This is a genomic window from Blastococcus sp. SYSU DS0828 (genome assembly GCF_054050975.1).
This window is the reverse complement of record NZ_JBJHAK010000011.1, coordinates 1-57,671: the sequence shown is the minus strand read 5'-3', so window position 1 is coordinate 57,671 and position 57,671 is coordinate 1. Positions and strand designations below refer to the sequence as shown.

At 73.7% G+C, this 57,671-nt stretch carries 46 protein-coding genes (1 of these 46 running past the window's edge); 16 read left to right on the top strand and 30 right to left on the bottom strand.

All coding sequences use genetic code 11. The annotated features are described in order from the left end of the window. Window positions 1-419, bottom strand: partial view of a glycosyltransferase 87 family protein gene (locus tag ACI79Q_RS10945; RefSeq protein ID WP_456614679.1) — the 5' end (the start) only. 823 nt of this gene lie to the left of the window's left edge; only the first 419 of its 1,242 coding nucleotides appear in the window; its start codon is at window positions 417-419; its stop codon lies off the left edge, out of view. 420 nt (window positions 420-839) lie between these two features. Here ACI79Q_RS10945 and ACI79Q_RS10940 point away from each other — a divergent pair, with 420 nt between their 5' ends. Then, a complete protein-coding gene (locus tag ACI79Q_RS10940; protein WP_456590190.1) occupies window positions 840-2,558 on the top strand; it encodes a RecQ family ATP-dependent DNA helicase in 1,719 nt (572 codons plus the stop codon). On the opposite strand, the gene ACI79Q_RS10935 is transcribed toward ACI79Q_RS10940, so the two are convergent. Continuing rightward, the gene (locus ACI79Q_RS10935; RefSeq protein WP_456613410.1) at window positions 2,536-3,381 is read right to left on the bottom strand and encodes an alpha/beta fold hydrolase; all 846 of its coding nucleotides are present in this window, start codon (window positions 3,379-3,381) and stop codon (window positions 2,536-2,538) included. The genes ACI79Q_RS10940 and ACI79Q_RS10935 overlap by 23 nt on opposite strands. Before the next feature lie 139 nt (window positions 3,382-3,520). Here ACI79Q_RS10935 and ACI79Q_RS10930 point away from each other — a divergent pair, with 139 nt between their 5' ends. The 3 genes from ACI79Q_RS10930 to ACI79Q_RS10920 all read left to right on the top strand — a co-directional run bounded on the left by ACI79Q_RS10930 (window position 3,521) and on the right by ACI79Q_RS10920 (window position 7,171). Continuing rightward, the gene (locus tag ACI79Q_RS10930) at window positions 3,521-5,176 is read left to right on the top strand and encodes a carbamoyltransferase family protein (protein WP_456600037.1); all 1,656 of its coding nucleotides are present in this window, start codon (window positions 3,521-3,523) and stop codon (window positions 5,174-5,176) included. Between the two features lie 256 nt (window positions 5,177-5,432). Further along, entirely contained in the window at window positions 5,433-5,840 is a 408-nt protein-coding gene (locus tag ACI79Q_RS10925; protein ID WP_456613411.1) for a DUF4383 domain-containing protein, read from the top strand. Window positions 5,841-5,959: 119 nt separating this feature from the next. Beyond that, on the top strand, window positions 5,960-7,171 hold the full coding sequence (locus ACI79Q_RS10920; protein ID WP_456590186.1) for an acyl-CoA dehydrogenase family protein: 1,212 nt from the start codon (window positions 5,960-5,962) through the stop codon (window positions 7,169-7,171). Between the two features lie 63 nt (window positions 7,172-7,234). On the opposite strand, the gene ACI79Q_RS10915 is transcribed toward ACI79Q_RS10920, so the two are convergent. Further along, window positions 7,235-7,489, bottom strand: a complete 255-nt coding sequence (locus ACI79Q_RS10915; protein WP_456613412.1) for a hypothetical protein — start codon at window positions 7,487-7,489, stop codon at window positions 7,235-7,237. A gap of 112 nt (window positions 7,490-7,601) precedes the next feature. Between ACI79Q_RS10915 and ACI79Q_RS10910 the strand changes: the two genes are divergently transcribed. Next, complete coding sequence (locus tag ACI79Q_RS10910) at window positions 7,602-8,111, top strand: SigE family RNA polymerase sigma factor (protein ID WP_456590184.1); 510 nt, start codon at window positions 7,602-7,604, stop codon at window positions 8,109-8,111. 1 nt (window position 8,112) lies between these two features. After that, a complete protein-coding gene (locus ACI79Q_RS10905) occupies window positions 8,113-9,507 on the top strand; it encodes a hypothetical protein (protein WP_456614678.1) in 1,395 nt (464 codons plus the stop codon). 86 nt (window positions 9,508-9,593) lie between these two features. Here ACI79Q_RS10905 and ACI79Q_RS10900 read toward each other — a convergent pair whose 3' ends face one another. Beyond that, window positions 9,594-9,809 (bottom strand): hypothetical protein, encoded by a 216-nt coding sequence (locus ACI79Q_RS10900; RefSeq protein WP_456590182.1) that lies wholly within the window; start codon window positions 9,807-9,809, stop codon window positions 9,594-9,596. A gap of 206 nt (window positions 9,810-10,015) precedes the next feature. Between ACI79Q_RS10900 and ACI79Q_RS10895 the strand changes: the two genes are divergently transcribed. Continuing rightward, window positions 10,016-10,966 carry an acyl-ACP desaturase gene (locus ACI79Q_RS10895; RefSeq protein WP_456590181.1) on the top strand — a complete coding sequence of 317 codons (951 nt, stop codon included), beginning with the start codon at window positions 10,016-10,018 and terminating at the stop codon, window positions 10,964-10,966. Window positions 10,967-11,036: 70 nt separating this feature from the next. Here ACI79Q_RS10895 and ACI79Q_RS10890 read toward each other — a convergent pair whose 3' ends face one another. Further along, window positions 11,037-11,555 carry an N-acetyltransferase family protein gene (locus ACI79Q_RS10890; protein WP_456590180.1) on the bottom strand — a complete coding sequence of 173 codons (519 nt, stop codon included), beginning with the start codon at window positions 11,553-11,555 and terminating at the stop codon, window positions 11,037-11,039. Between the two features lie 77 nt (window positions 11,556-11,632). Beyond that, window positions 11,633-12,142, bottom strand: a complete 510-nt coding sequence (locus ACI79Q_RS10885) for a GbsR/MarR family transcriptional regulator (RefSeq protein WP_456590179.1) — start codon at window positions 12,140-12,142, stop codon at window positions 11,633-11,635. Between the two features lie 75 nt (window positions 12,143-12,217). Between ACI79Q_RS10885 and ACI79Q_RS10880 the strand changes: the two genes are divergently transcribed. Then, window positions 12,218-13,147 (top strand): ABC transporter ATP-binding protein, encoded by a 930-nt coding sequence (locus ACI79Q_RS10880; RefSeq protein WP_456590178.1) that lies wholly within the window; start codon window positions 12,218-12,220, stop codon window positions 13,145-13,147. Continuing rightward, window positions 13,144-14,748 (top strand): ABC transporter permease, encoded by a 1,605-nt coding sequence (locus ACI79Q_RS10875; protein WP_456600039.1) that lies wholly within the window; start codon window positions 13,144-13,146, stop codon window positions 14,746-14,748. The genes ACI79Q_RS10880 and ACI79Q_RS10875 overlap by 4 nt, the downstream gene beginning before the upstream one ends. A 39-nt stretch (window positions 14,749-14,787) precedes the next feature. Here ACI79Q_RS10875 and ACI79Q_RS10870 read toward each other — a convergent pair whose 3' ends face one another. Further along, window positions 14,788-16,332 (bottom strand): LCP family protein, encoded by a 1,545-nt coding sequence (locus tag ACI79Q_RS10870; protein ID WP_456590176.1) that lies wholly within the window; start codon window positions 16,330-16,332, stop codon window positions 14,788-14,790. A 164-nt stretch (window positions 16,333-16,496) separates the two neighbouring features. Here ACI79Q_RS10870 and ACI79Q_RS10865 point away from each other — a divergent pair, with 164 nt between their 5' ends. The 3 genes from ACI79Q_RS10865 to ACI79Q_RS10855 all read left to right on the top strand — a co-directional run bounded on the left by ACI79Q_RS10865 (window position 16,497) and on the right by ACI79Q_RS10855 (window position 20,795). Continuing rightward, complete coding sequence (locus tag ACI79Q_RS10865; protein ID WP_456614677.1) at window positions 16,497-17,285, top strand: exodeoxyribonuclease III; 789 nt, start codon at window positions 16,497-16,499, stop codon at window positions 17,283-17,285. 22 nt (window positions 17,286-17,307) lie between these two features. After that, entirely contained in the window at window positions 17,308-18,054 is a 747-nt protein-coding gene (gene yaaA, locus ACI79Q_RS10860) for a peroxide stress protein YaaA (protein ID WP_456590174.1), read from the top strand. A gap of 140 nt (window positions 18,055-18,194) precedes the next feature. Then, window positions 18,195-20,795 (top strand): SpoIIE family protein phosphatase, encoded by a 2,601-nt coding sequence (locus tag ACI79Q_RS10855; protein WP_456600040.1) that lies wholly within the window; start codon window positions 18,195-18,197, stop codon window positions 20,793-20,795. 12 nt (window positions 20,796-20,807) lie between these two features. On the opposite strand, the gene ACI79Q_RS10850 is transcribed toward ACI79Q_RS10855, so the two are convergent. After that, on the bottom strand, window positions 20,808-22,550 hold the full coding sequence (locus tag ACI79Q_RS10850; RefSeq protein ID WP_456590172.1) for a DEAD/DEAH box helicase: 1,743 nt from the start codon (window positions 22,548-22,550) through the stop codon (window positions 20,808-20,810). Between the two features lie 63 nt (window positions 22,551-22,613). On the opposite strand from ACI79Q_RS10850, the gene ACI79Q_RS10845 reads away from it, so the two are divergent. Then, window positions 22,614-24,032: an amidase gene (locus ACI79Q_RS10845; protein ID WP_456600042.1), complete on the top strand. Its 1,419-nt coding sequence runs from the start codon at window positions 22,614-22,616 to the stop codon at window positions 24,030-24,032. Window positions 24,033-24,142: 110 nt separating this feature from the next. On the opposite strand, the gene ACI79Q_RS10840 is transcribed toward ACI79Q_RS10845, so the two are convergent. From ACI79Q_RS10840 to ACI79Q_RS10825, 4 genes are all read right to left on the bottom strand, one after another. Beyond that, complete coding sequence (locus tag ACI79Q_RS10840) at window positions 24,143-25,501, bottom strand: glucose-6-phosphate dehydrogenase (RefSeq protein WP_456614676.1); 1,359 nt, start codon at window positions 25,499-25,501, stop codon at window positions 24,143-24,145. Next, window positions 25,498-27,357, bottom strand: a complete 1,860-nt coding sequence (locus ACI79Q_RS10835) for a glycoside hydrolase family 15 protein (RefSeq protein WP_456590169.1) — start codon at window positions 27,355-27,357, stop codon at window positions 25,498-25,500. Before ACI79Q_RS10835 ends, ACI79Q_RS10840 begins: the two co-directional genes overlap by 4 nt. A gap of 71 nt (window positions 27,358-27,428) precedes the next feature. Further along, window positions 27,429-32,444 (bottom strand): NAD-glutamate dehydrogenase, encoded by a 5,016-nt coding sequence (locus tag ACI79Q_RS10830; RefSeq protein WP_456590168.1) that lies wholly within the window; start codon window positions 32,442-32,444, stop codon window positions 27,429-27,431. A 70-nt stretch (window positions 32,445-32,514) separates the two neighbouring features. Continuing rightward, window positions 32,515-32,886: a phage holin family protein gene (locus ACI79Q_RS10825; protein WP_456590167.1), complete on the bottom strand. Its 372-nt coding sequence runs from the start codon at window positions 32,884-32,886 to the stop codon at window positions 32,515-32,517. A 291-nt stretch (window positions 32,887-33,177) separates the two neighbouring features. Between ACI79Q_RS10825 and ACI79Q_RS10820 the strand changes: the two genes are divergently transcribed. Next, a complete protein-coding gene (locus ACI79Q_RS10820; RefSeq protein ID WP_456590166.1) occupies window positions 33,178-34,371 on the top strand; it encodes an AAA family ATPase in 1,194 nt (397 codons plus the stop codon). Window positions 34,372-34,584: 213 nt separating this feature from the next. Then, window positions 34,585-35,040: an ATP-binding protein gene (locus ACI79Q_RS10815; RefSeq protein ID WP_456614675.1), complete on the top strand. Its 456-nt coding sequence runs from the start codon at window positions 34,585-34,587 to the stop codon at window positions 35,038-35,040. 199 nt (window positions 35,041-35,239) lie between these two features. Here ACI79Q_RS10815 and ACI79Q_RS10810 read toward each other — a convergent pair whose 3' ends face one another. The 18 genes from ACI79Q_RS10810 to crcB form a co-directional block, all read right to left on the bottom strand. Next, entirely contained in the window at window positions 35,240-35,734 is a 495-nt protein-coding gene (locus ACI79Q_RS10810) for a hypothetical protein (RefSeq protein WP_456590164.1), read from the bottom strand. Beyond that, window positions 35,731-36,093, bottom strand: coding sequence for a response regulator (locus ACI79Q_RS10805; RefSeq protein WP_456590163.1), 363 nt, complete (start codon window positions 36,091-36,093; stop codon window positions 35,731-35,733). Before ACI79Q_RS10805 ends, ACI79Q_RS10810 begins: the two co-directional genes overlap by 4 nt. Next, window positions 36,090-36,623, bottom strand: coding sequence for a chemotaxis protein CheX (locus ACI79Q_RS10800; RefSeq protein WP_456590220.1), 534 nt, complete (start codon window positions 36,621-36,623; stop codon window positions 36,090-36,092). Before ACI79Q_RS10800 ends, ACI79Q_RS10805 begins: the two co-directional genes overlap by 4 nt. Before the next feature lie 5 nt (window positions 36,624-36,628). Further along, on the bottom strand, window positions 36,629-37,012 hold the full coding sequence (locus ACI79Q_RS10795) for a response regulator (RefSeq protein WP_456590162.1): 384 nt from the start codon (window positions 37,010-37,012) through the stop codon (window positions 36,629-36,631). A 1-nt stretch (window position 37,013) separates the two neighbouring features. Further along, a complete protein-coding gene (locus ACI79Q_RS10790; protein WP_456590161.1) occupies window positions 37,014-37,838 on the bottom strand; it encodes a CheR family methyltransferase in 825 nt (274 codons plus the stop codon). After that, on the bottom strand, window positions 37,835-38,944 hold the full coding sequence (locus ACI79Q_RS10785) for a protein-glutamate methylesterase/protein-glutamine glutaminase (RefSeq protein ID WP_456597614.1): 1,110 nt from the start codon (window positions 38,942-38,944) through the stop codon (window positions 37,835-37,837). Before ACI79Q_RS10785 ends, ACI79Q_RS10790 begins: the two co-directional genes overlap by 4 nt. 490 nt (window positions 38,945-39,434) lie before the next feature. After that, the gene (locus tag ACI79Q_RS10780) at window positions 39,435-40,337 is read right to left on the bottom strand and encodes a hypothetical protein (RefSeq protein ID WP_456590159.1); all 903 of its coding nucleotides are present in this window, start codon (window positions 40,335-40,337) and stop codon (window positions 39,435-39,437) included. A gap of 306 nt (window positions 40,338-40,643) precedes the next feature. Beyond that, window positions 40,644-41,096 carry a chemotaxis protein CheW gene (locus ACI79Q_RS10775; RefSeq protein WP_456590158.1) on the bottom strand — a complete coding sequence of 151 codons (453 nt, stop codon included), beginning with the start codon at window positions 41,094-41,096 and terminating at the stop codon, window positions 40,644-40,646. A 1-nt stretch (window position 41,097) separates the two neighbouring features. Then, window positions 41,098-43,575 carry a chemotaxis protein CheW gene (locus ACI79Q_RS10770; protein ID WP_456613418.1) on the bottom strand — a complete coding sequence of 826 codons (2,478 nt, stop codon included), beginning with the start codon at window positions 43,573-43,575 and terminating at the stop codon, window positions 41,098-41,100. 237 nt (window positions 43,576-43,812) lie between these two features. After that, window positions 43,813-45,369 carry a methyl-accepting chemotaxis protein gene (locus ACI79Q_RS10765; protein ID WP_456590156.1) on the bottom strand — a complete coding sequence of 519 codons (1,557 nt, stop codon included), beginning with the start codon at window positions 45,367-45,369 and terminating at the stop codon, window positions 43,813-43,815. A 430-nt stretch (window positions 45,370-45,799) separates the two neighbouring features. After that, a complete protein-coding gene (locus ACI79Q_RS10760; RefSeq protein WP_456613420.1) occupies window positions 45,800-47,413 on the bottom strand; it encodes a methyl-accepting chemotaxis protein in 1,614 nt (537 codons plus the stop codon). 300 nt (window positions 47,414-47,713) lie between these two features. Then, on the bottom strand, window positions 47,714-49,315 hold the full coding sequence (locus ACI79Q_RS10755) for a methyl-accepting chemotaxis protein (RefSeq protein ID WP_456590154.1): 1,602 nt from the start codon (window positions 49,313-49,315) through the stop codon (window positions 47,714-47,716). Window positions 49,316-49,692: 377 nt separating this feature from the next. Next, on the bottom strand, window positions 49,693-51,324 hold the full coding sequence (locus ACI79Q_RS10750; RefSeq protein WP_456590153.1) for a methyl-accepting chemotaxis protein: 1,632 nt from the start codon (window positions 51,322-51,324) through the stop codon (window positions 49,693-49,695). Window positions 51,325-51,582: 258 nt separating this feature from the next. Then, a complete protein-coding gene (locus tag ACI79Q_RS10745) occupies window positions 51,583-53,190 on the bottom strand; it encodes a methyl-accepting chemotaxis protein (protein WP_456614674.1) in 1,608 nt (535 codons plus the stop codon). A 297-nt stretch (window positions 53,191-53,487) separates the two neighbouring features. After that, window positions 53,488-54,225 carry a trehalose-phosphatase gene (otsB, locus tag ACI79Q_RS10740; protein WP_456590151.1) on the bottom strand — a complete coding sequence of 246 codons (738 nt, stop codon included), beginning with the start codon at window positions 54,223-54,225 and terminating at the stop codon, window positions 53,488-53,490. Beyond that, complete coding sequence (locus tag ACI79Q_RS10735; RefSeq protein WP_456614673.1) at window positions 54,222-55,637, bottom strand: alpha,alpha-trehalose-phosphate synthase (UDP-forming); 1,416 nt, start codon at window positions 55,635-55,637, stop codon at window positions 54,222-54,224. Before ACI79Q_RS10735 ends, otsB begins: the two co-directional genes overlap by 4 nt. 49 nt (window positions 55,638-55,686) lie before the next feature. Next, window positions 55,687-56,046 carry a fluoride efflux transporter FluC gene (locus tag ACI79Q_RS10730; RefSeq protein ID WP_456590149.1) on the bottom strand — a complete coding sequence of 120 codons (360 nt, stop codon included), beginning with the start codon at window positions 56,044-56,046 and terminating at the stop codon, window positions 55,687-55,689. Continuing rightward, window positions 56,043-56,426 carry a fluoride efflux transporter CrcB gene (crcB, locus tag ACI79Q_RS10725; protein WP_456590148.1) on the bottom strand — a complete coding sequence of 128 codons (384 nt, stop codon included), beginning with the start codon at window positions 56,424-56,426 and terminating at the stop codon, window positions 56,043-56,045. The genes ACI79Q_RS10730 and crcB overlap by 4 nt, the downstream gene beginning before the upstream one ends. Before the next feature lie 88 nt (window positions 56,427-56,514). On the opposite strand from crcB, the gene ACI79Q_RS10720 reads away from it, so the two are divergent. Continuing rightward, window positions 56,515-57,612, top strand: coding sequence for a CaiB/BaiF CoA transferase family protein (locus ACI79Q_RS10720; protein ID WP_456590147.1), 1,098 nt, complete (start codon window positions 56,515-56,517; stop codon window positions 57,610-57,612). Window positions 57,613-57,671 lie beyond the last annotated feature (59 nt).

The window sequence follows — 57,671 nt, the reverse complement described above, 5'->3', positions numbered from 1 at the left end:
GCGGCCCACCAGAGCAACCTGCGCGGCGACAGGCCCAATCGCCGGAGCAGCACCAGGGAGACCAGCACCTCGACCACCACGAACAGGCCGTTGGTGGCGAAGAAGGTGCTGACCGTGGCATCACCCGGGAGGGCGTGGGCGAGGACGGCGGCAAGCCAGATGCGCACGGCGAGCACCGGGGGGTACTCCAGGGGGTCGGACCCGTAGGGGCCGGCCCCATCGGCCAGCCCCCGCACGTACCACAGCGGAGCGACGTCGGTGTAGCAGTAGCCGTAGTACTGCTCGCCGTCGACCCAGCCACCGCCCAGGCACCGCGCCCTCGCCCACCAGCCCCCGGCGAGCACGAGCAGCGCGACGGCGATCACCGCACCGTGACCGACCCGCCGGTCGCGGACACGCAGCCGTCCGCCGCCAGTCATCGAACCGTCCCCCCGGCTGCAGGTCCCCGCGTTCCCGGGCCACCGCCCCCACCAGAGCTGCGCGAGTGGGGGGAGGCAGCCGACCCGGCGGGGCAGCGGTGCGACGACGCGCTCACCCTCGATCGGCTGACCATCGACCGCCACGTCACACCGCTCGTGCTCCTCTCGTCGACGCCGCGCGGGCTCGCGCCGGGGCGGGTCGCGCCCATTGTGGGCCGCATGCCCCGCCGCTCGCCCCTCGCGGATGCCCGCCGACCCGCGAGAACGTCCGGCCGGCGCAGGCGAGCGGCTCTGCCGGCCCCCGGAAGACGGCGGGACGCTTGAGGCGATGGGCGGTCGCGAGGAGCGCGCGTTCCCGCGGGAACGCGGGGTGGGCCAGCGCACCGTTTGCCGCGCACCGGCAGCGGGGAGAGGCAGCCGGTGCCTCCCTCCCCCGAGCGCGACAACCCCGCCGGTGCCACCGCCTCCGTCCGCACCCGCCGCATCCGCGAGTTCGCCCGCGAGGTGCTCGGGTACGACGACTTCCGCCCGGGGCAGGAGGCGGCGATGCAGGCCGTCGTCGGCGGGCAGGACACCCTCGCCGTGCTGCCGTCGGGCGCCGGGAAGACCGCGATCTACCAGGTCGCCGGCCAGCTGCTCGACGGCCCGGTGCTCGTCGTCTCCCCGCTCATCGCCCTCCAGCGCGACCAGGTCGACCGGCTCACCGAGCTGGCGGAGCGCGCCGGGCGGGCCGCGCAGCTGAACTCCACGCTGTCGGCCGGCGACCAGCAGGAGGCGCTCGAAGGGCTGGCGGAGGGAACGGTCCGCTTCCTCTTCCTCGCCCCGGAGCAGCTGACCAAGCCCGAGGTCGTCGACGTGATCGCGAAGGCCCGGCCCGCGCTGTTCGTCGTCGACGAGGCGCACTGCGTCTCCGCCTGGGGCCACGACTTCCGCCCGGACTACCTGCGGCTGGGCGGGGTCATCGAGCAGCTGGACCACCCGACGGTGCTGGCGCTCACCGCCACCGCCGCGCCTCCGGTGCGCGCGGAGATCGTCGAGCAGCTCGGCATGCGCGAGCCCGAGGTCGTCGTCGCCGGCTTCGACCGCCCGGAGATCCGGCTGGAGGTCGACCACTACGCCGACGCCCACGCCAAGGAGCAGGGCGTGCTGGACCGGGTGGTCGCCGAGGTCGGCGAGGGGCGTGGCCCCGGCATCGTCTACAGCGCCACGCGGAAGGGCACCCAGGAGATCGCCGCCGAGCTGGCCGGGCGCGGGCTCCGCACGCTCGCCTACCACGCCGGGATGAAGAAGTCCGAGCGCGAGGAGGCGCAGCGGGCCTGGATGGACGACGAGCTGGACGTCGTCGTCGCCACCACCGCGTTCGGCATGGGCATCGACAAGCCCGGCACCCGCTTCGTGGTGCACGCCGAGCCCGCCGACTCCCTCGACAGCTACTACCAGGAGATCGGCCGGGCCGGTCGCGACGGCGAACCGGCGCTCGCCGTCCTGGTCTACCGGCAGGAGGACCTCGGGCTGCGCCGGTTCTTCGCCGCCGGCGCGCCGGCCGAGGAGGAGCTGCAGCAGGTCGCCGGGCTCGTCCAGGCCGCCGCCGCGGCGGGCATCGACGACGGCGTCGACGTCAAGGCGCTCCGCGAGGAGACCGGCCGGGCCGCGACCCCCCTGGTGCGCGACCTCAACCTGCTGGAGCAGGTGTCGGCCGTCGTCCTGGACGAGGACGGCGCCGCCCACCCCGCCGACGGCGCCCCGCCGCCAGGCGAGGCCGCCGAGCAGGCCCGAGAGCTCGCCGAGCACCACGAGAAGGTCGACCAGTCGCGCGTGGAGATGATGCGCGGGTACGCCGAGACCGCCGAGTGCCGCCGCCAGTTCCTGCTGGGCTACTTCGGCGAGCAGCTCGACGAGCCGTGCGGCAACTGCGACAACTGCTCGGCCGGCACCGCGCACGAGCACGTCGCCACCGAGCCCGAGGACACGCCCTTCCCGGTGGAGACGCCGGTCGAGCACAGCGAGTGGGGGAACGGCGTCGTGATGCGGGTCGAGGACGACCGGCTCACCGTGCTGTTCGACGAGGTGGGCTACAAGACCCTCGGGCTGGCCGCCGTCCTCGACAACGACCTGCTCACCGCTCGACCCCGGGACTGACGCCACGGGCGACCTGCCCCGCCAGCCACCGGTGCAGGGTCGTCGCGAGCCGCACCGGCTGGTCGAGCTGGACCAGGTGCCCGGCGCCCGGGAGGAGCTCCAGGCGGGCCCCGGGGATCAGTGCGGCGAGGCGGTGCGCCCGATCAGCGGGAATCCAGGTGTCCTCGCTGCCCCACACCACGAGCACCGGCAGATCCAGGTCCGGGTAACGAGGCTCCAGCACGTCGGTGTACGCCTCGTCGGCCTGGGCGATCTGCCGGTAGAAGGCAGCCTGCCCCTCGGGGCCGGTCCACGGCGCCACCAGCTCGTCGACCTGGCCGGCGGTCAGCCCGCGATGGCTGGCCCCGGCGATGTAGGCGCGCAGCGCCCCCTCGTGCACCGCCGGGGGCAGGGCCGCGAAGACGTCGGCGTGGGCGCGCACCAACCGGAAGAAGTCCGATCCCCACGGTGCCAGCGCCACGACGTCGACCAGGGCCAGGGAGGCGTAGGGCACCCCGTGCAGCAGGTGCGCCCGAAGGGCGACCGCGCCTCCGTAGTCGTGGGCGACGACGTGCGGGGAGCGCAGGCCCCACCGCTCCACCAGCTCCGCCAGCAGCTCGCCCTGCACGTCCAGGGAGACCGCGTGCCCGGCGTCCTTGGAGGAGGCGCCGTAGCCGGGCATGTCCCACAGGTGCACGGTGAAGTCGGCGGCGAGCGCTTCGGCGTAGGGCCGCCAGAGCTCCGCGGACCAGGGGGTGCCGTGGCACATCACCACGTCGGGGCCCGCGCCGACGTGCCAGTGCCGCACCCGCCGGCCGCGCCATTCCAGCGTCCCGGAATCCACACCGGCACCCTGCCAGACGGGCCCGCGGCCGCGCTGCCCATCCGAGGGACGTCGCCTGGCTCGCCGTGCGGGGTCGGCGGACCGGCGTGATCATGAGACCGGACCGGGAGGCGTCAGCCCGGCCAGGAGGAGACGCAGCGTGAAGGTCCTCGGCATCAACGCGATCTACCACGACCCCGCCGCGGCGCTGGTCGTCGACGGCCGGATCGTGGCCGCCGCCGAGGAGGAGCGGTTCAGCCGGCGCAAGCACGGCAAGCGCCCCCTGCCGTGGAGCGCGTGGGAACTGCCGGAGCTCTCGGCGGCCTGGTGCCTGAAGGAGGCGGGCATCCGGCCCGAGGAGCTCGACGCCGTCGCCTACTCCTTCGACCCGTCCCTCATGGGGACGCCGGAGGAGTCCGGGCTCTTCGACGACGGCGACACCATGCGCAAGAAGTACGCCGAGATGGCGCCGGACTTCCTGGCCCACGCCCTGCCCGGGCTGGACCCGGCGAAGGTCCGCTTCGTCAAGCACCACGTTGCCCACGCCGCCTCCGCGGGCAAGGCCGCGCCGCAGCGGGACAACGCCGTCCTCGTGCTCGACGGCCGCGGGGAGGCCCACAGCCACCTGGCCGGCCGCTACGTGGACGGCCACCTGGAGGTGCTCGCCGGCCAGGCGCTACCCCACTCCCTCGGGCTGATGTACGAGGAGCTCACCGACCACCTCGGCTTCCTGCGCAGCTCCGACGAGTTCAAGGTCATGGCGATGGCCTCCTACGGCAAGCCGCGCTTCCTCGGCGAGCTCTCCGAACTCATCCGCGCGACCGACGACGGCGGCTTCCGCACCGAGAAGATCGACTTCGCCGAGTTCGCGCCCCGCCTGGCCAAGGGCGAGGACTGGACCGAGGCCCACGCCGACCTCGCCGCCAGCGTGCAGACCCGCCTCGAGGAGGTGCTGGTCGACCTCGCCCGCTGGGTGCACGAGCAGACCGGCGAGAAGACCCTCACCATGGCCGGCGGCACCGCGCTCAACTGCGTGGCCAACACCCGTGTCCTCGCAGAGAGCCCGTTCGAGCAGGTCTGGGTGCAGCCGGCGGCCGGCGACGCCGGCACCGCGCTGGGTGCGGCCCTGCACGTCGCCGCGGAGCTCGGCGAGCGCACCGAGCCGATGGCAGGGGCGGCGCTCGGCCGCGGGTGGAGCGACGACGAGATCGAGCAGTTCCTGCAGACGGCGGCCATCGACTACGAGCGGCCCGACGACGTCGCCGAGGCCGTCGCCGAGGTGCTCGCCGACAACGGGATCGTCGCCTGGTTCCAGGGCCGCAGCGAGTACGGCCCGCGCGCGCTGGGGCACCGCTCGCTGCTCGCCCACCCCGGCTTCGAGGCCAACCTCGAGCGGATGAACGACGTCAAGGGCCGCGAGCAGTTCCGCCCGGTGGCACCGATGGTCCTGCTGGAGCGGGCGCCGGAGATCTTCAGCCGTGGCCCGATCCCCTCGCCGTACATGCTGTTCGTCCACGACGTCGCCGAGGAGTGGCGGGAGCGCATCCCCACGGTCACCCACGTGGACGGCACGGCGCGGATCCAGACCATCGACCCGGAGACCGAGCCGCTGGTGCACCGCATGATCTCGGCCTTCGAGCGGCGCACCGGCCTGCCCGTGGTCGTGAACACCAGCCTGAACACCGCCGGGCGCCCGATGGTCGACGACCCCCGGGACGCCCTGGAGTGCTTCGGCTCGGCACCGGTCGACCTGCTGGCCATCGGCCCGTTCGTCGTCCGCCGGGCGAGGGCCACGCCGCGCCCCGGGCGCGGCTGAACCCCGCGACGCCGCACGTTCCCGCCGGCGACGCGGCCCGCCGTCGTGACCGGCGCGGGTCACGCGCTCCACGGGCGGGCCGCCGCCAGGTGACGATCCGGCAACGGCCGTCCCCCGAACCGGTGGCCCTCGTTAGTCGTGCTCAGCCCCGGGTAACGGGCTGCTGGCAGCCACCTGTCAAGAACCTGGCAGGTCTCACGACCCATGGGAGGACACGATGTCTGCAACAGGCAACACCGGAGCGGACCGGCGGGGCATGACCTGGCCGCAGATGCTGGCACTGGCCATCGGTGCGATCTATCTGCTGGTCGGCATCATCGGCTTCTTCGTCACCGGCTTCGACGACTTCTTCGCCCACGACACGAACGAGACGATCCTGGGCTTCGAGGTCAACCCGTTCCACAACATCGTGCACATCGTCATCGGCGCGGCGGGCCTGGCCCTGTTCCGGACCCTGAGCGGGGCTCGCACGTACGGCTGGCTGCTCGCCATCGGCTACGGTGCGGCGTTCATCTACGGCCTCTTCGCCGTGAACGCCGAGTGGGACTTCCTGAGCCTGAACTGGGCGGACAACTGGCTGCACCTGGTCAGCGCCCTGGCCGGTCTGGCGATCGCGCTGGGCCCGGTGCGCGACGCCGTCGAGGGGCGCCGTACGCGCGCCTGAGAGGACCCGTCCGGGGAGCCGGGCCTGCCGCCATCCAGCGGTGGGCCCGGCTCTGCCGCGTCCGGGGCCGGCTCACCCCCGATGCGACGGCGATCACGTCCGGCGCTACGTTGCCGGGCATGGACTTCGCTCTCTCGCCCAAGGCCGAGGACGTCTGCGCCCGCGCGTGGGACTTCATGCGCGAGCACGTGTTCCCCGCCGAACCCGTCTACGACGCCTGGCGCGCCGAGCGCGGCCACGACAACCACGAGCACCCGCCGATCCTCGAGGAGCTCAAGGCCGAGGCGCGCAAGCGCGGCCTGTGGAACCTCTTCCACCACGAGCTGGGCGGCCTCTCCAACCTCGAGTACGCCTCGGTCGCCGAGATCACCGGCTGGTCGCCGGTCATCGCACCCGAGTCGATGAACGTCGGCGCGCCGGACACCGGCAACATGGAGACGCTCATGCTGTTCGGCACGCCCGAGCAGAAGGAGCGCTGGCTCAACCCGCTGCTGGAGGGGGAGATCCGCTCCGGCTTCGCGATGACCGAGCCCGACGTCGCCAGCTCCGACGCCCGCAACATCCAGACCTCGATCGTCCGCGACGGCGACGAGTACGTCATCAACGGGCGCAAGTGGTGGACCTCCGGCGCCGCGGACCCGCGCTGCCAGATCTTCATCGTCATGGGCAAGACCGACCCGGACGGGCCGCCGCACCGGCAGCAGTCGATGGTCCTCGTCCCCCGCGACACCCCGGGGCTGGAGATCATCCGCCACCTGCCGGTCTTCGGGTACCAGGACCAGCACGGCCACTCCGAGCTGCGGTTCACCGACGTCCGGGTCCCGGCCACGAACATCCTCGCCGGCGAGGGCGACGGCTTCATGATCGCCCAGGCGCGGCTGGGCCCCGGCCGCATCCACCACTGCATGCGCGCCATCGGCATGGCCGAGCGGGCGCTGGCGCTCATGGTGGAGCGGACCCAGAACCGGGTCGCGTTCGGCCGGCCGCTGTCCGAGCAGGGCACCGTGCGGGAGGCCATCGCGCTCTCGCGCATCGAGATCGACCAGGCCCGCCTGTACGTGCTGAAGACCGCCGACCTGATCGACAAGTACGGCGCGAAGGGCGCCCGGACCGAGATCTCCGCGATCAAGGTCGCCGCACCCAAGGTGGCCCTCGACGTCATCGACCGCGCGATCCAGGTGCACGGCGGCGCCGGCGTCAGCAACGACACCGTGCTCGCCCGCTTCTACGCCAGCGCGCGGACGCTGCGCATCGTCGACGGCCCGGACGCGGTGCACATCCGCGGCGTGGCCAAGGAGGAGCTGGCGCGGGAGCGCCCCTTCACCGGCTGAACGAGGCCCGCACGACCGGTGGCCCGGAACCGCTCGTGGTTCCGGGCCACCGCCGTCCCCGGCTCAGGGGGTGAGCGTCGTCCCGAAGCCCCCACCCGCGAGCTTGCTCATCAGCTGCGTCCGGTCCAGCCCCACCTCGGCCAGCGCGTCGCCGTCCCGGTCGGTGTCGATCTCGTCGGGGAGGCGCGCCTCGACCTGGTCGGCCGTGCCGTTGTCCCCCTCGGTGCGCAGCACGCGCACCAGCTCCTTCTTGTCCAGCTTCACCCGGTCCTCCGTCCGCCGCCCGTCGGGCGTCGTCGTGAGTGTGGTGCGGGTCACCACGGGTCGCAACGGCGCCCGAGCGGAACCGTTCAGGTCACGATCCGGTCACGGCGGCGTTCGTCCACCCACCCCTCGGCCGTCCTAGTCAGTGACGACGGAGGGGGGCCCGGTGGGACGAACGGACGACGACGCCTTCGAGGCGTTCGTCGCGGCACGGTCCGGTGAGCTGCTCCGGACCGCCGTGCTGCTGACGAGGGACCGCGGTCACGCCGAGGACCTGCTGCAGACGGCGCTGGTGAAGGCCTACCGCCGCTGGGGACGGATCTCCGGCGACCCCTTCCCGTACGTGCGCCGGGTGCTGGTCACCAGCGCCGCTAGCTGGTGGCGGTTGCGCAGCACCCAGGAGATCGTGTCGCTGCCCGCGCACGACCCCGCCACCCCCGACGCGACCGACGCCCTCGCCGAGCGGGAGCGGATGGCCCAGGCGCTCGGCACCCTCCCGCCGCGCATGCGGGCAGTGCTCGTCCTCCGCTACACGGAGGACCTCAGCGAGGCGGCCACCGCCGAGCTGCTCGGCTGCTCGGTGCACACCGTGCGGAGCCAGACCGTCCGAGGCCTCGCCCGCCTCCGCACCGCCCTCGCTGCCACCGTCCCCGCCAACGCCTTCGAGGAGTGCTGACGTGACGATCTCCGACGGCGATCTGGAAGCCGGCCTGCGAGACCTGCGCTACCGCGCCGACGTCACCGCGCCTCCCCCGGCCGACCTGGCCGAGCGCACCCGCGCGCGGTACCGCGCCCAGCGGCGGTCCCGGACGGCCATGGCCGTCGGCGGCCTGGTGGCCTTGGCGGTCGCCGTCGGGGTGCCGGTCACGACCTCCGGCCTGCTGAGCGGCGAGCGGGGCGGCGAGGTCGCGGTGCCGGGCAGCCCGACCCGGAACCCGGCGCCCTCCCTCTACGACCTGCCGACGCGCGGCTCGCTCGCCGGGGACGAGGAGTGGCTGGCCGGGGTCCGCGAGCTGGACTGGGTCCCTCCGGAGCTCGCCGCCCAGCTGCCGCCGGGCGTCGAGCTGCCCGATCCACCGGTCGAAACCCGCCGGGTCGCGTGGGCGGGTGAGGTGGCCGGCAGCCGGGTGACGCTCGTCCTCGGCCGGACCGAACAGGAGGGCGTGGTCCAGGCCTGGTTCACCGGTCCCCGCGACGCCGCACCGGACGAGATGGTCCCGGTCGGCCTTCTCGCGCCAGCCCCCGGCCTGGAGTCCGCGGAGCTGTTCGCCGCCCCGTACGGGGCGCCCGAGCAGCGCATGGTGGTGGTCGTCGGCGCGCCCGGGGACGAGGCCCGGGTGCTGACCGGCCGGACGGTGACCGCGTCGGCCAACGTCGTCGACCAGTGGGAACCGGTGCCGATGGAGGAGGGCGCCGGCGCGCTGGCGCTCGGCGGGTCCTCCGACTGGCCGACAGGCCTCTCCGTGGAGCTGTCCCGGCCCGGCCAGAGCCGGCCCCTCAACCGCGCCAACACCACCGAGGAGGACCTGACCAGGGCCTGGAACGAGCCGGTGGAGATCGCCGACCCCCGCGGGCTGCGCGGGCTCGCCCACGAGGAGGTGCTACAACAGGCCGCGATACAGCTCGCCGGGCGGTACGGGTTGCCGCTCCGCGACCTCCGCCCGACCCTGCTCGCCGCCGGCGCCGTGGACGGTGACCCGGGGACCCGGACCCTGCTCCTGGGCGTGACCTTCCCCTCGGGCGCGACGGGGGCCGCGTTCGTCGACTACTGGACGGACCAGTTCGACATGGCGCAGGAGGACTCGTTCCGCGTCGCGCTGGCCCCGGCCGGCACCCCGCTCCTGGAGCGGGTGTTCGCCGTGCCGACGTCGAACTCGGTCACGATCAGCGGGCCGGAGTCCGGCGCCCTGGCCGAGATCTATCTCGCCGACGGCAGGCTGCACGCCACGGTGCCGCTGGTGGACGGCGCCGGGGTGGGTCCGCTGGGGTCACCGACGCCCGACCGGGTGCGGATCCTGGACGCCAGGGGTGCGGTCGTCGCCGAGGCGCCGGTCTCGGAGCCCGACGGATGAGCGAGCCGGCGTCGGTGACCGCGATGCGGCAGCTGGCCGAGGAGGCCCGGCGGCGCGGAACGGCCGTCGCGCGACGGTTCGAGCACTCAGCCCCGGGTGGCGCGACGGACGAGGAGACCGCCGACGACCGCGAGCACCACCGCCACGGCCAGCTGGCCGATGCCCACGCCCGCCTGCTCGGCGGCGAACCAGGTCGGCGAGGACACCAGGAGCACGAAGGCGACCCCCAGGACGAGCAGTCCGATCAGGCGTTCGCGGCGGGCGTTGCGTGAGACGGGAGCGCCGGGGGACGGGTCGGTCATGCCCCCACCCTGCCAAACCGGCCCGCGCGCCGACCGGAGACGGCAGCCGGCCCGTTCGGGTCGGACGGCGGGGCCGGGCGGGCGCTTCCTCCCGGATGCCCGATCGAGGGGTAGCGACAGGCCGTCGGGGGAACCCGTACGAGCACGACCGGAGCCACGTCGGCGTAGGTTGCGACGACGCAGGTCGAGCCGACCCGGAGGTCCCCATGCCCCAGACATCCCCGCAGGCAGCCGTGCTCACCGAGCTCGAACCGGTGGTCGCGGAGAACCTCGACCGGCACATCAGGATGGCCAAGGAATGGCATCCGCACGACTACGTGCCCTGGGACGAGGGGCGCAACTTCGCCTTCCTCGGCGGCGAGGACTGGTCCCCCGAGCAGTCCCGGCTGGACGCGACTGCCAAGGCCGCGATGTTCGTGAACCTGCTGACCGAGGACAACCTGCCCAGCTACCACCGCGAGATCGCCACCCGCTTCGGCCGGGACGGCGCCTGGGGGCAGTGGGTGGGCCGCTGGACCGCGGAGGAGGGGCGGCACGGTGTCGCGCTGCGCGACTACCTGGTCGTCACCCGCGGCGTCGACCCGGTGGAGCTGGAGCGGGCCCGGATGGACTACATGACCACCGGCTACGACTCCGGAGACAAGACCCCGCTCGAGGCCGTCGCCTACGTCTCATTCCAGGAGCTCGCCACCCGGGTGTCGCACCGCAACACCGGCAAGGCCACCGGTGACCCGATCGCGGACAAGCTGCTGGCCCGCATCGCAACCGACGAGAACCTGCACATGATCTTCTACCGCAACCTGGTGACGGCGGCGTTCGACATCGACCCCGACGAGATGATGAAGGCCGTCGCCAAGGAGGTCATGACCTTTGAGATGCCCGGCGCGAACATGGCCAACTTCCGGAAGAACTCCACGATCATCGCCAAGGCCGGCATCTACGACCTGCGGCTGCACCACGACGAGGTGGTCAGCCCGATCCTGCGCACCTGGAAGGTCTTCGAGCGCAGCGACCTCGGCCCCGAGGGCGAGCAGGCCCGCGAGCAGCTGGCCGAGTTCCTCGCCGGCCTCGACGCCCAAGCGACGAAGTTCGTGGAGAGCCGCGAGCGGATGCGGGCCCGCATGGCGGCCAAGGGCGAGGTCCCGGTCCAGGTCTGACGCAAGAGGTCTGACGCGAGGGGTCTGACGCGAGGGCGACGGGCGGCGGCTCGAACCGTCCGCCCGGCGCTCAGAGCGGACAGGCCATGACGATCTCGTCGCGGTCGTCGCCCGGTGCGACCCGGATCGCGCCGGGCAGCCGCCCGACCTCCTGGTAGCCGAGCCCCCGGTAGAACCCGTCCACGCCGGTGCCCCCGCGAACGGTCAGGTGCAGGAATTCCCAGCCCCGGTCCCGGGCGATCCGGTGCACCCCGTCCATGAGCACCCGACCGAGACCCTGGCCCTGGCGCGAGGGGTGCACCTGCACCCGCAGCACCGTCCCCCAGTGGCGGCGCAGCGGGCTCAGCGACCCGACGACGCTGGCGAAGCCCGCCGTCTCGCCGTCCACCTCGAGCAGGGCGAGCACGTCCCGGCCGGAGTGGACGCCCTCCAGGAGCTTGTCGAGCAGCGGGACGACGTCGTCCTGCGTCACCGGCGGCACGAACCCGACGGCGCCGCCGGCGTTGGTGACGTCGGTCCAGCAGGCGAGCAGCTCGGCGCGCAGCGCCGCGTCGACGGTGGCAACGGGCCGGACGGAGGGAGCGGGCACCCGGCCATTCTCCGTGGCGGCGCTCGGCGGCCTGCGGCGCCCCTCGGCGCGCAGCGGGCGGGTGCCCGCGCCCCGGGTCAGCCGGAGCGGCCGGGTACGACGCGACGGACCCGCTCCGCGGGCCAGCGGGCGACCGCCTCGGCGAGCACCTCGTGCAGGAAGGCGAGGAACTCCCGGGTCTCGGCCAGCCGGCGCCCGCCCGGGCGGTCGACGCCGATCAGCTCGATGCCCCCCGCGACGACGTCCTCGAACCGCTGCAACGCCGCCAGCTCCGCCCCGGCGAACCGCGTCCACAGGTTTTCGTCGTCGAGGACGTAGAGGTCGCTGCGCGTCCCCGGCTCCCGTTCGCGGACGAGGAACCCGACCTGCACCAGCTGGCGGACCGCGCCACTGATCGCGGCCGGGCTGACCTGCAGCCCCTCGGCCAGCTCGGCGGCGGTGTAGCGGTCGGCGTCGTCGGCGAGGGCGTAGGCGAAGACCCGGGCCGGCATCGGCGGCATGCCCGACTCCCGCAGGACCAGGGCGAACCGCTCGACGAAGCGGAGCAGGGTGGCCCGCTCCTCGTCCGTCGCATCCACGCTGGTCACTCCCTCACGGTACCGGACCCGTCGGGCACGCAATGAACTTCACAACTTTGCGAAATGAGTGTAGGTTCTGCCGCCGTGACCACAGCCATCTCCGTCTCCGGCCTGGTGAAGACCTTCGGCGCCACCCGCGCCCTCGACGGCCTCGACCTCGAGGTCGCCTCCGGCGAGGTGCACGGCTTCCTCGGCCCGAACGGGTCCGGGAAGTCCACGACCATCCGCGTGCTGCTGGGCCTGCTCCGCCCCGACGCGGGCCGGACCGAGCTGCTGGGCGGTGATCCGTGGCGCGACGCCGTCGCGCTGCACCGCCGACTCGCCTACGTCCCGGGGGACGTGACGCTGTGGCCGACCATCAGCGGTGGCGAGGCGATCGACCTCATCGGCGCACTGCGCGGCGGCCTCGATCCGCGGCGCCGCACGGAGTTGCTGGAGCGCTTCGACCTCGACCCTCGGAAGAAGGCGCGCACCTACTCGAAGGGCAACCGGCAGAAGGTCGCCCTCGTCGCGGCGCTCGCCTCCGACGCGGAGCTGTTCATCCTGGACGAGCCGACCTCGGGCCTGGACCCGCTCATGGAGGCCGTGTTCCAGGAGTGCATCCGCGAACTGCGCGCCGAGGGCCGGACGGTGCTCCTGTCCAGCCACATCCTCGCCGAGGCCGAGGCCCTCTGCGACCGGGTGAGCATCATCCGGCTCGGCCGGACCGTGCAGAGCGGCACGCTGGCCGAGCTGCGCCACCTCACCCGGATGTCCATGGCGGTGGAGACCGAGCGTCCCGCCGACGGGCTGAGCTCCCTGCCCGGGGTGCACGACCTGCGGCACGAGGACGGCCGGGTGCACTTCGACGTCGACACCGACGCGCTCGACGGGGTGCTGCGCCACCTCGCCCCCCTGGGCGTGCGCGGCCTGACGAGCACCCCGCCCACCCTCGAGGAGCTGTTCCTCCGGCACTACGGCGACGAGCTCGCCGCCGACGGCGTGCCCGTTCCCCAGGAGGCGGGGCGGTCGTGAGCAACGCATCGAGCACGCTCGCCGGCACCGGCGCCCTGTTCCGCTTCGCCCTGCGCCGGGACCGGCTGCGGCTGCCGATCTGGATCGCCGCCGGCACCTTCATGGTGCTCACGCAGTCCGTCTCCAGCCAGGCCCTCTACGACACCCCCGCCGACCTGGCCGCGTACCAGGCCTCGGTCGGCAGCAACGCGGCGACCATCGCGCTGGCCGGCCCCCCGGTCGGGCTGGACACCGTCGCCGGCGCGGTCGCGTTCGAGATCTCCGCGACGCTGATGCTGATCGCCGCGCTGATGGCGATGTTCACCGTCACCCGGCACACCCGCGCCGACGAGGAGGCCGGCCGCACCGAGCTGCTCCGGTCGGCGCGCGTCGGCCGGCACGCGCCGCTGCTGGCCGCCGTGCTGCTCTCCTCGCTGGCGTGCGTCGTGCTGGCGCTGACCATCGGCGCGGCCACGACGGCCTCGGGGCTGCCGGCGGTCGGCTCGTTCGTGCTCGGCGCGTCGGTGGGCGCGTGCGGGCTGGTCTTCACCGGGATCACCGCGGTCGCCGCCCAGGCCACCGGTTCCACCCGCGGCGTCTACGGCCTGGTCGGTGGGCTGTTCGCCGTCGCGTTCGTGCTGCGCGCCATCGGCGACATCGAGGGCAACTGGGTGGTGTGGACCTCGCCGATCGGCTGGGCGCAGGCCACGCACCCGTTCACCGACGACGCCCCCGCCCCCCTGGCACTGTGCCTCGTCGTCGCCGCCGTCCTCGTCGTCGCCGGCTTCGCCCTGCTCGACCGCCGGGACCTCGGCTCCGGGCTCGTGCAGCCCCGGCCCGGCCGACCCACCGCGCGGCGGGCACTCCTCTCCCCGCTCGGGCTGGCGCTCCGGCTGCACCGCGGTGCGCTCATCGCCTGGACGGTCGGGCTCGGCCTGCTCGGCGTGGTCTACGGCGCCCTGGCGGAGTCGGTCGAGACGCTGATCGCGGGGAACGAGCAGGCACTGGCCGTCTTCGGCGACCCCGACCTCGGCCGGCTCGTCGACGCCTACCTCGGCACAACGTTCGCCGTCACGGCACTGCTGGCCTCGGCCTACGCGGTGTCGGCAGTCCTCCGGGCCCGCACCGAGGAGTCGGACGACCGGGCCGAGGTGCTGCTCGCCACGGCGACCAGCCGCCCGGCCTGGCTGGGCAGCCACGTGCTGGTCGCGCTGCTGGGCTCGGCGCTGGCGATGACCGCCGCGGGGGTGACCACCGGGCTGGTGCGGGTGGCGCAGACGGGGGACGCGGCGGCGCTCGGCCGGATGGTGGGCGCTGCGGTCTCCTACGTCCCGGCCATCTGGGTCGTCGCCGGCGTCGCCGTCGCGCTCTTCGGGCTGCTGCCCCGCCTGGCCGCGGCCGTGGCGTGGGCCGCGGTCGGGCTCTTCCTCGTGATCACCATGTTCGCCGAGTCGTTCGACTGGCCGGGCTGGGTGAGCGACCTGTCGCCGATCGCCTGGATCCCGACGCTGCCGCTCGAGGAGTGGCGACTCGCGCCACTCGTCGGGCTGGCCGGTGTCGCCGGCGTCCTCCTGGCGGCCGGTTTCACCGGCTTCCGCCGGCGGGACATCGCCCTGGGCTGAGCGGCACCGCCCTGGGCCGTCCGGCATCCGCCCGGGTGCTCACTTGGTCGGCGGCTCGCCCTCCGCGCGCGCCTCGGCCGCACGGGCCGGGTCGTAGGCGCAGGCGTCGGCGACGTCGATGACCGGGTCGTCCTCCGGCTCGGGGGCCTCCGGCGGTCCAGGGGCTTCCGCCCCCGGCGCCCCGTCCCCCGGCGGCGCAGGCGCAGGCGCCGGCGGCGGGTCGATCGCCTCCTGCACGAGCTGCCGGATCCGGTCGTAGTCCGGATACGCGGGATCGATCACCGAGGGGTCGAACACGACGCTGCGGATCTCGGCGTCCTTCACGAGGAAGGCCAGGTCGACGAAGTCGTCGAGCCGCGAGCGCGGGATGTCGGTGCTGACGATGTCCTCGGTGGTCGCGGCCAGCTGCTGGTAGCGCTGCAGGAGCGTCACCGGGTCGGCGGCGTCGACGATCGCGGAGATGGTGCAGCGCTGCCGCGCCATGCGGTCGTAGTCGCTCAACCCGAACCGGCCCCGGGCGAACTGCAGCGCGGTGTACCCGTCCATGCGGCGGTCCGGCCCTGGCTCGATGTAGTCGTCGGGCAGCTCGCCGGTGCCCGGGTCGCCGTTGATGGGCACGTAGTAGTTCACGTTGACCGTGATCCCACCGAGCGCGTCGACCAGCCGGCTGAACCCCTCGAGGTTGACCAGCACGAAGTAGTCGATCCGCAGGCCGAGGGCCTCCCCGACGCCCAGCTTCAGGAAGTCGGCGCCCGGGTCGTCGGTGGGGCCGAGGGCGTCGGGGTACCAGGCCGGGCCGTTGCGGTAGACGGCGTTGAGGAGGCTCTCGCTCTCGCTGCCGGCGTCGAAGCCCTCGGGGTAGAGCTCGGCCAGCGGGCTGTCCTCGGGGAACGGCAGGTCCTGGAGGTTGCGGGGCAGGCTGAACAGGAGGGTCTCGCCGGTGGCGGTGTCGGTACTGGCCACGATGACCGTGTCGGTGCGAACGCCCTCACGCCCCTCCCCGCCGTCGCCCCCCAGCAGCAGCACGTTCACCCGCTCGCGCCCACCGAAGAGCTCGGCGGTGCCGTCGTCCGGCTCCTCGTCGACGGTGGCCGACCTCCGGTCGTCGTCGAACACACCGGCGATGAGGTCCCGCGACGTCGTCGCCAGGCGCCCCACGAAGACGGCCGGGACGACGATCGCCACGACGAGCACCGCCACGACCAACCCGCCGGCGACGCGCCGCCCGCGCGACGTGCCGGCCGGCACGAGCATCCGGTAGCCGGCCACGACGACGGCGATCCACAGCGCGGCCAGCACGCCGATGCCGATGGTGGTCCAGAGCAGGACGTCGGTGTCGACGAGGGTGCGGGCGGCGAACCGCTGCCCCCCGGTGGCCAGCCACCCGGCGGCGGCGGCCAGGAGGAGGAAGACGGTGAGGACGACCGCGCCGAGCCGTCGGCGGCCGGCGGCGAGCAGCGCGACGCCGGGCACCAGCGCGCCGAGGACGGTCCAGCCGAGGGCGGCGCCGAACCCGCGCCGCGGAACGGCCCCCGACGCCCGCGCTCCACGCTGCGGGGCGGGAGGTGTCGTCCCGACGGTCATCCCACGCCCTCCGCGCCAGCCCAGCTCACGCGGCCATGCTCCCACCGTTCGGCCAGGTCGGGACGCCCGCGGCCGGCCCTCCGGGCAGGTCCGCCCGATCCGGCGACACCGGCACCCGGGGCGGCCGGGCCGCTCCGTCGGTGGCTCTCCGTAAGCTCCGGGTCGTGCGCCTGGCCACCTGGAACGTGAACTCGATCCGCACCCGCGCCGACCGCGTCGCGGCCTCCCTGGAGCGGCACGACGTCGACGTCCTGGCCATGCAGGAGACCAAGTGCCGGGACGACCAGTTCCCGCTGGACCGGTTCACGGCGCTCGGCTACGAGGTCGCGCACGTCGGCTACTCGCAGTGGAACGGGGTGTCGATCCTGTCCCGCGTGGGGCTGGAGGACGTCACCGTCGGCTTCCCCGGTCAGCCGTGCTGGGGCGAGGAGACCACCTGCGAGGCGCGGGCGCTGGCCGCCACCTGCGCCGGCGTCCGGGTGTGGAGCCTCTACGTGCCCAACGGGCGCACGCTGGCCGACCCGCACTACACCTACAAGCTGGAGTGGCTGGCCGCCCTGCGGGACACGGCGGCGGGCTGGCTGGCCGAGGACCCCGCCGCACAGGTCGCCCTCGTCGGCGACTGGAACATCGCCCCGCAGGACGACGACGTCTGGGACATGTCGGTGTTCAGCCAGTCGACGCACGTCTCCGCCCCGGAGCGGGCGGCCTTCCAGGCGGTGGTCGACGCCGGGTACGCCGACGTGGTCCGCCCGCACGCCCCCGGCCCGGGGGTCTACACCTACTGGGACTACACGCAGCTGCGCTTCCCCCGGCGCGAGGGCATGCGCATCGACTTCGTCCTGGGGTCCCCGGCGCTGGCCGCGCGGGTCGGTGGGGCGTTCATCGACCGCGAGGAGCGCAAGGGGAAGGGCGCGAGCGACCACGCCCCGGTGGTGGTCGACCTGAGCTGACGGGCGCTTAGGCTGGCGCCTCGTGCTCGTCCTGCTGCCCCCGTCGGAGACCAAGGCCCCCGGCGGTGACGGCCCTCCGCTCGACCTCGCCGCGCTCACCGCGCCGCAGCTCACCCCGGTGCGGACCCAGCTCACCGAGGCGCTGGTGGAGCTCGCCGGCGACGTCCCGGCCTCCCGGGCGGCGCTCGGGCTCTCCCCGAAGCAGGACGAGGAGATCGCCCGCAACGCGGCCCTCTTCTCCGCCAGCACGCTCCCGGCCCTGCAGCGCTACACGGGCGTCCTCTACGACGCCCTGGACATCGGCTCCCTCTCCCGGGCGCAACGGGCCCGCGCCGACCGCCGGCTGGCGGTGGGGTCGGCGCTGTTCGGCCTGGTCGCCGGCGGGGACCGGATCCCGGCCTACCGCCTGTCGGCGGGCTCCACGCTGCCCGGTCGGCCCACCCTGCGCGCCCTGTGGCGGCCGGCGCTCGGGCCGGTGCTCGACGGCGTCGAGGGGCTCGTCGTCGATCTGCGCAGCGGTTCCTACGCGGCGCTGGCCCCCGCGCCCGGCGCGGTCACGGTCACCGTGCTGAGCGAACGGCCCGACGGCACCCGCGCGGTGGTGAGCCACTTCAACAAGGCGCACAAGGGCCGGGTGGCCCGGTTGCTCGCCAGCACGACGGCCGAGCCGGACGACGTCGTGCGACTCAGGGGACTGCTGAGGCGGGCGGGGTTGCACGTGGAACATGACGGCGGCACGGCGTTGACCCTGGTCGTGCCCGCCCGGTGAGGCCCATCTCTCCCGCCCATACCGAGCAGTTGGTTGCACGCAACCGGCTAGTCGTGACATAACTGCGGTGATCCGGTGCGCCCGAACAGTGCGGCGCCCGGTGTCACGGATCCGGCGACCGCCGGGGCAGAAGGGCTTCGGTGGACGGATCGGACCGCACGGTCGGCGCGGCAGCGACCCTCGGCGCCTGGTCGGCGGCCCAGCTGCGGCAGGATCCCGCCCGGGTGGCGGCTGCCCGCGCCGTCCTCCCGTACGGGGACCTCACCGGCCTGGACCGCCTCGCGGCGCTCGCCGCCCGGCTCCTGGGCACCAGCGGGAGCCAGGTCTCTCTGCTGGTGGACATCCAGCACGTCGCCGCCGGCACCGGCGCCGCCGCCGTGGGCACCACCGGACCGCTCGAGGAATCCCTCTGCACGGTGACCGCCGCGCTGCCCGCGGGGGAGGCGCTCGTCGTTCCCGACGCCCGGTCGGACGAGCGCGTCCGCGACCTCCCGCCCGTCCGGGCCGGCGCCGTCGGTTCCTACCTGGGCATCGCGCTCACCGACGCCTCGGGTGCCGTCGTCGGCGCGCTCTGCGTCTTCGACCCCGAGCCGCGGCCGTGGGCCGCGTCGGAGATCGACACGCTCCGCGAGCTGGCCGGCTCGGTGATGACCGAGCTCGAGCTCTCGGCGCTGCTGCGGCGGTCCGAGAACGACCGGGTGCGCTGGGAGCTGGCGACCGAGGCCGGCGAGGTCGGCACGTTCGACTGGGACCTGGCGACCGGGCAGCTGATCTGGGACGAGCAGCTCATCACGCTGTTCGGCTACGACGCCGAGGGCTTCGACCAGACGATCGAGGCGTTCAACGCGCGGCTGCACCCGGACGACCTGGAGCCGGTCGGGGAGGCGCTGCAGAACGCCATCGACGAGTGCGGCGACTTCGACGCGACCTACCGCGTGGTCCGACCCGACGGCGAGACCCGGTGGGTGCACGCCCGCGGCCGGGCGCTGCCCGACCGCCACGGCTCCGCCGTCCGCCTGCTCGGCGCCGCCTTCGACATCACCGGCGAGCGGGAGGCGGCCACCCTGGTCACCCGGGTGCTCGAGGCGATGCCCGCCGGCTTCTACAGCCTCGACCGCGACTGGCGGTTCACCCACGTGAACGCCGAGGCCGAGCGGCTGCTGCAGGTGACCCGCGACGAGCTGCTCGGCCGCGTGCTGTGGGAGGCCTTCCCGGACGCGCTCAACAGCGTCTTCGAGGACGGCTTCGACCAGGCGGTCCGCACCGGCGAGCCGGTGTCGTTCGACGCCTACTACCCGGCCCCGCTGGACGGCTGGTACGAGCTGCGCGCCTGGCCGAGCCCCGACGGGCTCTCGGTGTACTTCCTCGAGGTCACCGAGCGCCGCCGGATGCAGGAGCAGGCGGAGCGGTCGGCCCAGCGACTGGCGCTGTTGGCACGCGTCAGCGCCGACCTGGCCGGCGCCCTGGACCAGCAGGCAGCGATGGCGCACCTGCCCCAGCTGGTCGTGCCGGCGCTCGCCGACTTCTGCATCGTCACGATCGTGGACGAGGACGGCCGGCCGCGGGACGTCGGCGGCTGGCACGCCGACCCCGCGATGTGCCCGGTGCTGGAGCGGTACCGGAGCGTGCGGATGGACTCGATGCCGCCGGACTCGCCGGCCGCGATCGCGCTGCGCACCGGTGAGCAGCAGCGCAGCGACGGGGCCGCGGTGCTGGAGCTCATGGCCCCGGGCGAGGCCAGGGACCTGCTGGCCCGGCTCGGCCCCCGCGAGGCCGTCGTCCTGCCCATGCGCGGGCGCAACCGCACGCTGGGCCTGCTCACCGTCTACTACACCCGTGCGACCCCGACCCAGGCGGAGAACCTGGCCACCGCCCAGGAGGCCGCCGACCGCGCCGGTCTGGCCCTGGACAACGGCCGGCTGTACACCGCCCAGCAGCAACTCGCCGAGGGGCTGCAGCGCAGCCTGCTCACCGAGCCCCCCGAGCCCGACCACGCCGAGATCGCGGTGCGCTACCTCCCCGCCGCGGAGGCCGCCCGGGTCGGCGGGGACTGGTACGACGCCTTTCTGCAGCCAGGTGGCTCGACGATGCTGGTCATCGGCGACGTCGTCGGGCACGACACCGAGGCCGCGGCCGCCATGGGGCAGCTGCGCGGGCTGCTGCGCGGGGTCGCCACCTACAGCGACGCCGGCCCCGGCGAGGTCCTGCGCGGGCTCGACGCCTCGATGACGACGCTGCAGATCCCGACGCTGGCCACCGCGGCCGTGGCCCGGTTCGAGCAAACCCCCGAGGAGTTGGGCCAGGGCGTCACCAGGATGCGCTGGGCGAACGCCGGGCACCTGCCGCCGCTGGTCCTCACCCCGGACGGCAAGGTGGCGGAGCTCGGCGAGTGGACCGGCGACCTGCTGCTCGGTGTCGACCCCAGCACCCAGCGGCGGGAGACGGTGGCCACGCTCGAGCGCGGCTCGACGGTCCTGCTCTACACCGACGGGCTCGTCGAGCGCCGCGACTCCGACCTCGACGAGGGGATCCAGCGGCTGCGCGAGGCGGTGGTCGAGCTGGCCGACCTGCCGCTGCAGCACCTGCTGGACGAACTGCTCGACCGGCTGGTGCACGGCCGGCCCGAGGACGACGTCGCGCTGGTCGCGGTCCGGCTGCACCCCCAGGACCGCCCCCGGCCGGCCGAGGCCGGACCGGTCCGGGTGCCGCCCACCGTGCCCCAGGATCCGGCCGGGGCCTAGCCCGCCGGTGGGTCAGCGGCCGCGGTCGCGCCGCACCTGCGCCTTGCGCCCCTTGATCATCGTGGCGCGCAGCGCCTGCACGACCTCGTCGGCCGCGGACTCGGGCACCTCCACCAGGGCGAACCGCTGGTGGATCTCGATCGACCCGACGTCGCGCCCGGTCAGCCCGGTCTCCCCGGTGATGGCGCCGACCAGGTCGCCCGGCCGGATGCCGGCGTCCCGGCCCACCCCCACGAACAGGCGCGCGCCCGGAGCGCCGCCGGAGCGCCCGGCCGGACGGCCGCCGCGCTCGTCCCGGCGCCCGCCGTCCCGGCCGCCCCCCGCGCGCCCGCCGTCCCGCTCCGGGCGGAAGGAGACCTGGGGGATCTCCTCGTCGTCGTCCACCGGCCCGGCCGCCTCGTGCGCGAGCTTCACCGCCGCGAGCGCCACCTCCATGAGGTCGAACTCGTCGGTGAGGGTCTCGACGACCACCCGGAAGCGGTCCAGGTCGTCGGTGAGCAGGCTCTCCCGCAGCGCGCCCCGGGTGAGGTCGAGCCGGCGGGCCCGCAGGTCGGCGACCGTGGGCACCTTCTCGACGGCGATCGGCGCGCCCGCGACCCGCTCGATGGTCTTGAGCATCCGGTGCTCCCGGGGCTCGGCGAGCGTGATCGCCACCCCCTCGCGGCCGGCCCGGCCGACCCGGCCGATGCGGTGCACGTAGGACTCCGGCGCCGACGGGACGTCGTAGTTGACGACGTGGGTGAGCTGCTCGACGTCCAGCCCGCGCGCCGCGACGTCGGTGGCCACCAGCAGCTCCGCGGTCCCCCCGCGCAGCCGGCCCATCACCCGGTCGCGCTGCTCCTGGCTCATCCCGCCGTGCAGGGCCTCGGCCCGGTACCCGCGGCCGTTCAGGGTCTCGGTGAGGGAGTCGACCTCCTCGCGGGTGCGGCAGAAGACGATCGCCGCCGTCGGCGCCTCGACGTCCAGGATCCGGCCCAGCGCGGCCGGCTTGGCACCGCGGGGGACGACGTAGGCGGTCTGCCGGATGCGGGGCGCCGTACCGGGCGCCGCCCGCTCCCGGGCGATGGTGATCCGCACCGGGTCGGTGAGGTGGCGGCGCGCCAGCGCGTCCAGGCGGCGGGGCATCGTGGCCGAGAAGAGCACCGTCTGCCGCTCCTCCGGGGTCGCGTCGAGGATCGCCTCGAGGTCCTCGGCGAAGCCCATGTCGAGCATCTCGTCGGCCTCGTCCAGCACGACGGTCGCGATCTCGCCGAGGTGCAGCGCGCCGCGGTTGAGCAGGTCGAGGGCGCGGCCGGGGGTCGCGACGACGACGTCGACGCCCGACTCCAGCGAGCGCAGCTGCCGCACGATCGGTGCCCCGCCGTAGACGGGTAGCACGCGGGCGCCCAGGTCACGGCCGTAGCGGTGCAGCGCCTCCGACACCTGGACGGCGAGCTCCCGCGTGGGCAGCAGCACCAGCGCGACCGGGTCCCGGTCGGTGCGGTGGGCCGGCATCCGCTGGAGCACGGGCAGCGAGAAGGCGGCGGTCTTACCGGTACCCGTGGCCGCCTGGCCCAGCAGGTCCCGGCCCTCCGCCAGCGGCGGGACGGCCTCGCGCTGGATGGGGGTCGGCTCCTCGTAGCCGAGGGCACCGAGCGCCTTCAGCAGTTCGGGGCGCAGGCCCAGGTCCTCGAAGGTGGTGCCCTCGAAGGTCGTGCCCTCGTTCGTGGTGTCCGCGGAGCCCGCGTCGTCGGCAGTGGTGCGTTCGTCGGTCATCACCGGTCATCGTTCCCCGGAGGCCGCACCCGCACGCACGCGGGCTTCTGGCAGGCTGCCGGGGTGACCGCCGACGACGAGCTCTGCACCCGCCCCGCCACCGAGCTGGCCGCACTCGTGCGCCGCCGGGAGGTGTCCGCCCGGGAGCTGCTCGAGGCGCACCTGCGGCGCATCGAGCGGGTGAACCCGCGGGTCAATGCGATCGTGACGCTGGACGCCGAGGCCGCCCGGGCCGCCGCCGACGCCGCCGACGCCGCGCAGGCCGCCGGCGAGCCGCTCGGCCCGCTGCACGGGCTCCCGGTCGCGCACAAGGACACCCACGCCACCGGGGGCATGCGCACGACCTGGGGCTCTCCGGTGCACGCCGACACCGTGCCGGACGCCGACGAGCTGGTGGTGGCCCGCCTGGTGGGCGCCGGGGCGATCCGCGTGGGCAAGACCAACGTGCCGGAGTTCGCGGCGGGCTCGCACACCTTCAACCCGGTGTTCGGCGCCACCCACAACCCCTACCGGCACGGGCTCTCCGCCGGCGGCTCCAGCGGCGGGGCCGCGGCCGCGCTGGCGGCCGGGCTGGTGCCCCTGGCCGAGGGCAGCGACATGGGCGGCTCGCTGCGCAACCCGGCCGCGTTCTGCAACGTCGTCGGGCTGCGGCCCACCCCCGGCCGCGTGCCCACCTGGCCGGCGCCGATGGGCTGGTCGACCCTCTCGGTGCAGGGGCCCATGGGGCGGACCGTGGCCGACGTCGCCCTGCAGCTGTCGGTGCTGGCCGGGCCGGACCCCCGGGTGCCGATCGCGCTGGAGGAGCCCGGCGCCGGGTTCGCCGCACCCCTGCCCGAGCGGCTGGACGGGCTGCGGGTGGCCTGGGCGCCCGACCTCGGCGGGCAGGTGACCGTCGACCCCGCGATCACCGCCGGGCTCGCGCCGTCGATCGCGGTGTTCGAGTCGCTGGGAGCGACGGTGGATGAGGCCTGCCCCGACCTCTCCGGCGCCGACGAGGTGTTCGGCACGCTGCGGGCGTGGCTGTTCGACGCGTCGTTCGGCGAGCTGATCCGCCGCCACCCGGACCAGGTCAAGGAGTCGATCCGCTGGAACGCGGCGCGGGGCGCGGAGCTCACCGGCGCCGACCTGGCCCGCGCGGAGCAGCTGCACACGAAGCTGCACGAGCGGATGGTCGCGTTCTTCGAGCGGTACGACGTGCTGCTCGCCCCGACGACGCAGGTGCTGCCCTTCCCGGTGGAGATCGAGTACCCGACCGAGATCGCCGGCGTCCACCAGGACAACTACCTGGAGTGGATGCGCTCCTGCACGGTCATCTCGGCCACCGGCTGCCCGGCGCTGTCGGTGCCCGGCGGCTTCACCGCGGACGGGCTGCCGGTCGGCCTGCAGGTGATCGGCCCGGCCCGGGCCGACCGGCGGGTGCTCGAGGTGGGGCACGCGTTCGAGCAGGCGACCCGGTTCGGCGAGCGCCGGCCGGCCCTCTGAGCTCGTCTACTTGGTTCTAGCGTTCCAGCTAGATCTCCTTAGACCGGGCGAGATCTGCACACTCGCCCGCATCAGGTCCCTGATGGGGGCGGGTGTGCAGATCTCGCACGTCAAGCGGGGGTGGGGCCGTCGGAGCCGGCGGGGTACTCCAGCAACGGCGCCTCGCCGGCCGCCCACGCGGCGAGGACCGGCTCCACGATCCGCCACGACTCCTCGGCCTCGACGTCGCTGATCGACAGCGCGGCGTCGCCCGCCAGCATCTCCCGGAGCAGCAACCCGTAGGCCGACAGCCCGGCCGGGGGCAGGGCGATGTCCAGGGTCCGCCGCTCGAGGTCGAACGGGTCGCCGGCGCCGTTGAGGTTGACCTCCAGCGCGATGCCGTCGGGGTCCAGCTGCATGCGCAGGACGTCGGGCTCGGGATCCTCGTCGGTGAAGGCGAGGTGCGGGACCGGCCGGAAGCGGATCACGATCTCCCGCCGCTGGGCGCCCAGTGCCTTCCCGCTCCGCAGGCGGAACGGGACGCCCGACCACCGCCAGTTGTCGATGGTCACGGTGAACTCGGCGTAGGTCTCGGTCCCCCGGTCCGGGTCCACGCCCTCCTCGACGGCGTAGTCGGGCAGCGCCCGCTCGCCGACGGTGCCGGCGGTGTACCGGGCGCGCACGGTGTCCCGGCGCACGTCCTCCGGCGGCCGGACGGCGCGCAGCACGTCGCCCTTGCGGGCCGCGAGCCCCGCCGCGTCGACGGTCAGCGGTGGCTCCATCGCCACCAGGGCCAGCAGCTGCAGCAGGTGGTTCTGCAGCATGTCGCGCAGGGCGCCGGCGGTGTCGTAGTAGCCGGCCCGGCCCTCCAGCCCCAGCGTCTCGTCGAAGACGATGTCCACGCGCTCGATGTGCGCGGCGTTCCACACCGGTTCGAACAACCGGTTGGCGAACCGCAGCCCCAGGACGTTGAGCACCGTCTGCTTGGCGAGGAAGTGGTCGATGCGGAAGACGGCGTCCTCCGGCGCCAGCTGGTGGAGGAGGCGGTTGAGCTCGCGCGCGTCGGCCCCGTCCCGGCCGAACGGCTTCTCCACGGCGACGATCGCCCCGTCGGGAATCCCCACCTCCACCAGCGCTTCCAGGGTCGGCCGGAAGACGGTGTTCGGCAGCGCCAGGTAGACCACCGGCACGTGCTCGACCCGGTCGAGCGCCCGGCGCAGGTCCTCGCCCACGGTGACGTCCCCGCGGACGTGGCGGAGACGACCGACGACCCGGTCCCGGGTGCCCTCGGGGACGTGGGCGGCGTGGGCGTCCAGCCGGCGGCGCGCCCACCCCCGGTAGTCCTCGTCGCTCCACTCCTCCCGGCTCACCGCGAGGACGTCGACCTCCTCGTCGAGCACTCCCGCCTCGACGAGCTCGGCCAGCCCGGGCAGCAGCAACCGGCCGGTGAGGTCACCGCTCCCACCGAGGACGACGAACGACCGCTTCATGCCCGCTCCTCCCCCGCCCGCGCCGACTCGGCACGAGCCAGGTTCCACCCGCTCGTGATCACCCCGACGTGGCTGAACGCCTGCGGGAAGTTGCCGAGGAAGGCACCCGTCGAGGGGTCGACCTCCTCGGCCAGCAGACCGACCTCGTTGGCCCGCCCGCACAGCGAGTCGTACAGCGAGTGCGCCTCGTCGAGCCGGCCCTGACCGGCCAGGTTGTCGACCAGCCAGAAGCTGCAGAGCAGGAAGGCGCCCTCACCCCCGGGCAACCCGTCGGGCGACTCGTCGTGCAGGTACCGGTAGAGCAGCCCGTCGCCGGCGTCGAGGTGCCGGCGGACCGCCTCGGTGGTGGCCACCATGCGCGGGTCGTCCGCGGCGACGACCCGGCGCAGCGGCAGAGTGAGCAGCGAGCCGTCCAGCCCGCCCCGCTGCGCCTCCCCCGGCGGCGCCAGGTGCTCGGTGAAGGTCCCCCGCTCGTCGTCCCAGGCCTGCTCGAGCAGCGTCGCCCGGATCAGGTCGGCCTCCCGCTGCCACTCCCGCCGGGGGTGCGGCAGCCCGCAGAGGTCCGCGATGCGCAACGCCCGGTCGACGGCGACGTGGCACAGGGCGACGGAGTAGGTGAAGGGCCGGCCCGCGGCGCGGATCTCCCAGATGCCGTTGTCCGGCGTCCGCCAGTTGGCGATCGCCTGGCCGGTCAGCTCGCACAGGGCGCGCCAGAGCGGCGGGGACACCTCGCCGCCGGCGCGCGCCCACTGGTAGGCGACGTCGAGCAGTTCGCCGTAGACGTCGTGCTGCACCTGCCGCGCCGCCCCGTTGCCCCACCGGACCGGCCCCGATCCCCGGTACCCCGAGAGCGTGAGGTCCTGCCACTCCAGGCCGGGGCGCCGGCCGTCGAGGGTGTAGACGATGCTCGCCCGGTCGTCGCGCTCGATGTTGCGCAGCGTCCAGGCCAGGAACGAGTCGGCCTCCTCGTGCATCCTGATCCGGCGCAGGGCGTAGGTGGTGAAGGCGGCGTCGCGCACCCAGGTGTAGCGGTAGTCCCAGTTGCGCACGCCGCCGATCGCCTCCGGCAGCGAGGAGGTCGCCGCGGCCATGATCGCGCCGGTGGAGGCGTGGTCGAGCAGCTTCAGCGTGAGCGCGGAGCGGCGCACGAGCTCCCGCTGCGGGCCGTCGTACTGGATGCGCCCGGCCCAGTCCCGCCAGGCGGCGGCGGTCTGGTCGACCAGCCGCTGGGGCGCGGTGCGCGACCGGGTGTGCGTCTGCCCCGACCAGTGCAGCGTGCAGGTGAGCAGCTCGCCGTCGTCGAGCTCCACGCGGGCGCTCAGGGCGCCGGTCCGGTCGACGGACAACTCGTGCGAGCACCACAGGGAGAGCTCGAGCTCCGGGTGGGCCGGCCAGAGGATGCGCCACGCGCCGAGCTCGCGCCGCACCTGGACGCCGTCGAGCGGGTCGAGGTGGACCTCGACCGTCACCCGACCCCCGACCGCCCGGGCCAGGCGCAGCAGTTCCCCCCGCCCCGGCGGCACCTGCTCGCCCAGGTCGGACCCCGAGCGCAGCGTCATGCAGTCGGTGAGCTCCAGCCGCCCGTCGGCGCCCTGCAGCTCGGTCACCAGGATCCCCGTGTCGGGCAGGTAGCGCTGGGCCGACTCCCGCAGCCCCGCCGGAGCGATGCCGAAGCTGCCGCCGCGCTCGGCGTCGAGGATGCCGGCGAGGAAGGGCCGGCTGTCGAAGTTCGGCAGGCACAGCCAGGGGATGCTGCCGTCCCGGGCCACCAGCGCGCAGGTGAGGCCGTCACCGATCAGGCCGTGGTCCTCGATGGGCAGGTACCCGTCGGTGCGGTCGAGCGGGCGCAGCGGCACAGCGGCTCCTCAGGTCGGGACGGCGGACGCCCCGACCCTGCCCGCTAGGGCGCGGAGTCATTCGGCGGCGGCTACTTCTCCTCGGGGCGCGGCAGGCGCCGGGCCTGGCGGCGTCGGCGCAGCCCGCGCAGGGTGCGGACGGCGACCAGCAGCTCCGCGAGCTCCTGCCGCTCCCCGGCGGTGATGTCGGCCAGCTGGGCGGCCGCGCGGTGCTGCGCGGCGGCCCAGCCCTCCTCCCACCTCGACACCAGCTCGTCTGCGTCGTCGGTGTCCGCGGTGCGCAGGCTCAGCACGTCCTCGGTCAGCGAGGACTGCTCCATGGCGAGGTCGTCGCGCAGCGAGGCCCGGGCCATCGCGGGCCAGCGGCGGTCGCGGGGCAGGGCGGTCACCTGCTCGCGCAGGGCGACCAGGCCGAGCCGCTCGGCCAGTCGCTGCATGACCCGGCCGACCAGGGCCACGGGTGCCCCGGTGCGCTCGGCGACCACCGCGAGGTCGAGCGCGGCGGGCATCAGCGGTGCGGCCGCGACGCGGGCTGCGAGCTCCGCGGGCAGGCCGGCCTCCTGCAGCCGGGCGGCCCGGGACGCGTACGCCTCCGCCTCCCTGCCCAGCAGCCAACCGGGCAGCCCGCCGGCCACCTGCGCCACCGCGGGGGCGAACCGGGCGGTGACCTCCGCCAGGGGAGCCGCGGTCTCCGCGGTGAGGTCGGGCTGGCGGAGCAGCCAGCGGGTCGCCCGCTCGGCCAGCCGGGTGGCCTCGGTGCGCACCTCGACCTGGGTGGCGGCGGAGACCTGGTTGTCGAGCGGGCGGACGGCGTCCCACAGGCCATCGATGCCGAACACCGCCCGCGCCACCGCATGCGCCCGGACGACCGCCGGCAGCGGCACGCCGGTCTCCTCCCCCAGCCGGAACAGGCCGGTGACGCCGGCGATGTTGACCGCCCGGTTGGTCAGCGCGGTGGCGATGATCTCACGGCGGAGCGGGTGGCTGGTGACCGCGGCGGGGAACCGGTTGCGCAGCGGGGCGGGGAAGTAGCCGATCAGCAGCTCCTCCAGGGCCGGGTCGTCCGGCAGCGGGGAGGCCAGTACGGCGTCACCGGTCTGCAGCTTGGCGTAGGCCAGCAGCACCGACAGCTCCGGGCTGGTCAGCCCCTGCCCGTCGCGACGGCGCTCGGCCAGACCGCGGGCGTCGGGCAGCGCCTCCACCGAACGGTTGAGCCGCCCCGACCGCTCCAGCGACCGGATGAACCGCTCGTGGGAGTCCAGCAGGCTGCGCGCCGCCGCGGCCTCCCCGGCGAGGGTCGCGTTCTGCGCGTGGTTGTCGGTGAGGACGGCGGCGGCGACGTCGTCGGCCATCTCGCCGAGCAGCGCCGCCCGGCCCTCGGCGTCGATCCGCCCCTCGTCGACCACCCGGTTCAGCGCGATCTTGATGTTCACCTCGTGGTCGGAGGTGTCGACGCCGGCCGAGTTGTCGATGGCATCGTTGTTCACCCGGCCACCGGCCAGCGCGTACTCGACCCGGCCCCGCTGGGTGAGGCCGAGGTTGCCGCCCTCCCCCACCACCCGGACCCGCAGTTGCCCGCCGTCCACGCGCACCGCGTCGTTGGCCTTGTCCCCCACCTCGAGGTGGCTCTCGGTCGCGGCCTTCACGTACGTGCCGATCCCGCCGTTGAACAGCAGGTCCACCGGCGCGAGCAGCACCGCGCGGATCAGTTCGACCGGGCTCAGCGCCGTCACGTTCCCGGGCAGCCCGAGGGCGACCCGCATCTGCTCGGACACCGGCACGGTCTTGGCCGTGCGCGGCCAGACGCCACCGCCCTCGCTGATCAGCGAGGTGTCGTAGTCCGCCCACGACGACCGGGGCAGCGCGAACAGCCGACGGCGCTCGGCGAACGACGTCGCGGCGTCGGGCGTGGGGTCGACGAACACGTGCCGGTGGTCGAACGCCGCCACCAGCCGGATGTGCTCGGAGAGCAGCATGCCGTTGCCGAACACGTCCCCGGACATGTCGCCGATGCCGACGACGGTGAAGTCGTCGCGCTGGACGTCGAGGTGGAGCTCGCGGAAGTAGCGGGTGACCGACTCCCAGGCCCCGCGGGCGGTGATGCCCATGGCCTTGTGGTCGTAGCCGACCGAGCCGCCCGAGGCGAAGGCGTCGCCCAGCCAGTAGCCGCGCTCCAGCGCCACCTCGTTGGCCAGGTCGGAGAAGGTCGCCGTCCCCTTGTCCGCGGCGACGACCAGGTAGCTGTCGTCGCCGTCGTGGCGGACCACCTTCGGCGGCGGGACGACCCGGCCCTCGACCAGGTTGTCGGTGAGGGACAGCAGCGCGCCGATGAACAGCCGGTAGCAGGCCTGCCCCTCGGCGAGCACCTCCTCGCGGGAGGCCCCCTCCCCCGGCGGGCGCTTGACGACGAAGCCACCCTTCGCGCCGGTGGGCACGATGACGGTGTTCTTCACCATCTGCGCCTTCACCAGCCCCAGCACCTCGGTGCGCAGGTCCTCCCGGCGATCGGACCAGCGCAGCCCGCCACGGGCGACCTTGCCGAACCGCAGGTGCACGCCCATCACGCGGGGTGAGCTCACCCAGACCTCGTGCGCGGGCCGGGGCTCGGGGAGATCGGGCACCTCCGCCGGGTCGAGCTTGAGAGCCAGGGGGGTGGGCTGGGTCGACGACGTGGCGTAGTACGTCGTCCGCTGGGTGGCGGTCACCGCGGCCAGCAGGGAGCTCAGCACCCGGTCGGCGTCGAGCGAGGCGACCTCGCCGATCGAGCGGCGCAGCGCCTCGACCAGATCGGCCTGCCGGGCGTCGCGGCCGGTCACCCGGCCCGGCGAGAAGCGGGTCTCGAACAGCGCCACCAGCCGGGCGACCACGCCGGGGTGGGCGGCCAGGGTCTGCTCGACGTACGCCTGGCTGAACGGCAGCCCGGCCTGGCGCAGCCACTGCACGTAGGCCCGCACCACCGTCACCTGCCGCCAGTTCAGCCCGGCGAGCATGACCAGCGCGCCCAGGCCGTCGTCCTCGGCGTCCCCGCGCCACACCGCGGCCACGGCCTCGGTGAACCGCTCCGGCAGGGAGCGGACCAGCGGTAGCTCGACCTGGGGGACGGCGACGCCGAAGTCGTAGATCCAGGTGGGTGGCGCCCCGATCCGGTCGATCTCGTAGGGCCGCTCGTCGACGACGTCGACGCCCATGTTCTGCAGCATGGGCAGCATCTGCGAGAGCAGCAGCCGCTCGCCGACCCGGTACACCGACAGCCGGCGTTCCCCCGGGGCCGCACCGGTCGGCGTCCACAGCCGCAGCGACAGGTCGCCGGGAGCGAGGCCGTCCAGGCGCTCGAGGTCCTCGACGGCGCGCTCGGCGGGGAAGTCCTCCTGGTAGGCGGCGGGGAAGGCGTCGGCGACCCGGGAGAACACTCTCTCCGCGTCCGCGCCGAAGCGCGCCGAGAGGGCAGCGGACAGGTCGTCGGTCCAGCTGCGCGCGACCGCGGCCAACTCGGCCTGCAGCCCCTCGACGTCCACGTCCACCGGGGGCGCCGAGCGCTGCCTGCCCACCGGCAACCGGACGACGAAGTGCAGCCGGGCGAGCACCGACTCGGTGGACCGGGCGGTGAACTCGATGCCGGAGCCGCCCAGCCGCTCGAGCAGCAGCCGCTGCATCGCGAGCCGGACCTCGGTGGTGTACCGGTCGCGCGGCAGGTAGACCAGCGCGGACCAGAACCGCCCGGTCGGGTCCTGCCGGAGGAACAGGCGGGTCTGGCGCCGCTCCTGCAGGTGCAGGACCGCCATCGCCACCGGCAGGAGCTCGTCGGCCCCCACCTGCATCAGCTCGTCGCGGGGGTAGGTCTCCAGGATGTCGAGCAGCTGCTTGCCGGTGTGGCTGTCGGCCGGGACGCCGGAACGGCGGACCACCTCGGCGACGCGGCGGCGCACGAGCGGGACGTCGAGCACGCTCGTGCCGTACGCGGTGGACGGGAACAGCCCGACGAACCGGCGCCGTCGGGTCTCGCCATCGCTGTGCGGCAGGGTGACGGCGACCAGGTCCAGCCACGCCCGGCGGTGCACCGTCGAGCGCGTGTCGGCCTTGGTGACCGTGAGCCGGTGGCGCCCGGTGAGCCCCGGGGCCTCCGGCGGGGCGGTCGCCGAGCGGGCCATGTCGGTGTCGCTGCGGAGAACTCCGAGGCCCGTCCCGGGCACCGGCCGGGCGACGGCGTCCACTCCTGCGGTGATCTCGACGTCGCGGGCGCCGAGGAGCACGAAGTTGCCCTCGGCGAGCCAGCGGAGCAGCGCTGCGGCCTCGGCGGGGTCGTCGGCGGGATCATCGGCAGCCTCCGGGCCGGCCCCGCTCACCGGGCCCAGCTCGTCGAGCTCGGCGGCGAGGGCGACCATCCGGGCGCGCATCCGGTCGCCGTCCTCGTGGACGGCGCGCACGTCGTCGAGGACGGCGCGCAGGCCCGTCACCAGGTCACCGGCCGCCTCGCCGTCCAGCGGGCCGTCGAGCACGACGGCCATCCACGACTCGGCGACGGCATCGTCACCGCAGGCAGCGGCGTCCAGGCTGTCGCACAGGGCGGTGATCCGGCCGCGGATGTCGCGGCGGACGACCAGCAACGGGTGGACCACGTGCTCGAGCCGGAATCCCTGGCGGACCACCTCGGCGGTGACCGAGTCGACCAGGTACGGCATGTCGTCGGTGACGAGCCGGATCACCGTCCGGCCGGCGCCCTGCCCGCGCGGGACGGCCTGCACGTCGACGATGGCTGCGCCGACCGGGCGGACCTCGGCGAGGGAGAGGTGCCCGAGGGCGAGCGCGGCCAGCTGGGCAGGATCGGTGGCGAGGACCTCCTCGGCCGGTTCGCTCCAGTAGTACCGGCGCAGGAACGCCGGCAGGTCGTCGGCGGTGCAGCCCGGAGGGAGCGCCGGCGACCCGCGGCCGGCCTCGGCGACGGCGGCGCGGGCCGCCTCGCGCAGGAGCAGCTTCTTCTCGTCGCGGCCGGCCTCGAGGGCGGCGAGCTCGGTGAGGGAGCCGCCCCCCGGCCCGCCGTCCCGGTCGCGCACCGGGGTCCCCGGGGCGACACCGGTGTCACTGGCCATGTCAGGCCACGCTACTGCCCACTGAGACCGTCGTCACGGCGGCGCGGGACCAGTGCGGGCACGAGGCTGCTCAGCGGTCGAGCAGCTGATCCGCGACCCAGCCGGCCACGGCGAGGATCAGCCCACCGATGACGGCCGTGCCGAAGCCGTCGACCATCAGGCGATCGGTGATCGCGGCGGTGAGCCCCAGCAGCGCGGCGTTGATCAGCAGCAGGAACAGCCCGAGCGTGAGCAGCACGAAGGGCAGCGACAGCAGGCGCAGGATCGGCCCCACGATGGCGTTGACCACGCCGAAGATGAGGGCGATCCACAGGTAGGTGCCGAACTCGCCCAGTGGCGCGTCGGGGTTCGGCACGACCTCCAGCCCCGGGAGCACGTCGAAGTAGGTCAGGGCGTAGAAGACCGCCCCGAGGATGACCACCTTGAGCGCGAACTTGATCACGTGGTCACGCTAGCGGCGGCGCGCGGCCGATCGTGGGATCTCCGTGCATCTGGCGCCGTCTAGCTCTGGAGCTAGAGAGCCGCAGAGCGGGGTCGACCGTCGGGGAGTGCCCGGCGAGGCCGTCTCGCGAGCGCCGTATGACTGCGTCTAGCGACTGCGCTAGACGAACCGATACAGACCTCGCGACGGCGCGCGGTCTCCCCGGTGCACCACCCGTCCCACGCGACACGCGGTGAGCGCCTTCTACGAATCTCTACGGCGAACGCTAGAGAAGCCCATACGGTGCTCGGCATGGACCCCGTGCGGAACCCCTACGCCCCGGGCGCCGGCCAGCGCCCGCCCGAGCTGGCCGGCCGCGACGGCGAGCTCTCCGCGTTCGACGTCGTCCTGGAGCGCATCGCCCGGGGCCGGCCGGAGCGGTCGCTGGTGCTCACCGGGTTGCGCGGCGTGGGCAAGACGGTGCTGCTCAACCAGCTTCGCTCCGCAGCCATCTCGCGCGGCTGGGGCACCGGCAAGATCGAGGCGCGGCCTGAGCAGTCGCTGCGCCGCCCCATCTCCTCGGCACTGCACATGGCGCTGCGGGAGCTGGGGCCCCGCCACGGCGACCAGGAGTCGGTCGCCGAGGTGCTCGGGGTGGTCAAGGCCTTCGCGCAGCGGGTGAACACGCCGGAGGCCAAGGTGCGCGACCGCTGGCAGCCGGGCATCGACGTCCCCGCGGCGACCGGGCGGGCCGACTCCGGCGACATGGAGATCGACCTGGTGGAGCTGCTCAGCGACGCCGCCGGGGTGGCCGCCGACATCGGCAGCGGCATCGCCCTGTTCATCGACGAGATGCAGGACATCCAGGCCGACGACGTCTCGGCCATCTGCGCGGCCTGCCACGAGCTCTCCCAGCAGGGGGCGCCGCTGATCGTCGTCGGCGCCGGGCTCCCCCACCTGCCGGCGGTGCTCTCGGCCTCGAAGAGCTACTCGGAGCGGCTGTTCCGCTACCTGCGGATCGACCGGCTGGAGCGCGAGGCCGCCGACCGCGCGCTGCTCGCGCCCGCCGAACGGGAGGACGTCACCTTCGAGCCCGCCGCGCTGGACGCCCTCTACGAGGCGGCCGACGGCTACCCCTACTTCGTGCAGGCCTACGGCAAGGTCACCTGGGACGTCGCCGCCTCCTCCCCCATCACCCCCGCCGACGTCGCGATGGCCGCGCCGGTCGCCGAGGCCGAGCTCGCCGTCGGCTTCTTCGGCTCGCGCTACGACCGCGCCACCCCCGCCGAGCGCGAGTACATGCACGCCATGGCCGAGCTGGGCGGCCCCGGCGGCACCGCGGTGGCCACCTCCGAGGTCGCGGTCGCCCTCGGCCGCAAGCCGGCGTCCCTCTCCCCCGCCCGCGACTCGCTGATCAAGAAGGGGCTGGTCTACTCCGCCGAGCGGGGCCAGATCGCCTTCACCGTGCCGCACTTCGGCCGGTACCTGCTGCGCCACCCGGACTGACGGAGTCCTGCACCCGCAGGCCGCGCCACACCGCACCGCACCGGGAACCGGGCCCGGCCGCACGAGGCGCGCACGGTCCGGGAACGAGATCCCACCTGCCGGGAGGGAGCGGGTGATGCCGCACACAGCACGCCGCCACCGCGCCCGAGGGGGTTGACAGTCACCCGTGCGGGGCACCACGAGACGGTCGTGGAGCCGAGTCGAGGGGGAGGCATGGGGCGACTCGCGTGGCCGGTGCGGCCGTTACCGGACGGACGCGGCGAGGTGTGGCGCTGGCGGCTCCGCGCCCTTGCCGAGCTCCCTGCGGCCCGGGCGGCCCTCCGTTCCCGGCTCCGGGACGTGGGGCACCCGCCCGCCGACGACGAGTGCGGCGAGCAGCTGGTGCTCGCCTTCGACGAGCTGGCCTCCAACGCCCTGCGCCACGGGGAGCACCCCGTGGTGGCCACCGTGGTGGCCGGCAGCGGCGGCTGGCTGCTCGACGTGAGCGATCGTGCGCCGGAGGCGATGCCCGCACCCACGGCCGACCGCGACCCGGCCCGGGGCGGCATGGGCCTGCAGCTGGTGGCCCGCCTGTCGGTGGCGCACGGCTGGTACGTCGACGAGGAGTGCAAGCACGTCTGGGCCTGCCTGCCGACCGAGAGCGAGAACCGGGCGCCCGCTCTCACCTGACCACCTGTTCCACGTGCAACACGGCGAGACCCCCGTCGCCCGGAGGCGGCGGGGGTCTCGCCGTGCACGACCGTCGGCCGCGGTGCGTCACGGCGAGTGGGCCCCGGAGGGGTCCGGGATGCCATGACGGAGCGGCTCAGCGCCGCCCGGGGACGGCACCTGACCGCGGTGCGGTCCGGAGGACCGCCATGTCATCGCCTCACGGCACGACGAAGGAGATCGCTCCCTTGCCGTAGGTGGGCACCTCGATGGCGAGGTCCACCCGGTTGAAGGCGGAGAGCATCCCGGCGAGGTCACCGGGCAGCTCCTCGCCCGGGGCGTACAGCTTGTGCAGCTTCGAGTGCGGGGCGCCCGCGGTGTTGAACAGCGCGGAGAGCACGTTCACCACCTCGTGCAGCGCCTCGACCTGCATGCCAGTGAGCTCGCCGTCCTCCTCGACCGCGTCCTGCGCGCCCCCGGGGGGCAGCAGGGCGAGGGCGGAGCCGGTGTAGGCGGCCGCACCCAGGTCCATGAGGCAGAGCGCGTTCACGCCCATCTGGGGGTCGACGTAGACGGCGACCGCCACCGGCTTCTCCGGCGTCGGCGTCACCGGCGCCCCGGGGGAGACGGTGACCGGCCGGCCGACCAGGCCGGTGAGCATGTCGCGGATGTCCTTGGCGGCGGGCAGCTGCACGGTGCCGGCGGGGGCGGTCATGCGATCACCCCGTCCAGGTGCTCCTTGAAGGTGTCCTCGTTGAACGGCTTGGCGATGAGGAACAGCGCGCCGGCGTTCGCGGCCTTCTCCCGCATCTCCGGGGAACCCTCGGAGGTGACGAAGCCGAAGGGGACCGCCGAGCCGGAGGCCCGCAGCGCCTGCAGGCACTCGATACCGGTCATGTTGGGCATGTTCCAGTCGGACAGGACCAGGTCCGGCTTCTCCGCCGAGACCTTGGCCAGCGCGTCGGCGCCGTCCTCGGCCTCGACGATGTCGTGGTCGTCGTAGCCGGCCTGGCGCAGCGTGCGGATGACGATCTGCCGCATGACGCGGCTGTCGTCGGCGATCAGGATCTTCACAAGGACACCTCGTTCTCGCGGGTGGGGGTGGGGACAGGCAGTGGCGGGAGGGCGCCCTGCACGGAGATGGCGATCGGCTCGCCGCGCCAGACGACGTCGATGCGGCAGACGTCGGCCGGGTTGCGCACCAGCGGTGCGTTGCCGACCTGGGGCAGGCTCAGGGCCGAGTGGCCGGGCAGCGCGGCCTTGACGCTGCCGCCGACCACGTTGGCGATCTCGCCGAACGCATCCGCGACGTCCTCGCCGTCGAGCACAGCCGGAGCGTGCTCGCGCAGCAGGGCACGCGAGAGCTCCTCGGCGGTGGCGCGGGCGGTGGTCAGCACGACGCTGCCGGTCCACGGGCCGACGATGTCGACCCAGCTGGACAGGATGTCGGCGGGCAGGTCACCGGGCACCGGGACGAGCACCTCGTCCTCGCCGACGAGCGAGATCCAGGCCTCCTGCGCGATCGACAGGACGGTGTCCCCATCGATCAGGTCGGCGATGACGGGGCGGGCGTCGCCGGCGCGACGACGCTCGCCCGTGTCCATGGCGGTCACAGGGAGACCTCCTGCGGGAGCAGGCCGAGCAGCGCGAGCTTGTCGCGGAAGGCGTCGGCGGTGAACGGCTTGATCATGTACTCGTGGGCGCCGGCGGCCAGGGCGCGGACGATCTGGGTGTGCTCGCTCTCCGAGGTGACCATCATCATGGTCATCCGGCGCCAGGCCGGGTTGGCGCGCACGGCGGAGACGAACTGCAGCCCGTCCATCACCGGCATGTTCCAGTCGATGGTCGCCAGGTCGGGGACCCAGCCCTCGTCCAGCACGTCGAGGGCGGCGCGGCCGTGCTCGGCATCCCGGACCTCGTAGCCGAACCCGGTGAGGATCCCGGTGACGATCCGGCGCATCGCGCGCGAGTCGTCGATTACCAAGGCACGCATGTCAGGCCCCCTTCAGTGGGCGGTAGGCGGAGCTGCGGCCGATGACGACCCGCTCCCAGGAGTCGTCGACGCCGAGGGTGGTCTCGGCGGCGCCGAGGAACAGCCATCCGTCGGGTCGCATGAGGTCCCGCACGCGGCGGAGGATCGACTGCTTGGTGGGCAGGTCGAAGTAGATGAGGACGTTGCGCAGGTAGACCACGTCGAACGGGCCCATCCGCGGCAGCGGCGCCGCCAGGTTGCACTCGCTGGCATTGACCATCCGCCGGAGGTTGGCCGACACCTCCCACTCCGTGCCGGCCCGGGTGAAGTGCCGGACCAGCATGGGGGCCGGCAGGCCCCGGTTGACCTCGAGCTGGCTGAACCGGCCGGCGCGCGTGCGCTGCACCATCTCGCGGGAGAGGTCGGTCGCGGTGATCGAGACGCGCGAGGCGGCGTTCGGCAGCGCGTCGTCCAGAAGCATGGCGATCGTGTACGGCTCCTGCCCGCTGGAGCAGGCGGCCGACCAGATCTGCAGGCGCTCGCTCGGGCCGCGGGCCTGCAGCAGCGCCGGGAGCACGGTCGAGGTCAGCGCGGTGAACGGGTCACCATCGCGGAACCAGGACGTCTCGTTGGTGGTGAGCGCCTCGACGATCTTGCGGGTCTCGTCGGCGCTCGGCCGGGTCCGCACCGACTCGACCAGCTTGGTGACGTCGGCGAGGCCCATCTGCCGGGCGATCGGGAGGAGACGCGCCTCCACCAGGTACTCCTTGCCCGGCTGGAGGACGATGGCGCTCTCCTTGCGGACGAGTTCTCGGACCCAGTCGAAACTGGTCGCGGTCAGGCTCATCGACGACCTCCCACGGCCATAGCTGTTGCGTTGTTCAGGGGTGCGGTACCGGCGAGGTGCCGCTGGATGGCTTCGGCGATGCGGTCGAGCGGCAGCACCTCGTCGGCGTAGCCGGCCTGGGCGACGGCGCCGGGCATGCCCCAGACCACCGACGTCGCCTGGTCCTGCACGACGACCGTGCCGCCTGCGTTGCGGATCTCGCCGCAGCCGTTGCGCCCGTCGGCGCCCATGCCGGTCAGCACGACGCCGAGCACGGCACCGTCGAAGGCGGCCACCGCCGAGCGGAAGAGCGGGTCGACCGCCGGGCGGCAGAAGTTCTCCGGAGGGCCCTGGTTCAGCGAGGTGGAGAAGCCTGCGCGGCCGTTGGCGCGGACGACGAGGTGGTGGTCACCGGGGGCGAGGTGCACGGTGCCGGGCACCAGCGGGGTGCCGTCGACGGCCTCCACCACGCGCAGCGGGCTCAGCCGGTCGAGCCGCTGGGCGAACTGCCGGGTGAACACCGGCGGCATGTGCTGGGCCAGCAGCACCGGCACGGGCAGGGTGGCCGGCAGCGCGGGGAGGACCCGGGCGAGAGCCTCGGGTCCACCGGTCGAGGACCCGATGACCAGGACCGCCGGCTTCTTGCCCGGCCCGGTTCGTGGCACGGCCGGGCGCGGCGGCGGGGGCGCCTGGGTGGTGGCCCGCGACGGCGTCATCGGCCGGCCGGTGAGGGCCTTGATCCTGGGGATCAGCTGCTCGCGGACGCTCTCCATGGACTGCGCCACGCTGCCGACGTTGGCCGGCTTGGTCACGTAGTCGTTGGCGCCTGCGGAGAGGGCGTCGAGCGTCGCGGTGGCGCCGCGCTCGGTGAGCGTGCTGAACATGACGATCGGCACGCGGTTGCGCGCGCCGCGGATGGCCCGCACCGCCTCGATGCCGTTCATCTCCGGCATCTCGATGTCCATCGTGATGAGGTCGGGCTTGAGCTGCTCGAGCTTGCCGAGGGCCACCTTGCCGTTGACGGCGGTGCCCACGACCTCGATCCCCGGGTCCGCGGAGAGCACGTCGGTGACGATCTTGCGGACGACGACCGAGTCGTCGACCACCATCACCCGGATCGGGTTCACACGTCCTCCTGGCCCCTGCCCGCGCCGACCGGCGGGCTCGTTGTCTGTATCGGCATCTCCGCGTCGGGCTTGAGCCCTTCGGCGGTACGGCCCCCGACGTCCGCCGATTCGTTCGGGAACGGACGCCAGGAATGCTGCAGCACGGCGCCAGAGAAAGACGGAGCTGCCGACCGGCGACCGTTCTCGGCATTCCGGGGAATGGCCGTGGACGGTGCGCGGACAGCAGAACGAGAACGCCGGATCCTCTGGAACGCCGCAGCCCGTCCTGGTCGTGGTGGATCCCGACCAGGGCGGGCTGGTGCTGCCTCAGAGTCTCGGCGGGAGAGGGCCGGGCTACAGCCGACACGCGAAAAGGTCTGACGCTATTTTTTGGCCGTCAATGGGGTGTCGACAATGCCCACTCGACGACCGTGACGGTCGTGGTCGACATGTGCCCCGGAAATGGTCGGCCACCGGGGGATCGCGGACCGATGCGGACCGCAGCGGCCGGTCAGGACAGGATGCCGACCCGACGCCCGGGGGCGCGGAGCACCGCGGCGCTCTCACTGCCGAGCAGATCGTCGAGGACCAGTGCCTGGACGCACCCGGCCACGGCGTTCCAGGCACCGGCGGCGCCGTCGTGCAGGTCGAAGCCGCCGTCGAGGAACGCCTGGACGGCGAGCAGCTGCGCGGCGGCCAGCGCCCGGGTGCGCCCGGAGACGTGCGCTCCCCACGAGGCCTCGTGCATCGCGGTGGCCCAGGGACGGTGGGCGGCGCGCCCTTCGTCCACGGCCGCACGCCAGCGCGACCGCCCCGCGTCGTCCAGGTCGCGCACGGCGGCGAGGAAACCGTTCAGTTCCGCGGCGTGCTCCAGCCCCCACCCGGCGGGGCCGGCCAGCGGGCCGGTGTCGAGGGCGCGGTCGAAGGCGGCGGTCAGCTCGCGGCGCACGAGGGGCGGCAGCACCCCGGCGGCCCAGAAGCCGACGGCGGCGTCGGCCAGGACGTCGGCGGCCTGCTCCCAGGTGTCGGCGTCCAGCCGGCCGGAGAGGGCGTGCTCGGGGCCCAGGACGTCCTCGCGGAGCAGCCGCTCCAGCGTGGGGGCGTCGCCGATGGTGCCCATCTCCAGCTGGCGGACGAGCAGGGCGGTGCGGTCCCCGGCGCCCTGGGCGGCGTCGGCGGCGGTGCGCACGTGGGGCACCGCGGCGGCCATCTCCCGCGCCCGGCGCGACCGGACCGCCCGTACGCCGCGCTGCTCACGGTCCAGGCCGCGGGCGGGGTGGACGCCGGCGAGGCGGCTGATCGCCGGCTCGTCGGCCCCCAGTCCGGCGAGCAGCACCTCGGCGACGGCCCGGCCGCCCGGAAGACGGACGAGGTCGAAGCCGAGGGTGGCGGCACTGACCAGCGAGTAGGGCACGACGCCTCCACGGCTCCGACAACGGGACGGACCCATGCTGGCTGCCCGGGCAGGGCAGCACCATGCGCCCGTCACCCCATCGCAGGAGCGCCTGTACACCTACAGCGCGTGTCGCACCGTGTGCGGTCAGCGATTGATCACTGAGCGTCATCGATCGCTACCCGAGGTGCTGGCGTGGCCGTCCCCGTCGTCTCGTCCCCGGCCGCCCGCCGCCGAACGCACGAGCGGCGGGGAGGTGGTCCTCCCCGCCGCCCGGTGCTGCGGTGTCGCTCCTGGTCGTGGCGTCCTCCGGAGGAGGACGAACCGCTACGCGCTGACGGCCTTCTGGACGTCCAGCGCCAGCAGCAGCTTCCCGTCGAGCTTGTAGGCGCCGCGGATGAGGTCACGGGCCTGACCCTCCAGGGTGTCCGGCGGCGCCTCGAAGTCGCTGGCGTCGACGTCGACCACGTCGGCGATGGAGTCGACCAGCATGCTGACCGCCTCGCCGTGCAGCCGGACGACGATGACGACGGGGTCGGTGCCCTCCGGACGCGGCGGCCGGCCGAGCCGCTCACGCAGCTCGATCGCGGTGACCACCTGGCCACGCAGGTTGATCAGGCCGGCGACCGCCGTCGGCGCGAGCGGCACGCGGGTGAGCTGCTGGCTGCGCAGCACCTCCTGCACGTGCTCGACCTCGATGCCGTACAGGTCGCCGTCCAGTCGGAAGGTGGCCAGCTGACCGCTGGTCGCCGGCGCGAGGGTGTGGGTCGAAGCGGTCACGTCAGACCTCCAGCAGAGCGGTGGGGACGCCGTCGGGCGTCGTCGTGGGAGGAGCGGAGTAGAACGCCGGGTCGGCGGCGAGGATCGCGGCCCGGACGTCGAGCAGCTCGGTCACCTTGTCCCCGAGGACGGCCGAGCCGAGCAGACCCATGTCGTCGATGTCGCTGCGCACAGCGGCCTCGCCGTCGACGATGTCGAGGATCTCCTCCACGACGATGGCGACGCTGCGGCCGTGGTCGGCGTAGACGATGACCTCGAGCACCTCCCGGTCGCTCTCCCCGTAGGCGCCCAGGTGCCGGTCCAGCCGGACCATCGGCAGGATGGCGCCGCGGTACTGGACGACCTCCCGGTTGCCGACCTTCTCCACCGCCTCGGTGCGGACCTGCTCGAGGCGGGTGACCGTGTCGAGCGGGATGGCCACCCGGCGACCTCCCCCGATGGCCGCCAGCAGCATCCGCTGCCGGTCGGTCTCGGCGGAGGCGACCTGGAGCGAACCGGCCCGCGCCTCCTGCCGGTCGGTGGTCTCGGTGCGCAGGGCACGGCGGGCGAGCGCCTGCACGTCGAGGATCAGCGCCACGGTGCCGTCACCGAGGACGGTCGCCCCGGAGTACAGGCCGATCGCCTTCAGCTGGCCGCCGACCGCCTTGACGACGATCTCCTCGGTGTTGATGACCCGGTCCACGACCAGGCCGAAGCGCCGGCCCTCGGAGCGCAGGACCGCGATGACGACGTGCCCGTCGTGCCGCTCGGAGGTCAGACCCAGGACATCGGTGAGCCGGACCAGCGGGAGCAGCTCGCCGCGGAGGCGGTACACCTGCGCCCCACCGACCTCCTCGACGGCGTTGACGGCCTTCTCGGCATCCAGCGACACGAGCTCCTGCAGGCTGATCTGCGGGATCGCGTAGCGGTCGGTCGCGCACTCCACGGTCAGCGCCGGCACGATCGCCAGCGTCAGCGGGATGCGCAGCCGGCAGACGGTGCCCACCCCCGCGTCGGACTCGACCTCGATCGTGCCGCCGATGGACTCGATGTTGGTCTTGACGACATCCATGCCGACGCCGCGGCCGGAGACGTTCGTGACCGCCGCGGCGGTGGAGAAGCCGGGCAGGAAGATCAGCTGCAGGATGTCCGCCGGGCTCATCCGGGACAGTGCGTCAGCGGTGAGCAGGCCGCGCTGGACGGCCTTGGCGCCGAGCTTGACCGGGTCGATGCCGGCACCGTCGTCGGCCACCTCGACCACGACCTGGCCGCTCTCGTGCCGCGCGCGGAGGGTGAGGACGCCCTCGGCGGGCTTGCCGGCCTTCTTGCGGTCCTCGGGTGCCTCGATGCCGTGGTCGACGGAGTTCCGGACGAGGTGGGTCAGCGGGTCCTTGACGGCCTCGAGGAGGGTCTTGTCGAGCTCGGTGTCCCGTCCCTCCATCTCCAGGCGGATCGACTTCTTCAGCTGGAGGCCGAGGTCGCGGACGACGCGCGGCAGCTTGGACCAGATGTGGTCGATGGGCTGCATGCGCGTCTTCATGACGCCCTCCTGCAGCTCGCTGGCGATCAGGTTCAGCCGCTGGGAGGCGCGGATCAGGTCGGTGTCGGTCTGCCGCGCGACGTTCTGCACGATCTGGTTGCGGGTGAGGACCAGCTCGCCGACGAGCAGCATGAGCTCGTCGAGCAGGTCGACGTCCACGCGGATCGTGCTGTCGGCGACGGCACGGCGGACCTGACCGCCGGCGGCGGCGTCGGCGGGGACGGCCTCCCCCTCGGGGTGGTCGACGGCGACGGACTCGGACACCGGGTGCTCCTCGGTGACGGGGGCCGGGGTGAACGGCTCCTCGGGCAGGTCGGCCCGCAGGTCATCCTGCGGGCCCTCGGGCAGCTCCTCGACGACGGGAGCGAGGACGGGCTTGGCCCGTGGGGCGCGCTTGGCCGGCGCCTTGGCGGCGGCGGGCTTGGCGGGGGCCTTCGCAGGGACCTTCGCGGCCGCCTTGGCCGGCGCCCTGGTGGGCGTCTTCTTCGCGGGCGCCTTCTTCGCCGGGGCCGCCGCAGCGGGCCCCGCGGCCACGGGGGCCTCGGCAGCGGGGGCCTCGACCGTGGCGGCCGGGCCGTCCTCCATGGCGGCGCTGATGGCGGCGACGACGGCGGAGACGTCGACCGAGCCCTCACCGCCGGAAGCCTCGATCGAGGTCAGCAGCGACCGGACCGTGTCCACCATCTGCAGCAGCACGCTGGTGCGCTGGGGCGTCAGGGCGAGCTCACCGTCGCGCAGGCGGGACAGCATGTTCTCGCCGACGTGCGTGACCTCCTCCAGGCGGTTGAAGGCCAGGAAGCCACTGGTGCCCTTGATGGTGTGGATGGTCCGGAAGATGCTGGACAGCCGCTCACGGGAGTTCGGTTCCTGCTCGAGCGCGACCAGGTCGGTGTCGAGCTGGTCGAGGTTCTCGTGGCTCTCGACGAGGAACTCCTCGACGATGTCGTCCAGACCGTCCACTGCTGCCTTCTCTCTCATCGCGGCGGAGCACAGGCGGCCCCGTTGGGTCATCGGCGGATCGGCCGCGGATTCAAGGTGAACCCGCACCGCACCGGTCAGCCGTGTTATCGGCAGTTCATGGCCCGCAACCGACCCCCCAGCCGGGGGGGCGCCGGGCCGGCACGTGGGCCGGCCCGGCGCAGGCCCCGTCCGGAGGCCCACCCCGAAGCCTGCGAGGAGTGAGTGGACGGGGGCTCCTCAGTAGGTGAAGCGGCCGACGGTGGTGCGCAGGTCGGCGGCCATCCGGGACAGCTCGTCGACGGCGATGCGGGTCTGGCCCAGCGCCTGGGTGGTGGAGTCCGCGGCGGACGAGACGCCGGTGATGTTCTCGGCGATCTGCGTGGATCCGCTGGCCGCCTCCTGCACCGAGCGGGACATCTCGTTGGTGGTGGCCGTCTGCTCCTCCACCGCCGAGGCGATGGTGGTCTGCCGGTCGGAGATCTGCGCGACGATCGTGGAGATCTCCCCGATCGCGGTCACCGCGGCCGTCGTGTCGCCCTGAATGGCCTGCACGCGCCGGGCGATGTCCTCGGTCGCCTTCGCCGTCTCCTGCGCCAGCTCCTTCACCTCGTTCGCCACCACGGCGAAGCCCTTGCCGGCCTCACCCGCCCGCGCCGCCTCGATGGTGGCGTTCAGGGCGAGCAGGTTCGTCTGCTCCGCGATGCTCGTGATCACCTTGACGACGTTGCCGATCTCCGCCGAGGACTCCCCCAGCTTGGCGACCGTGGCCGTGGTGGTCTCGGCGGCCTGCACCGCGCGGGTGGCGACGTCGCTGGCCTCCGCCGCGTTGCTGGCGATCTCCCGGATCGAAGCGCCCATCTGCTCCGCGCCGGCGGCGACGGTCTGCACGTTGCGGCTGACCTCCTCGGCGGCGGTGGAAACCACGCCCGACTGTGCGGAGGTCTCCTCGGCACCGGCCGAGATCTGCGCCGACGAAGCGCTCAGTTCCTCGGAGGAAGCCGCGACCGCGTCCGCCGACCCGACGACCGAGGCCATCACCGCCCGGAGGTCGGTCACCGCGGAGTCCAGCGCCTGGCCCATCCGGCCCAGCTCGTCCTTGGTGGTCAGGCCACTGGAGCGCGTCAGGTCACCAGCGGCCAGGCCGGTCGCGACGTCCTGCACCTTGCGGGTGGAGCGGGCGATGCCCGTGGCGACGTAGAGGCCCCCCGCCAGCGCCAGGGCGATCCCGACGACCATGATGATGATCGACACGACGCGCTGACTCTCGTACTCGCTGCGGATCGCGGCGGCCGCCTGGCTCGCCTCCTCGGCCTCCATGTCCCGTAGCGCCTGGATGCCGCCGCCCATCTTCTCGGCGAGCGGCGCCCCCTGCTCCGCGTTCGCGCTCATCCAGCTGGCGAAGTCCTGCTTCTGCGCGTAGGGGACGAGGACGTCCTTCTGGAAGGCGACGTAGCTGCTGATGTCGGCGTCGACCCCATCGAGGATGTCGAGCTTCTCCGGTGCGCTGGTCCCGGCGCGGTACTCCGCGACGACGGCCTGGAGCTCGGCGCTCAGGTTGTCGATGTCGGCGATCTTGGCCGCCGTATCCGTGCCGAGGACCGTGTCGCGCAGGTTGACGCGCATGTCACCGAGCAACCCGTCCATGTCGGCGGCGGCCGCGACGCCCAGGAGGTTGTCCTCGTACAGCTGATCCGCCGCCGTGGCGGACGCGCTGAGTGCCTGGAGTCCGAGCACCCCGATGGCGCCGGCGACGACGCCCGCGGCCGAGACGGTCGTGAGGACCTTGGTCTTCACCGATCGGTCGCCCCACCAGGAGAGCGGTGAGCGGGAGGGCCCGGTGGCATGAGTGGAACGAGCGGCGGCGGACATGACGGTTCTCCAGGAATAGGGCAGCGGGGTGGGCCGAGGACTTCGTCGGGAAGCGAACGAAACACCTCGGTGGAGGCGCGGCCGACACGTAGGGCCGAGGCGACGAGCAAAATGTTAGGACACTTCCAAGATTGACGTTGCACCAATCATCGACGTGTCGCACGGCATCGCCGAGAATGGCCGGCAATCGCATTTCCCGTGTCGACTTGACGAGAATTTGCCGAGCCGCCCCGGCGCGGACGGCGGCACCGCCGAGCCCTCGCCCACCCGGGCACCCGTCCAGGAACGACGCGGGCCGGGTGGCGACCGGGGAAGGGGTCACCACCCGGCCCGGCCGGGGGAAGCTCGCGTCAGGTCAGTAGGTGAACCTCCCGACGGTGGTGCGCAGGTCGGCGGCCATCCGTGACAGCTCGTCGACGGCGGTGCGGGTCTGGGTCAGCGCCTGCGTCGTGGAGTCCGCGGCCGTCGAGACCCCGGAGATGTTCTCCGCGATCTGCGTCGTGCCACCGGCGGCCTCCTGCACCGACCGCGACATCTCGCTGGTCGTCGCCGTCTGCTCCTCCACCGCCGAGGCGATCGTCGTCTGGTAGTCGTTGATCTGGGCGATCACCTCGCTGATCCGCCCGATCGCCGCGACCGCGCCCCCGGTGTCGCCCTGGATCGCCTCCACGCGGCGGGCGATGTCCTCGGTCGCCTTCGCCGTCTCCTGCGCCAGCTCCTTCACCTCGTTGGCCACCACCGCGAAGCCCTTGCCGGCCTCACCCGCCCGCGCCGCCTCGATCGTGGCGTTCAGCGCCAGCAGGTTCGTCTGCTCCGCGATGCTCGTGATCACCTTCACCACGTCGCCGATCTCCTTGCTGGACTCCCCCAGCCTGGTGATCGTCGTCGTCGTCGTCTCGGCCTCGCTCACCGCCGCCGCGGCCACCCGTGCCGCCTCGTTCGCGTTCTGCGCGATCTCCCGGATCGAGGCACCCATCTGCTCCGCGCCCGCGGCCACCGTCTGCACGCTGCGGGACACCTCCTCCGCGGCACCGGACACCACACCCGACTGCGCCGCGGTCTCCTCCGCACCCGCGGAGATCTGCGCCGACGACGCCGACAGCTCCTCCGACGATGCCGCCACCGCGTCCGCCGACCCCGCCACGCCCGCCAGGACCTCACGCAGGCTGTCCTGGGCGGCGGCGAGCGCCTGCGCCATGCGGCCGAGCTCGTCACCCGAGGTGACCTCGGGGCGGACGGTCAGGTCGCCCTTGGCGAGGGCCTCCACCGAGGCCTGCACCGAGCGCACGGTCCGGACGATCTGCCGGACCACCCACGCGGCCAGGGCGGACGCGACGGCGATGCCGACGGCCAGCGCGGTCCACAGGAAGACGGTCGCCGAGGCCGCGAGGTCGTCACCGGCTGCGGCGTCACGCTGCGCGTCGGCGGCCTGGCGCTCCTGCTCGGCACCGAAGGCGTCGGACAGCGCCCGGCCCGCCTGCGCCAGCTCACCCGACACCAACCGCTGGACGGTCGCGACGTCACCAGCCCGCGCAGCCGGGTACAGCTGCTCGTCGACGACGGCGTAGTACGCATCGATGCTTTCGGCCACCGCGGCGAAGTCCGCGGGGTCGTTGAGGGTCTCGACGTAGGCCTCCTGCTCCCGCTCGAGCTGCTCGCGGCGCTCGAGCAGCGTGGCGTCGAGCTCCGCCCGGGCGGCCGGGGCGACGAAGCCGTAGATGTTGTTGCGCGCACGGTCCCCCTGGAACGTGCGCTGCACCTCGGCCAGCTTGTTCAGCGGGACGATCGAGTCGCCGTACAGATGGTCCCCGGACTCCGCCAGGCTGCCCAGCCGCTGCACGGCGAGCCCGGTCAGGGCGATAGCGACCACGGCGAGGACGCCTAGGGCGGCGCCGATCTTCACCGCCAGCGGCCGGCTGGTGAACCAGCCGGAGGGGCTCCGGCGGTGGGATGCAGGAAGAGCGGACATGGTGCTCCGAACGGAAAGGAGATGGATTGCTGAATGCGCGCCACCGCGGTCGGTCCGCGCTGTGACGAGGACAAGAATGTAAACGGTCCAGAAACACCGGTTGAGCGTTTGATGGCGCGTGTCTCGGCACCGGACGAGAACGTCCGCCCATCGCATTTCTCGTGTCGACATGGCACTTTCGCCCACCCGGCTGCGCAGGTCCACCGACCGGTGGCATGGGTGCGCGCAGAACGCCGAGAGCGCACGGCCGGCCGGCCGTGCGCTCTCGGATCAGGGTGCGGCCGGTGCGGCCGCCGGGGATCAGTAGCTGAACTTCCCGACGGTGCTACGCAGGTCGGCGGCCATCCGGGACAGCTCGTCGACAGCGGTGCGGGTCTGGGTCAGCGACTGCGTGGTGGAGTCCGCCGCACCCGAGACGTTGGAGATGTTCGCCGCGATCTGCCCGGTGCCGTCAGCGGCCTCCTGCACCGATCGGGACATCTCGTTCGTCGTGGCGGTCTGCTCCTCCACCGCACTGGCGATGGTGGTCTGCCGGTCGGAGATCTGCGCGACGATCGAGGAGATCTCCCCGATCGCGGCCACCGCGGCCGTGGTGTCGCCCTGGATCGCCTGCACCCGGCGGGCGATGTCCTCGGTCGCCTTCGCCGTCTCCTGCGCCAGCTCCTTCACCTCGTTCGCCACCACCGCGAAGCCCTTGCCGGCCTCACCCGCCCGCGCCGCCTCGATGGTGGCGTTGAGCGCCAGCAGGTTCGTCTGCTCCGCGATGCTCGTGATCACCTTCACCACGTTGCCGATCTCCGCCGAGGACTCCCCCAGCTTCGCCACCGTCGCCGTCGTCGTCTCCGCCGCCGTCACCGCACGCGCCGCCACCTCGCTGGCCTCCGCCGCGTTGGACGCGATCTCCCGGATCGAGGCACCCATCTGCTCCGCGCCGGCCGCGACCGTCTGCACGTTCCGCGACACCTCGTCGGCCGCCGAGGCCACCACACCCGACTGGGCGGAGGTCTCCTGCGCCGACGTCGAGATCTCCGCCGACGACGCGCTCAGCTCCTCCGAGCTGGCCGCGACCGCGTCCGCCGAGGAGACGACGGAGGCCATCACGGCGCGCAGGGACTCCTGGGCCTCGTCGAGAGCGGTGGCCATCCGCCCGATCTCGTCGGACTGCTGGACACCGGTCTGCCGGGTGAGGTCCCCCTCGGCCAGGCCCTGGATCACGTGCTGCACCTTCTCCAGGTTCCGGCGGATGCCGCGCGCGACGAAGAAGCCCACCGCGAGGGCGATGGCCGAGCCGATGGCCAGCAGGGCGATGACGAGCGTCCGCGCCCGCTCGCTGGTGTCGGCGACCGCGGCGGCGGAGGAGCTCGCCTCGGAGATCTCGGAGGCCAGGAGCTGGTCGATCTCCCCGGTCAGCTGGTCCATGAGCTTCGAGGACTGCGCGTACAGCGTGCCGGCCGCGGCGGCGTCGCCGGCGCTGTAGGCCTGCCGCGTCTGGGCGTAGACCTCGCCCCAGGTGCCGTAGGTGTCCAGGGACTGCTCGGCCAGGGCCCGCTGCTCGGCGGCGGGCGCCGTGCCGAGGTAGGCGGAACCGGCCGCGCCGAACGCCTCGGCGGCCGCCGTGGCGCCCGCGGCCCACGTCGTGGCGTTCTCCTGGCTGACGTTCGGCAGCAGCAGGGCCGTCTGGTTGAGCTGGAGGGTCAGCAGCTGCGAGCGCATCTCCTCGACCTGCACGAGCGCCTGGGTGCTCTCCCGGTAGGTGGCGTCGGCCTTGTCGGCGGCATCGCCGAGGGAGCTCCAACCCACGGTGCCGACGGCGATGCCGGCGACGACCGCGACCGAGACGGAGCTGAGGATCTTGGCGGATACCGACATCCGGCCGAGCGCGCGGCGCGCGACATGTGCCATGGGAGAAGTCCGTTCTGGAGAGGGATCCGAGTGCAACCCGATCCGGAGACGGACGACGGACGACGGACGAATCCGCCACCGCTTTCGGTTGCTGCGGAGAAGCTAAGGCCACGAACTGTCAGGTGTCGAGCCTTTCTGTGCGTGTTGGGAAATGGCGGACACAACGATTTGGAAACGGAGTCAACGAGTCGACTCGGTCGCGATGGCGACATTCCACCATTGTCGACAGCGGGCGCTCACCTGTGCGACGTCCCGCAAGGGGCGCCATTTTCCGGACACGCGCCGAGGGGCGCCCGACCGTTGGTCGAGCGCCCCTCGGCGGCCTCCGTCCCGCCTCACCCCGCGCGTGCGATAGATGAGGCGGGACGGGGGTCCTGCTAGTAGCTGAACGTCCCGACGGTGCTGCGCAGGTCGGCGGCCATCCGGGACAGCTCGTCCACAGCGGTGCGGGTCTGGGTCAGCGCCTGGGTCGTGGCGTCCGCGGCCGTGGAGACACTTGTGATGTTCTCCGCGATCTGCCCGGTGCCGCCGGCGGCCTCCTGCACCGACCGCGACATCTCGCTGGTCGTCGCCGTCTGCTCCTCCACCGCACTGGCGATGGTGGTCTGCCGGTCGGAGATCTGCGCGACGATCGAGGAGATCTCCCCGATCGCGGCGACCGCGGCCGTGGTGTCGCCCTGGATCGCCTGCACCCGGCGGGCGATGTCCTCGGTCGCCTTCGCCGTCTCCTGCGCCAGCTCCTTCACCTCGTTCGCGACCACCGCGAAGCCCTTGCCGGCCTCCCCGGCCCGCGCGGCCTCGATGGTCGCGTTCAGGGCGAGCAGGTTCGTCTGCTCCGCGATGCTCGTGATGACCTTGACGACGTTGCCGATCTCGGCCGAGGACTCCCCCAGCTTCGCCACCGTCGCCGTCGTCGTCTCCGCCGCCGTCACCGCACGAGCCGCCACCTCGCTGGCCTCCGCCGCGTTGGACGCGATCTCCCGGATCGAGGCACCCATCTGCTCCGCACCGGCCGCGACCGTCTCCACGCTGCGCGACACCTCCTCCGCCGCACCGGACACCACACCCGACTGGGCGCTGGTCTCCTCGGCCGAGGCCGCGATCTGCGCCGAGGAGGCGCTCAGCTCCTCCGAGCTGGCCGCGACCGCGTCCGCCGAGGAGACGATGTCGGCGATGGTGGTCGCCATCGCGTCGGCGGCGGTGTTGAGCGCCGTGGCCATCTGACCGATCTCGTCACGGCCGCGCACCGCCAGCCGGGTGGTCAGGTCGCGTGCGGCCAGCCGCTCGAGCCCGGCCTTGACCTCCTGGACCCCGCCGGTGATGCTGCGGGAGACGAGCAGCGCCAGGGCGCCACCGAGCACGAACGCCAGGCCGGAGACGACCAGGGAGACCGTCAGCGTCTCGCTGCGTGCGTCGGCGACCGCGGCCTCGGACTCCGCGACCCGGGCGTCGACCGACGCGACCAGCTCCACCATCGCCTGGTCGAGGACGTAGAAGACGTCCCACTTCTCGCCCTGCGAGAGGGCGTCGCCCTCGTCGAGGCGCCCCTGCTGCCACAGCAGGAAGATCTGCTCGTTGTAGTCGCTCATCAGCGCCCAGTTCCGCTCGATCACCTCGAGGCTGGCCTCGGCGTCGGCGTCCAGCTGGTCGCGGTCCAGGTCGAAGAGGGCCTCGAAGCCGGTCGCGCCGTCGCGGTAGGCGGCGACGTTGTCGCCATCGGCAGCCGCGGCCACGGCGCCGCCCTCGACCCGCGCCTTCCAGGCGGTGATGTTCTGCCAGTTGGCGGCCCAGAGCAGGTCGTAGCGCGCCCCCTCCACGACGCGCTGCGCAGCGACCGCGTCGCGCGCCTCGGCGTGCAGATCGGCGACGCGCTGGGTGCCGGTGATGCCGGTGACCGTGGCGGCCAGCATGCCCAGCAGGAGGGCGGCGCAGACCGCGAAGATCCGTGTCCCGATACCGCGGTCGCGGTACCAGTGCCGACCTGTTGCGTCGGGCCGTGGTGCGGACATGGCGAGGCTTCCTCGTTCTCGAGCGGGCGGGCCGACTGCCCTGCCCCGGGGGTTCGGAGTGCGTTCGGTGCGAGCAGATCGTCACCCGACCGATCGGTTTCTCAACGTTGAAGAAGTCCGTGTCGCGCGTGCCGCGGAAAATGCCCGGGTGACCATTCTCAGGCCGGCAGATTTGTCGACCCGAGCACGAGGAGAGGCGGGGGGCGCCCGACCGGAATGGTCGGAAGCCCCCCGCCTCGGGGAGTCGCCGGCGGTGCGTCAGTAGACGAAGCGCCCCACGGTGGTCCGCAGGTCCGCCGCCATCCGGGACAGCTCGTCCACGGCGACCCGCGTCTGGGTCAGCGCCTGGGTGGTCGAGTCGGCCGCGGAGGAGACCCCGGTGATGTTGGCCGCGATCTCGCCGGTGCCGCCGGCGGCCTCCTGCACCGATCGTGACATCTCGTTCGTCGTCGCCGTCTGCTCCTCCACCGCGGACGCGATGGTGGTCTGCCGGTCGGAGATCTGCGCGACGATCGAGGAGATCTCCTCGATCGCGGCCACCGCCGCCGTCGTGTCGCCCTGGATCGCCAGCACCCGGCGGGCGATGTCCTCGGTCGCCTTCGCCGTCTCCTGCGCCAGCTCCTTCACCTCGTTGGCCACCACCGCGAAGCCCTTGCCGGCCTCACCGGCCCGCGCGGCCTCGATGGTGGCGTTGAGCGCCAGCAGGTTGGTCTGCTCGGCGATGCTCGTGATCACCTTGACGACGTTGCCGATCTCCGCCGAGGACTCGCCCAGCTTGGCCACGGTGGCGGTGGTGGTCTCCGCCGCCGTCACCGCACGCGCCGCCACCTCGCTGGCCTCCGCCGCGTTGCTGGCGATCTCCCGGATCGAGGCGCCCATCTGCTCCGCACCCGCGGCGACCGTCTCCACGCTGCGGGAGACCTCCTCGGCCGCCGAGGCCACCACCCCGGACTGCGTCGAGGTCTCCTCCGCACCCGCCGCGATCTGCGCCGAGGAGGCCGACAGCTCCTCCGACGACGCCGCGACGGCGTTCGCCGAGTCGGCGACCGAGGTGAGCACACCCCGCAGGCTGGCCCGGGCGGTGTCGAGCGCGGCCGCCATCTGGCCGACCTCGTCCCGGGAGGAGACCCCGGTGTCCACGGTCATGTCGCCCGTCGCGAGGGCGTCCAGGGACTGCTTGACCCGCTGGACCGGCCGGGTGACCGAGCGCAGCGTCAGCACGCTGATCCCGATGATCACCAGGACGCCGACGGCGGCCGCGATCTCCGCCACGACCGCCGCCCGCGCCAGCGCCTCGTCGAGCCGGACCTGCGCGGCGTCGCTCTCGGTCCCCAGGACGTCCTTGGCCTCGCTGACGGCGCCGTCGGTCAGGTCGTTCGCCTGCTGGATCTCCTCCCAGCGCGGCCGCATCGCGGCGGGGTCGGCGACGGCCAGGTCCACCCACGCGGAGATGGCATCGGTGTAGGCCTCGAAGCTCTCGGACAGGCCGGCCACCGAGTCGGCCGCCCGGCCGCTGAGGCGGATCGTGGCGAGCTCGGCCAGCATGCCCTCGGGCGTGGCGATGTCCTCGGCGAGCTCCGCGCGCTGGGCCTGGGGGTCCTCCCGGACGAGCGTCTTGAAGCCGTCCACCTTCAGCTCGCTGGCCCGGGTGTCGAGCTGGAGCACCAGCTCCTCGGCCTCGTTGAGGCGCTGCAGCTCGGCGTTCGCGTCGTGCACCGTCGCATTGCCGACCAGGACCGCGGACAGCAGCCCCGCAAAGGCGGTCACGACGACACCGATCAGGATGCCGAACTTCACCGCCAGGGGGCGGTCGGCGAACCACCCGGCACGCCGCCGGGTACCGGGGGAGGGGAGTGGTGCGTGCACGCTGGACCGTCCTGGGGGAGAGGTGCCCGCCGGTGTGGCGGCTCGCTCATTGTGGTGACTCCACCCAGGTCGCAGAGCACCGTTCCGCAGCGGATTGCACATCGTTATGCCATCGCCGGGTCAGCGACTCCGGCACGCGATTCATCGACAATCCCGAGACGCTCGTCGTCGCGTGCCAGGTCCATTCCCGCATTTCGAGGAAGGGTATTGCGGGCATGTCGACACCCCAGGGCCCGGTGACCGCCGGGCAGCGGTCCGGCCGCGCGCCGCGCGGTGCGACACGGAGACGGAGCGGGCTCAGCCCAGGCGGTCGGCGAGCGCCCCGAGGAGGCCCACCACGTCCTCGGGCCCGGTCACGCGGTGGCGGGCGGCTGTCTCGCCGTCGCCGACCTTGACCGTCAGGTCATCCGGCCGCAGCGCCCGGAACGCGTCCTCGTCGGTGACGTCGTCGCCCAGGTACAGCGCCGCCCGGGCACCCAGCTCGCCGACGAGCCGCTGCAGCGCGGCGCCCTTGTGCGCGTCGGTGACGGCGACCTCGAGGACGTCCTTGCCCGGCTTGAGCGTCAGTGACGGATCCACCGCCCGGCGGGCCTGTTCCAGCAGCTCGGCCGCTCGGGTGCGATCGGCCACCTGCCGCACGTGGACGGCGACGCTGGCCGGCTTGATCTCCAGCCGGGCGCCGGGCGTGCTCTCGACCAGCGGCCGCAGCACCCCGGCGAGCTCGTCCCGCCGACCGGCGTCCGCGCCGGCGAGGGGGCCGTCGAACTCCGCCCCGTGGCTGCCGATCCAGCGGAAGGGACCGGACAGGCCGCTGGTCCGGCGCAGGTCCTCCACCCCGCGACCGCTGACCAGGGCCACCGTGACGCCGTCGGCCGCCGCCAGCCGCGCCAGCGCCTCGGCCACGCCGGGCTCCGGGACGGCCGCCGCCGGGTCGTCGCGCAGTCGGGCGAGGACGCCGTCGTAGTCGCTGGCCACCAGCAGCGGTCGGCGTGCGGCGAGCGCCGTCAGCGCCTCGTCGAGGCCGGGGGAGGTCACGCCTGGCCCCGCAGCGCCTCGAAGAACGAACTGGCCCAGTGGTCCAGGTCGTTGCGGAACAGGTGCCGGCGCATGGTCCGCATCCGCTTGGCCGCCTCGGCCGGCTCGATGCGCAGCGCCCGGACCAGCTGCGTCTTGACGCTGGCGATGTCGTGCGGGTTGACCAGGAAGGCCTGCCGCAGCTCCGCCGCCGCCCCGGCGAACTCCGACAGCACCAGCGCGCCACGGAGATCACCGCGCGCCGCGACGTACTCCTTGGCCACCAGGTTCATGCCGTCGCGGTAGGGGGTCACGAGCATGACGTCGGCGGCCCGGTAGAGCGCGGCGAGCTCCTCGCGCGGCATCGACTGGTTGAAGTAGTGGACGGCCGGGCCGGCGATGGACCCGAAGACGCCGTTGATGTGGCCGACCTGCTGCTCGATCGTCTCCCGCATGTGCACGTAGTGCTCGACGCGCTCCCGACTCGGCGTCGCGACCTGCACCAGCACCGTGTCCGGCGCCTCGATCGCACCGTCCTCGAGGAGCTCCTGGAACGCGTTGAGCCGGACGCTGATGCCCTTGGTGTAGTCCAGCCGGTCGACACCCAGGATGATCTTGTCCGGGTTGCCGAGCTCGGCGCGGATCTCCTTCCCCCGGGCGAGCACCTCCGGCGAGGAGGCGAGCTCGTCGAAGCCCCGGACGTCGATGGAGATCGGGAAGGCCTTGGCCACCACCGTGCGGCCGTCGTACTCGATCTGATCGCGCTTGCAGCTCAGGTCGTGCAGCCGCCGGGCGAGCTGCACGAAGTTCACGGCCGCCGACGGGCGCTGGAAACCGACCAGATCCGCGCCGAGCAGGCCCTCCACGATGGCCGACCGCCAGGGGAGCTGGGTGAACAGCTCGTAGGGCGGGAACGGGATGTGCAGGAAGAAGCCGATGGTCAGGTCCGGCCGGACCTGGCGCAGCATCGCCGGCACCAGCTGCAGCTGGTAGTCGTGCACCCAGACGATGGCGCCCTCGGCCGCCACCGCCGCGGTGCGCTCGGCGAACCGCTTGTTGACCTGCACGTAGGTGTCCCACCAGGCGCGGTGGTACTCGGGCTTCTCGACCACGTCGTGGTACAGCGGCCACAGCGAGGCGTTCGACATGCCCTCGTAGTAGCGGTCGACCTCCTCCTCGCTGAGCTCGACGGGGATCAGCGACATGCCACCGGACTCGAAGGGCTCGGGCGCCTCGCCGGCGGACCCGGACCAGCCGACCCACGCGCCACCGCGCCCGGCGACGAACGGCTCGAGCGCCGTGACCAGCCCGCCGGGGCTCCGCTGCCACCGGGTGCTGCCGTCGGGATCGGTGACCTGGTCGACCGGCAGCCGGTTGGCGACCACGACGACGGGGCTGTCGGCCCCGACCCTCTGCTCCGTGTTCTCCGCCATACCGCCCTGACCCTATCCAGCACCGGCCCGTCCCGCTGCGCGGGGCCGCTCAGATCACCCGGCCGAGCACGTACCCGCCCGCCGCGGCCGCCAGTCCCACCAGCACGGTCGCGGCGACGTAGCCCACGGCGCGGAGGGGGGCGCGGGCCTCCGCGAGCCGGACCACCTCGGTGCCGAACGTCGAGAACGTGGTGAGGGTGCCGCACAGGCCGACGCCCACCAGCGCGACGACCCACGCCGGGGCGGTGGCGGTCCCGAGGAGCACGCCGAGCAGTGCGCTGCCCGCCACGTTCACGGTGAAGGTGCCCAGCACGCTGCCGGTTCCGCGGCGGGCCACGGCGACCCGCTCGGCCAGCAGGCGCAGCGGCGCGCCGACCAGGGCGCCCGCGACCACCAGCCACGGCGTCACCGGGGCCCTCCGGCGAGGGTGCGGCCGGCCAGCGTCCCAGCGGCCGCGGCGATGACGCCGCCGAGCACCGAGAGGGCGACGTAGGACAGCGCGGTGCCGACCGCGCCGGACTCCACCAGCCGCACCACCTCCACCGCGAAGGTCGAGTACGTGGTGAAGCCGCCGAGCACGCCCACGCCCAGGAACGGGCGGGCCCAGGGGGAGCCCGGGGCCCGCGCCACCAGGACGGCCGCCAGCGCGCCGAGGAGCAGACAGCCGGTCACGTTCACGCCGAGGGTGGCCCAGGGCAGGCCGGCGGGGGACGGCGGGAGCGCCTCCGCCACCGCCCAGCGGGCGAGGGCACCCAGCGCGCCGCCCAGGGCAGCGAGCAGGTAGGCCATGTGACCAGGCTCTCCTCCCGGGTGCGGCGTCGGGCAGCATGCCTCCGGGAGGGTCGCACGAGCGCGGCCCGGAGCAGGGGAGGACGCCGTGGGACCGCTGGAAGGTGTGCGGGTCGTCGAGTTCGCCGGGCTCGGGCCCGGTCCGTTCTGCGGGATGCTGCTGGCCGACCTCGGTGCCGACGTCGTCCGCATCGACCGCAAGGGCGACCGCGGGGGACTGCTGGGCTCGCTGGGCGCGACCTCGCTGCTCGACCGCGGCAAGCGCTCGATCGCCCTCGACCTCAAGGACCCGGACGACGTCGGCGTGGTGCGCGCCCTCGTGCGGCGGGCCGACGTCCTGCTGGAGGGGTTCCGCCCGGGCGTGATGGAGCGTCTGGGGCTGGGACCGGACGAGCTGCTGGGGGAGCACCCCGCGCTCGTCTACGGCCGGATGACCGGCTGGGGGCAGACCGGGCCGCTCGCGCACAGCGCCGGCCACGACATCGGCTACATCGCGCTGACCGGCGCGCTGGGCGCCAGCGGGCGCCCGGACGAGCGCCCGGCCCCGCCGCTGAACCTGCTCGGCGACTTCGGGGGCGGGGGAGTGTTCCTGGCGCTCGGTGCGCTCGCCGCGCTGCTGCACGCCCGGGCCACGGGGGAGGGGCAGGTGGTCGACGCGGCGATCGTCGACGGCACCGCCGTCCTGACCACGATGATCCACGGGATGCTGGACGCCGGGGTGTGGACCGACCGCCGCGGCCGCAACCTTTTGGACACCGGGGCGCCTTTCTACGACGTCTACCGCTGCGCCGATGGGCAGTTCCTCGCCGTCGGCGCGCTGGAGGAGCAGTTCTACGCCGCGCTGCTCGAGGGCCTCGGGCTCGCCGGGGACGAGACGCTGCCGCGCCGCGAGGATCCCCGGCAGTGGCCGGCGCTGCGGGAGCGGTTCGCCGGGGTCTTCGCCTCCCGCACCCGCGCCGAGTGGTGGTCGGTGTTCGAGGGCACGGATGCCTGCGTCGCGCCGGTCTGGTCGCTGCTGGAGGCGACCGAGGACCGGCACAACCGCGAGCGGGGGGTGTTCGTCGAGGTCGACGGGGTGCGGCAGCCCGAGGTGGCCCCCCGGTTCTCCCGCACGCCGGGCGCCGTCGGCAGCGTTCCGCGGCCCGGCCAGCACGGCGACGAGATCCGCGCCGAACTCGGGCTCTGAGCGACGTCCTGGCTCACCTGCCGGGGTCCTGGCTCACCGTCGACAGTGAGCCAGGACCC

Excerpts from the sequence above, each read along its gene's own strand:
- ACI79Q_RS10900 (WP_456590182.1), bottom strand. The coding sequence starts at position 9,809 with ATGACCGACCCGTCCCCCGGCGCTCCCGTCTCACGCAACGCCCGCCGC.
- crcB (WP_456590148.1), bottom strand. The coding sequence starts at position 56,426 with ATGGCCTACCTGCTCGCTGCCCTGGGCGGCGCGCTGGGTGCCCTCGCC.
- ACI79Q_RS10840 (WP_456614676.1), bottom strand. The coding sequence starts at position 25,501 with ATGAAGCGGTCGTTCGTCGTCCTCGGTGGGAGCGGTGACCTCACCGGC.
- ACI79Q_RS10760 (WP_456613420.1), bottom strand. The coding sequence starts at position 47,413 with ATGTCCGCTCTTCCTGCATCCCACCGCCGGAGCCCCTCCGGCTGGTTC.
- ACI79Q_RS10795 (WP_456590162.1), bottom strand. The coding sequence starts at position 37,012 with ATGCGTGCCTTGGTAATCGACGACTCGCGCGCGATGCGCCGGATCGTC.
- ACI79Q_RS10820 (WP_456590166.1), top strand. The coding sequence starts at position 33,178 with ATGGACCCCGTGCGGAACCCCTACGCCCCGGGCGCCGGCCAGCGCCCG.
- ACI79Q_RS10895 (WP_456590181.1), top strand. The coding sequence starts at position 10,016 with ATGCCCCAGACATCCCCGCAGGCAGCCGTGCTCACCGAGCTCGAACCG.
- ACI79Q_RS10920 (WP_456590186.1), top strand. The coding sequence starts at position 5,960 with ATGGACTTCGCTCTCTCGCCCAAGGCCGAGGACGTCTGCGCCCGCGCG.
- ACI79Q_RS10810 (WP_456590164.1), bottom strand. The coding sequence starts at position 35,734 with ATGACCGCCCCCGCCGGCACCGTGCAGCTGCCCGCCGCCAAGGACATC.
- ACI79Q_RS10925 (WP_456613411.1), top strand. The coding sequence starts at position 5,433 with ATGACCTGGCCGCAGATGCTGGCACTGGCCATCGGTGCGATCTATCTG.
- ACI79Q_RS10790 (WP_456590161.1), bottom strand. The coding sequence starts at position 37,838 with ATGAGCCTGACCGCGACCAGTTTCGACTGGGTCCGAGAACTCGTCCGC.
- ACI79Q_RS10755 (WP_456590154.1), bottom strand. The coding sequence starts at position 49,315 with ATGGCACATGTCGCGCGCCGCGCGCTCGGCCGGATGTCGGTATCCGCC.
- ACI79Q_RS10735 (WP_456614673.1), bottom strand. The coding sequence starts at position 55,637 with ATGGCGGAGAACACGGAGCAGAGGGTCGGGGCCGACAGCCCCGTCGTC.
- ACI79Q_RS10800 (WP_456590220.1), bottom strand. The coding sequence starts at position 36,623 with ATGGACACGGGCGAGCGTCGTCGCGCCGGCGACGCCCGCCCCGTCATC.
- ACI79Q_RS10830 (WP_456590168.1), bottom strand. The coding sequence starts at position 32,444 with ATGGCCAGTGACACCGGTGTCGCCCCGGGGACCCCGGTGCGCGACCGG.
- ACI79Q_RS10815 (WP_456614675.1), top strand. The coding sequence starts at position 34,585 with ATGGGGCGACTCGCGTGGCCGGTGCGGCCGTTACCGGACGGACGCGGC.
- ACI79Q_RS10750 (WP_456590153.1), bottom strand. The coding sequence starts at position 51,324 with ATGTCCGCACCACGGCCCGACGCAACAGGTCGGCACTGGTACCGCGAC.
- ACI79Q_RS10870 (WP_456590176.1), bottom strand. The coding sequence starts at position 16,332 with ATGACCGTCGGGACGACACCTCCCGCCCCGCAGCGTGGAGCGCGGGCG.
- ACI79Q_RS10850 (WP_456590172.1), bottom strand. The coding sequence starts at position 22,550 with ATGACCGACGAACGCACCACTGCCGACGACGCGGGCTCCGCGGACACC.